Consider the following 57,671-nt stretch of genomic DNA (forward strand, 5'->3'; position numbering starts at 1 on the left):
CCGCACGTCAGAGGGCGCCGAGCCCTCCGCCAAGGCACGCCCGGCCGCCCCGAACCCACAGCCCCGGTCCAGCCCGCGGCCACCGAGTGCGCACCCGCACCGCAGCGCCGACGCCCGGTGCCCGCGTCCCGCACGTCAGAAGCCGTCGAGCCCTCCCCGCGAAGCACGGCCGTCCTACCCACAGCACCCGTCCAGCCCGCGGCCCCCGGGATGCACACCCAACACCCCGGTGGCCGACGTGCGCTGTTCACATCGCGTGGGTCAGGAAGCGGCGGGCCGTTTCCTGCAGGACCTCCCTGCCGTCCCGGGACCAGAGGCCGTCGTTGAACAGTTCCACCTCGATGGCGCCGGTGTAGCCGGCGGCCTCGACGTAGCCGCGCCACTCGCGCATGTCGATGGCGCCGTCGCCGATCTGGCCGCGGCCGTTGAGGACGCCCTCGGGCAGCGGGGTGGTCCAGTCGGCAAGCTGGAAGGTGTGGATGCGGCCGCCCGCGCCCGCGCGGGCGATCTGCGCGGGGGCGGTGTCGTCCCACCAGATGTGGTACGTGTCCACGGTGACGCCGACCTGCTGGGCGGGGAAGCGTTCGGCGAGGTCCAGGGCCTGGGCGAGGGTGGAGACCACGCAGCGGTCCGAGGCGAACATGGGGTGCAGCGGCTCGATGGCCAGCCGCACCCCGTGGGACTCGGCGTACGGGCCGAGTTCGCCGAGCGCGTCGGCGATCCGCTCCCGCGCGCCGTGCAGGTCCCGAGAACCGGTCGGCAGGCCGCCGCTGACCAGGACGAGGGTGTCGGTGCCGAGCACGGCCGCCTCCTCGACGGCCCGGCGGTTGTCGGCGAGGGCCGCGTCCCGCTCCTTCGGGCCGAGCGCGGTGAGGAAGCCGCCGCGGCACAGGGTGGTGACGGTCAGGCCCGCGTCCCGGACCAGCTTGGCCGTCGCCTCAAGTCCGTACGCCTGCACGGGCTCCCGCCACAGGCCGACGTTGCGGATGCCCAAGTCGCCGCAGGCCTCGACGAGTTCCGGCAGCGAGAGCTGCTTGACCGTCATCTGGTTGATGGAGAAGCGGGCGAGGTCGTCGGTCACTGGTCCACTCCGTACAGCGCGAGCAGGGTCTTCATCCGTTCCTCGGCGAGCTTGGGGTCCGGGAACAGGCCCAGGCCGTCGGCGAGTTCGTAGGCGCGGGCGAAGTGGGGCAGGGAGCGGGCCGACTGCAGGCCGCCCACCATCGTGAAGTGGGCCTGGTGGCCCGCGAGCCAGGCCAGGAACACCACTCCGGTCTTGTAGAAGCGGGTCGGGGCCTGGAAGAGGTGCCGGGACAGTTCGACCGTGGGGTCCAGCAGGGCGCGGAAGCCCTGGGTGTCTCCGGTGTCCAGGACCCGGACCGCCTCGGCGGCCAGCGGGCCGAGCGGGTCGAAGATGCCGAGCAGGGCGTGGCTGAAGCCCTGCTCGTCGCCCGCGATCAGCTCGGGGTAGTTGAAGTCGTCGCCGGTGTAGCAGCGCACCCCGTCGGGGAGCCTGCGGCGCAGGTCGATCTCGCGCTGGGCGTCCAGCAGGGAGACCTTGATGCCGTCGACCTTGTCGGGGTGGGCGGCGATGACCTCCAGGAAGGTCTCGGTGGCCGTGTCCAGGTCGGCGGAGCCCCAGTAGCCGTCGAGCGCCGGGTCGAACATGGGGCCGAGCCAGTGCAGGATCACCGGTTCGGCGGCCTGGCGCAGCAGATGGCCGTAGACCTCCAGGTAGTGCTCGGGGCCGCGGGCGGCGGCGCACAGGGCGCGGGAGGCCATGAGGATGGCCTGCGCGCCGGACTCCTCGACCACGGCCAGCTGTTCCTCGTAGGCCGCGCGGACCTCGGCGAGGGTGCCCGCGGTGAGCTGGTCGGTGCCGACGCCGCAGGCGATCCGGCCGCCCTCGGCGCGCGCCTCGGCGGCCGAGCGGCGGATGAGTTCGGCGGCGCCCGCCCAGTCCAGGCCCATGCCGCGCTGTGCGGTGTCCATCGCCTCGGCGACACCGAGCCCGTGGGACCACAGGTGGCGGCGGAAGGCGAGGGTGGCGTCCCAGTCGACGGCGGCGGGCGAGTCGGGGCTGACGTCGGCGAACGGGTCGGCGACGACGTGCGCGGCCGAGAAGACCGTACGGGAGGTGAAGGGTGCACCGGTGTGCAGGTCGAGGGGCTCGGGGCGGGGTTCGTACGTCCTGAACCCGCCCTCGGCGCCGGGGAGTCGGATCGTCACAGCGTGATCTCCGGTACGTCGATACGGCGGCCCTCGGCCGAGGACTTCAGACCCAGTTCGGCGAGCTGGACGCCGCGGGCGCCGGCCAGCAGGTCCCAGTGGTAGGGGGCGTCGGCGTAGACGTGCCTCAGGAACAGCTCCCACTGGGCCTTGAAGCCGTTGTCGAACTCGGCGTTGTCGGGGACCTCCTGCCACTGGTCGCGGAAGACCTCGGTGGCCGGGATGTCGGGGTTCCAGACCGGCTTGGGGGTGGCCGAGCGGTGCTGGACGCGGCAGTTGCGCAGCCCGGCGACGGCGGAGCCCTCGGTGCCGTCGACCTGGAACTCGACCAGCTCGTCGCGGTTGACGCGCACCGCCCAGGAGGAGTTGATCTGGGCGATGGCGCCGCCCTCCAGCTCGAAGACGCCGTAGGCGGCGTCTTCGGCGGTGGCGTCGTAGGGCTTGCCGTTCTCGTCCCAGCGCTGCGGGATGTGGGTGGCGGCGAGCGCCTGGACGGACTTCACGCGGCCGAACAGCTCGTGGAGCACGTACTCCCAGTGCGGGAACATGTCGACGACGATGCCGCCGCCGTCCTCCGCGCGGTAGTTCCAGGAGGGGCGCTGGGCGGACTGCCAGTCGCCCTCGAAGACCCAGTAGCCGAACTCGCCGCGCACCGACAGGACGCGGCCGAAGAAGCCGCCGTCGATCAGGCGCTTGAGCTTGAGCAGGCCCGGAAGGAACAGTTTGTCCTGGACGACGCCATGCTTGATGCCGCGCTCGGCGGCGAGCCGGGCCAGTTCGAGGGCGCCGTCGAGGCCGGTGGCGGTGGGCTTCTCGGTGTAGATGTGCTTGCCCGCGGCGATCGCTTTCCTGATCGCCTCCTCGCGGGCGGAGGTGACCTGGGCGTCGAAGTAGATGTCGACGGCCGGGTCGGCGAGGACCGCGTCGAGGTCGGTGGAGACGTGCTCCAGGCCGTGCTTGTCGGCGAGTGCCCTGAGCGCGTGCTCGCGGCGGCCGACCAGGACCGGTTCCGGCCACAGCACGGTGCCGTCGCCGAGGTCGAGTCCGCCCTGTTCGCGCAGGGCGAGGATGGAGCGCACCAGGTGCTGGCGGTAGCCCATGCGCCCGGTGACGCCGTTCATGGCGATACGCACCGTCTTGCGTGTCACGTCGGTCCCTTCGCAGAAGTCGTACGCGGTTGTGCGCGCCGCGTACGCCTCCATTGCAGGCGTGACAGCAAGCGCTTTCTATCCAACAAGAAGCTAGCCTCTGAGCAGGGCCTGGGACAAGACCGTGATGAGGACGAGTTGTTCGAGGGGGCGAACAACCGGGGGGCCTGGCCGTAAAGTCACGGAACCGGGCCATGGGCGCCCGCGTGTACGACGACGTACGACTGACATGCTCGACCGGAGGACGACGAGATGACGGTGACCCTGGCGGACGTGGCGGCCCGCGCGCAGGTCTCGCCCGCGACGGTGTCGCGCGTACTGAACGGGAACTACCCCGTGGCCGCGTCCACCCGTGAGCGGGTGCTGCGCGCCGTGGACGAGCTGGACTACGTACTGAACGGCCCGGCCAGCGCGCTGGCCGCGGCCACGTCCGACCTGGTCGGCATCCTCGTCAACGACATCGCCGACCCCTTCTTCGGGATCATGGCCAGCGCCATCCAGACCGAGATCGGCGGGCCCGGCGGACGGGCCGGGGGCGAGCGGCTGGCGGTCGTCTGCAACACCGGGGGCTCGCCCGAGCGGGAGCTGACCTATCTGACCCTGCTCCAGCGGCAGCGGGCGGCGGCCGTGGTGCTGACCGGCGGGGCCGTGGAGGACGAGCCGCACGCGGCGGCCGTGGCGGCGAAGCTGCGCAAGCTCAGCGAGGCGGGGACCAAGGTCGTACTGTGCGGGCGGCCCCCCGCGCCGGACACCGGGGCCATAGCGCTGACCTTCGAGAACCGCGGCGGCGGCAAGGAGCTCACCGAGCACCTGATCGGCCTCGGCCACCGCCGCCTCGGTTACATCGCCGGCCCCGAGGAGCGGACCACCACCCGGCACCGGCTCGAAGGACACCGGGCGGCACTCGCGGCGCACGGCATCGAGGAGGACCCGCGCTGGACGGTCCACGGCCGCTACGACCGGCGCTCCGGTTACGAGGCCACGCTGGAACTCCTGCGCCGTGACCCGACGTTGACCGCGGTCGTCGCCGCGAACGACTCCGTCGCGCTCGGCGCGTGCGCGGCCATGCGGGAGTCCGGTCTGCGCATCCCGGAGGACGTGTCGGTCGCCGGGTTCGACGACCTGCCGTTCAGCATCGACGCGGTGCCTGCCCTGACGACGGTACGGCTGCCGCTCGCGGAGGCGGGGGCGCGGGCCGGACGCATCGCCATGGGGCGGGAGGAGGCGCCGCCCGGTGGAATCGCCACGATCCGGGGCGAGTTGATGGTGCGGGGGTCGACGGGGGCGCCTCGGGGGTGACGGGTGCCGTCGGGAACGGCCTCCCGGCGCGCCGATGAGTTTTCGGGCCCGCCCCGGTCTTCACTACCGACACCACAACATCGGTAACCGGAGCGGGAGATCACCCCCATGCGCATTGTCGTCACCGAGTTCATCAGCCTCGACGGGGTCGTGCAGGCACCGGGCGGCCCGGAGGAGGACACCGACGGCGGCTTCGCGCACGGGGGTTGGTCGCACCCGTACTTCGACCCGGAGGTGCTGGGCGGGGCCTTCGACGCGGGGCTGCGGAACGCGGACGCGCTGCTCTACGGTCGCCGAACGTTCCTGACCATGGCGGCGGCCTGGCCGGGGCGGGCCGGGGATCCCTTCGCGGACCGGATGAACTCGCTGAAGAAGTACGTCGTTTCCGGCACGCTGTCCGAGGCCGACCTGACCTGGAACAACTCCGAGCTGATCCCGGCGGAGGGCGCCCTGGACCGGATCCGGGAGCTGCGGGACGCCGAGGGCGGCGACCTCGCCATGATGGGCAGCCCGACCCTCGTGCGCGCCCTCGTCGCGGCGGGCCTGGTCGACGAGTTGCAGCTCGTCGTGATGCCGGTGCTGCTGGGCGGGGGCAAGTCGATCTTCCCGGCCGACGGTGGCAAGCGCCCGCTGGAACTGGTCTCCACGACCACGGCCAAGACCGGGGCGCAGGTGTGCGTGTTCCGGCCGGCGGGCGGGGACGAGGGGTAGCCGGGGCCGGTTCCGGGCGCCTAGGCTCGGTGTGCGGGTATCTCTGACTGAGTCAGAGACCGGCAGCATCGGGGAGTGGGTGAGCGACATGACCGTGCAGGACGTCCGGGCCTTCAACCGGTTCTATACGAACGTCATCGGCGCCCTCGACTACAGCCGTCAGCTCTACGCCCCGTACACCCTCACCGAGGCCCGGGTGCTGTACGAGCTGGCGCACTCGGCGCGTACCGATGCCGCCGATCTGCGGGCCGGGTTGTCGTTGGACTCGGGGTATCTGAGCCGGATCCTGGCGAGGTTCGAACGGGACGGGCTGGTCGAGCGGGCGCCGTCCGTGGAGGATCCGCGGCGGCGGCGGATCACGCTCACCGCGCGGGGGCGGGAGACCGCCGCGCTGCTGGGCGAGCGGTCGGACCAGGCGGTGGCCGGCCTGCTGGCGGGCGTTCCGGCCGATCAGCGGGAACGGCTCGGCGAGGCGATGCGGACCGTTCGCGAGATCCTCTCCGGCGGGCGGACCCCTCGCCCCGAGGACGTGCTGCTGCGTGAGCCGGAGGCCGGGGACCTCGGCTGGATCGTGCGGCGCAACGCCGCGCTGTACGCCGCCGAGTTCGGCTGGAACGCCGACTACGAGGGCCTGGTCGCGCGGATCGTCGCCGACTTCGCCGAGGACCACGACCCGCATCTGGAGCGGGTGTGGATCGCCGAGCTGGAGGGGCGTCCGGTGGGGTGTGTGATGTGCGTACGGGACGAGGCCCCGGCCACCGCCCGGCTGCGGCTGCTGCTGGTGGAGCCGGACGCGCGCGGCCTCGGTATCGGCGACCGGCTGGTGAGTGCCGTGATCGGCTTCGCGCGCGGCGTCGGCTACCGCGACCTGGTGCTGTGGACCAACGACGTCCTGACCTCCGCCCGCCGCATCTACCAGCGCCACGGCTTCGTCCTGGTCGCCGAGAAGCCGCACCGCTCCTTCGGCAAGGACCTGGTGGGCCAGGACTGGCGCCTCGACCTGACCGGCGTTCCCGGGTGAACGGCCGGGGTTCCGCGTAGAGTCGCGGGCATGAAGCTGGCGTTCTCCACCCTCGGTGTCCCCGGCCTTCCCCTCGACGACGTGGTACGGCTCGCGTCCGATCACGGCTATCACGGGGTGGAGCTGCGCGCCCACCCCGAGGAGCCGGTGCATCCCGGGCTGGGCCCCGCCGAACGGGCCGAGGCCGCCGCCCGGTTCAAGGACACCGGTGTCGAGGTGCTCGCCCTCGCCGGGTACGCGAAGGTCGCCGCGCCCGGCGCCGACGCGCCCGTCGTCGAGGAGATCCGCAGGCTGATCGACCTCGCCCACGATCTGGGCGCCGGGTACGTCCGTGTCTTCCCCGGCGCCGGGGACTCCCAGAAGCCGGAGGACGCCGACGCGGTCGCCGCCCGCAGGCTCGGCACCGCCGCCGAGCACGCCGCCGACCGGGGCGTACGGATCCTGCTGGAGACGCACGACTCGCACCGCACCGGGGCCGACGCGATCCGGGTGCTGGGTCTGGTCGGGCACCGGCAGGTCGGCTCGCTGTGGGACGTGATGCACACCTGGCTGGGCGGCGAACAGCCCAACGAGTCCTACGCCGCCCTCTCCCCCTACCTCGGCTATGTCCAGGTCAAGGACATCGCCTCGGCCGCCGACACCACCCCGCTCCCGCTCGGCGCCGGGGTACTGCCGCTCGCCGAGTGCGTGGAGGTGCTCTCCCGCCACGGCTGGGACGGCTGGCTGTGCTGGGAGTACGAGAAGCGCTGGTACGAGACGGCGGCCCCGCTGCCGGAACTGCTGGACGCGGGGCACGACCATCTGGCACGGCTGCTGAACGACTCGGCGTAGGGCGGGCATTAATTCGCTGGTCCGGGGTGGTGCGCGGGGGCTAGCGTCCCCGGCATGACCCCGCTCGCGCAGCCGCGTTCCGCCATGCCCTCATGAGCCTCGCCCGTTCCTTCGTCGACGTACGGCCGCTGCGCGCCTCCCCCGTCTTCCGGCGGCTGCTGATCGGCCGTACCGCCTCCGTCCTGGGCTCCTTCATGACCGTGGTGACGGTCATGTACCAGGTCTGGGACCTGACCCACAGCGCGGTGTGGAGCGGTGCGGTGGGGCTCGCGCAGGCGGTGCCGCTGGTGGTGGTCGGGCTGTTCGCGGGGTCATGGGTGGACCGGGGCGACCGGCGGCGGATCTTCCTGGTCGCGACGGTCGGCCAGGCGGTGTGCTCGCTGCTGCTGGCGGTGCAGGGGTTCACCGGGGGCGTGCCGGTGCCGGTGATCCTCGCGCTGGTGGCCGCGGCGTCCTGCTTCGGCGCGGTGGGCGGACCGGCGGCCGGGGTGTTCGTACCGCGGCTGCTGCCGAAGGACCAGGTGGCGGCGGGGCTGGCCCTCAACCAGGTCACCGGGCAGGCGATGATGCTGCTCGGCCCGGCGCTGGGCGGGCTGTTCCTGGGCTGGTTCGGGATCGGCGTCTGCTATCTGATCGACTTCCTCAGCTTCGGCCTGTCCTTCTACGGCGCCTTCGGCCTGCCCGCGCTGCCGCCGGAGGGCGAGCCGTCACGGCCCGGACTGCACGGGGTGTGGGACGGGCTGCGGTTCCTGGGCGGGCACCGGGTGGTGCGCGGGGCGCTGGTGACCGACCTCGCGGCGACCTTGCTGGCGATGCCGATGAGTCTCTTCCCGCTGGTCAACGAGGAGCGCTTCGGCGGCAGTCCGCGCACGCTGGGCCTGTTCATGTCCGCCGTCGCGATCGGCGGGGTCACCGCCACCGCGTTCTCCGGGCGGCTGACCCGGCTGGCCCGGCCCGGCGCGGTGATGCTGTGCGGGGCCGGGGTCTGGGGCGCGGCGCTCGCCCTGTTCGGGATGACCACCAGCGCCTGGGCGGGGCTCGGGCTGCTGATGGTGGCGGGGGCGGCGGACTCGGTCTCGGTGCTGTCGCGTACGACGATCGTGCAGACCCGCACCCCGGACGCGCTGCTGGGCCGGGTGACCGCCGCCGAGCAGATCGTCGGCCAGGCCGGACCGCACCTGGGCAACCTGCGCGGCGGCCTGGTGGCGGGCTGGACGTCGGGTGCGACCGCCCTGATCACCGGTGGGCTGCTGTGCGTACTGGCGGTGGCCTGTGTCGCCGCCAGTACGCCGGAACTGCGGAACGGGGCCGCGCGGCCGGACTGATCCGGAGTCACAGACGGGCGCGCAGGGCCGCGAACTCCTCGTGGAAGCCGGGGAAGGTCTTGCGGACGCAGCCGGGGTCGTCGAAGGAGATGCCGGGAACGCGCAGGCCGGTGACGGCGAAGGACATGACGATGCGGTGGTCGCCGTAGGTCTTGATCTCCGTGCCCCTGGGGGCCGCGCCGGGGTGGATCTCGATCCAGTCCGGGCCGGTCTCCACCCGGACCCCGAGCGCGCGGAGGTTCTCCGCGCAGGCCTCCAGGCGGTCGCACTCCTTCACCCGGGTGTTGGCGACGTCCTCGATGCGCACCGGGCCGTCGGCGAAGGGGGCGATGGCGGCGAGGGTGGGCATGGTGTCGGAGATGTCCCGCATGTTGACGGTCAGGCCGCGCAGGGTGCCGGTGCCGCGGACCGTGGTGCGGTCCCCGCCGATCTCCACGTCGGCACCCATCCGGCGCAGTACGTCCACGAAGCCCAGGTCGCCCTGGAGGGCGCCCTCGCCGAGGCCCGGCACGGTGACCTCGCCGCCGGTCAGGGCCGCGGCGGCGAAGAAGTAGCTGGAGGTGGAGGCGTCGGGCTCGATGGGGTAGGTGGTGGCGCGGTAGCCGCCCGGCGGGACCACGAAGTCGTTGCCCTCCCGGGTCACCTCCACCCCGAACGCCCGCATCATCGCGGTCGTGATCTCCACGTACGGCACCGAGACCAGGTCGGTGACGTGGACGCGCAGGCCCTTCTCGGTGAGCGGGCCCAGCATGAGCAGCGCGGTCAGGTACTGCGAGGACTGACCGGCGTCCAGCGTCACCTCGCCGCCCGCGACGCCGGACGCGTGCACGGTCAGCGGGTGGTGGCCCTCGCGGTCCTCGTGCCGCAGGTCCACACCCAGGTCGCGCAGGGCGCGGGTGAGCGGCAGCAGCGGACGGCGGCGCATCTGCTCGGAGGCGTCGAACCGGTACGTGCCGTGGCCCGCGGCGGCCAGCGTCGGCAGGAAGCGGGCGGTCGTCGCACCGTCCCGGCAGTACACGTCGGCCTCGGCGACGGCGGGGCCCTGCGGCCGCCCGTCCACCTGCCAGCTGTCCGGCGTCCGCCCCACCCGGTAGCCGAGCCGGGTCAGTCCCTCCGCGAATCCCTCGGTGTCGTCCGACCGCAGCGGCCGCACCAGGGTGGTGACTCCGTCGGCCGCCGCCGCCAGGAAGAGGGCGCGCGCGGTGATGGACTTGGAACCGGGGATGTCGACGACTGGCATACCCCCCATGATCGCCCGGTCCGACCCCTCCTCGCCCGGAAGTCCACGAGATGGACGGGGAATGGTCAGCGGGGGTTCGTCTTTGACACAACCGGAGAGCGGCGGGCGGCGGATCAGTCCGTCGCCATGTCGTCCGGGGTCGAGCGGGCCAGGGCCGCCAGGGTCCGCAGGGTGGTCGACAGCGTCTCCGGTGCCGGGGTCGCCAGGCCCAGGCGGACGGCGTTGGGGGCGTGGGCGTCGCCCACGGTGAACGCCGCCGCGGGCGGCACGCCGATGCCGTAGCGGGCGGCCGCCGCCACGAAGGTGTCGGCCCGCCAGGGGCGCGGGAGCTGCCACCAGCAGTGGTAGGAGCGGGGGTCCGTGCGGACGGTGAACCCGGTGAGGCGGCGGGCCGCCACCTCCTGGCGGGCCGCCGCGTCCCGTTGCTTGGCGCGGACCAGGCGGCGTACCACGCCCTCGTCCTGCCAGCGGGTCGCCGCCTCCAGGTTGAAGTGCTGGGCCGTCCAGCCGCCCGAGCGCAGGGCGGCGGCCACGTCGCCGAGCAGGGGGGACGGAGTCACCACGTAGCCGAGCGAGAGGCCCGGCGCCAGGCGCTTGGAGAGGCTGTCCACCAGGACCGTCCGCTCGGGGGCGAGGGCCGCCACGGGGGGCAGTTCGTCCCTGAGGAACGCCCAGATCGTGTCCTCGACCAGGCGCAGGTCCAGGCGGCGGAGCTGCTCGGCCAGCTCGTGCTTGCGCGGGTCCGGCATCGTCAGCGACAGCGGGTTGTGCAGCACCGGCTGCGCGTACACCGCGTGCAGCGGCGTCGAGCGGTGGGTCTCCGCCAGGGCGCGCGGGATCAGGCCCTCCTCGTCCACGGGCAGCGGGACCGGGGTGATGCCCAGGCGGCCGACGATCGCCTTCACGACCGGGTACGTCAGCTCCTCCACGCCGATCCGGCCGCCCGGCGGGACCAGGGCCGCGAACACCGCCGACAGCGCCTGGCGGCCGTTGCCCGCGAACAGCACCCGCGCCGGGTCCGGGCGCCAGCCGCCCCGGGTGAGGAGGTCGGCCGCCGCCTCCCGCGCCGCCGTATGGCCGGCCGGGCCCACCGGACGCAGCGCCGCCCGGAAGGCATCGGCGCGCAGCAGGCCCTCCAGGCTTCCGGCGAGCAGCGCCGGCTGCTCGGGCACCGTGGGGTAGTTGAACTCCAGGTCGACCCTGGTGCCCGCCGGTTCGCCCAGTGCGGGCGGGTCGGTGGGGGCGGCGGCCCGTACGAAGGTGCCGCGGCCCACCTCGCCGACGGTCAGTCCGCGCCGGCCCAGCTCCTGGTAGACGCGGGTGGCCGTGGAGTTCGCGATGCCGTAGCGGCGGGCGAAGGCGCGCTGCGGCGGGAGCCGGTCCCCCGGCTTCAGGGCACCGGACCTGATCTCCGCCGCCACCTCGTCGGCCACGCTCCGGTAGTCCCGCACCAGCCCATCACCTCATGGTCGAAGAACGCCGATCGCTCACCCAACCACAGAATTGCACCGAGGGCAATGTTTTCATTGCCTTGAGGCAATCCCTCTTCCTAGACTCGGTGCATTCAGAAGCGCACCCGTGGACGGGGGAATTGCTCGTGGTCGATCCCAGTGGAGTCCTCGGTGTCTTCGTCATCGCCCTCGGCATGGTGCTCACACCGGGGCCGAACATGCTCTACCTCGTCTCGCGCAGCATCACCCAGGGCCGCCGTGCCGGAGTGATCTCCCTCGGCGGGGTCGCCGTCGGGTTCCTCGTCTACCTCACCTGCGCCAACCTCGGCCTCTCCGTCGTCTTCTACGCCGTCCCCGAGCTGTACGTCGCCGTCAAGCTGGCCGGTGCCGGCTACCTCGGCTGGCTCGCGTGGTGTGCCCTGCGGCCGGGCGGGGTCTCGGTGTTCGCGCCGAAGGACGTGCCGCACGACTCGCCGCGGCGGCTGTTCACGATGGGGCTGGTGACCAATCTGCTCAATCCGAAGATCGCCATCATGTACCTGTCCCTGATCCCGCAGTTCATCGATCCGCAGGCCGGTCATGTGCTGGTCCAGGGGCTGCTGCTCGGCTCGGTGCAGATCGCGGTCGCGGTGACCGTCAACCTCTCCATCGTGCTGGCCGCCGGGACCATCGCGGTCTTCCTCGCCCGCCGCCCGGGCTGGCTGCGGATCCAGCGCTATGTGATGGGCACCGTGCTCGGCGGGCTCGCCGTCTCCCTGGCCGTCGACACCTCGGGCCCGGCGAAGGCGAGCTGACACCGCCTCAACCGTCCCGTGCGGAACAGGCGTACCGACTTACGGAAATCCGGGCGCGGGCGGGAACCCTGCCCCGCGCCCGCTCGTCCAACCCGCGAGCTGTCGGAGAGTCACCACGGCGCGGTGTCGGCCTCGCTGCTGGCTGCGAACGCTGACCCACCCTCTCCGCCGCGCCGCGGCCGACAGCCTCTCCGCCATCGGCGCGCCCCCCTCCAAAGCGCCGATGGCGGACCCTCATTCCCGGGTTCACCGCCGCGCCCGCGTTACTGTGCACTCTCTTGACTGGCAGAAACTTCCCGGATATTGGTGACTCCTCGGAAGTTTCTTTCAGCGGAACCCCTCTGAAGCCACTTCAGCGGACCACCTCCGGAAGGAGTGCACGTTGCCCTCCAGACGCACCGTCCTCGCCGCCACGGCGGGAGTCGCCGCCGCCCTCGCGGTCGGCGGCACCGCCCACGCGGACGACAGGAAGCTCCGGTCCCTCATCTCCCGTATGCCGCTTCAGGAGAAGGTCGGCCAGCTCTTCGTGATGCGGGTCTACGGCCACTCCGCCACCGCCCCCGACCAGGCCGACATCGACGCCAACCTCAAGGAGATCGGCGTCCGCACGGCGGCCGAGCTGCTCGCCAAGTACCGCGTCGGCGGCATCATCTACTTCGCCTGGGCCCACAACACCCGCGACCCGCACCAGATCGCCGGCCTCTCCAACGGCATCCAGAAGGCGTCCCTGGACCTGCCGCGCGGCCTGCCCGTGCTGATCTCCACCGACCAGGAGCACGGCATAGTCGCGCGCGTGGGCGAGCCCGCCACCCTGTTCCCCGGCGCGATGGCCGTCGGCGCCGGCGGTTCGACCGCCGACGCCCGCACCCTCGGCCGGATCGCCGGCAAGGAGCTGCGCGCGCTCGGCATCCGGCAGAACTACTCCCCCGTCGCCGATGTGAACGTCAACCCGGCCAACCCGGTCATCGGCGTACGCTCCTTCGGCTCGCAGCCCGCCGCGGTGTCCCGGCTGGTCGCCGCCGAGGTCACGGGCTACGAGCACGCCTCGGTCGCGGCGACGGCCAAGCACTTTCCCGGGCACGGCGACACCGAGGTGGACAGCCACTACGGCTTCCCGGTCATCAACCACACCCGCGCCCAGTGGGAGGAGCTGGACGCACCCCCGTTCCGGGCGGCGATCGCCGCGGGCATCGACTCGATCATGACCGCGCACATCATGGTCCCGGCACTGGACGACTCCGGCGACCCGGCCACCCTCTCCCACCCGATCCTCACCGGCATCCTGCGCGAGGAACTGGGCTACGACGGGGTGGTGGTGACCGACTCGCTCGGCATGGAGGGTGTGCGCACCAAGTACGGCGACGACCGGGTGCCGGTGCTGGCCCTGAAGGCGGGGGTGGACCAGCTCCTCAACCCGCCGAACCTGGACGTCGCCTGGAACGCCGTACTGAAGGCGGTGCGCGACGGCGAGCTGACCGAGGCGCGCCTGGACCGGTCGATCCTGCGCGTCCTGCGGCTGAAGGCGCGGCTCGGGCTGTTCACCGACCCCTACGTCACCCACCGGGGCGTGGACCGCACGGTCGGCATCGGCGCCCACCTCAGGGCCGCCGACCGGATCGCCGAGCGCACCACGACGCTGCTGGTCAACGAGGGCGGTCTGCTGCCCCTCTCCCCCGCCGGGACGAAGAAGCTCCTGGTGGTCGGCGCCGATCCGGCCTCCCCGTCGGGCACCACCGGCCCGCCGACCGGGGTCCTCGCGGGCGCCCTCACCGAACTCGGCTTCACCGCCACCGCGCTGTCCACCGGCACGGCCCCCTCCGCCGCGGTGATCGCCCGCGCGGTCGCCGCCGCGCAGGAGGCGGACGCGGTCGTGGTGGGGACGTACAACGTGACGGCGGCCAGCAGCCAGAAAACCCTCGTCACCGAACTCCTCGCGACCGGGAAGCCAGTGGTGGCGGTGGCGATCCGCAACCCGTACGACGTCGCCCATCTGCCCGCGGTCAAGGGATACCTGGCCGCGTACTCCTGGACGGACGTCGAGCTGCGGGCGGCGGCCCGGGTGATCGCCGGGGCGGTCGGGCCGCGCGGGAAGCTGCCGGTGCCGGTGCAGCGGGCCGACGATCCGGGCCGGGTGCTCTATCCGGTAGGACACGGACTGTCGTATCGGGCGTAGTCCCGGTACGCCACGGCATGGGCGCACCACCCCTGTTCGTCGCATTGCGTCCCGTATGTCTGGCGTGTGCCCGCCCGCGCGGGCCACGCTGGACGCGGGGGAAGTGGGGGGAATGCGATGCGTGGGAGACATGCCGTGGGGGCGGCCCTGCTGGCGGCGGTGCTGCTGGCGGGCTGCCAGTCGGAGGAACCGGTGGCCGGGAACACCTCCTCGGCACCGGTCGAGCGCCGGCCCTCAGGGTACGGCTCGGTGTTCCTGGCCATGGACGAGTGCAGTTCCTTCGGGACCACCAGCTTCACCGAGGTGCCCTGCGACGGGGAGCGCGCGGCGGCCCGGGTGGTCGCCCGGCACGACGGCACCGTGCGGGACGGCCCGCCCTGTCCCGGCACCACCGACTTCGTCCTGCACATCTCCGAGCAGAGCCCGTCGGACGAGGACGGCGACGGCGCGGTGCCCCAGGGCTACGCCTGCATGCGCAATCTGGAGCCGCCGCATCCCGGCGACCCGGGCGCGGGCGGCGGTCCTCGCACGATCGTCGGGGACTGCGTGTACTCCACCGGCGGCGGCCGGCAGGTGAGGGAGACGTCCTGCGACGGCAAGTCGGAGAAGAAGCCGCAGTACAAGGTGGTCAAGGCGGTCGGCAAGCGCTCCCAGTGCCCGGTCTCGACGGCTCTGTACGTCCAGCTCGGCGGGGAGCGCCCGGTGGGCTGTGCCCGGCCGGTGTGACCGGCCGGGCACAGACCTACCGGGGTCGTCCTACGGACGCAGGGTCCGCTCCACGCCCCGCTTGTCGAGCTTCGCGTCGAACTTCGCCAGCGGCTTCGCCTTGGCCGGGTTCGACCGGACCGAGGAGGGTGCGACCCCGGCCCACTGGAGGATCCTCGCCGTGGCGAGGGCCTTCTCGGACTCCACCAGACCGTCCACGCGCGCCCCGTGGTTGGCGCCGGGCGCGGTGAAGACGTAGGAGTCGCGCGCGCCCTTGCCGAGGCGGAACCGCTCCGCTCCCCACGGGTCGTTCTCGCCGTACACGAAGAGCATGTGGCGGGCGTTGTGGCGGACCCAGGAGTCGACGTCACGCATGGCGTGCGGGTCGAAGCGCATCGGGATCGAGCGCGGCACGAAGTTGCGCGGCGGCAGGTAGCCGTAGCGGATGTAGCGCTTCTCGATGTGCGGGAACACGATCGTCGGCGCGCCGAGCTGGGTGCCCGCCTGGTAGTAGTACGGCGTGTACGGCTCCAGGCCCTGGTCGGTGTAGAAGCTGAAGCCCGCGATGGTGTCGATGGAGTTCCAGATCTCCTCGTCCGTCGCGGTCCTGGCGTTGGCCGGGATGGTGTCGCAGTCCGAGAGCAGGCTGTACTGCCAGAAGCCCCAGACGTAGTCGAGGACGGTCGCCTCGTACGCCTTGTCCAGGCTGCCGACGGTGTCGAAGGTGTAGCCGTTCTCGGCCGCGAAGGCGGCGTAGCGCTGCTCCAGCGGCTCGCGGCGGACCAGCGCCTCGCGCTGCACGCCGTTCAGCCGGTCGCGGCACTCCTTGGTGCCGACCTTCGCGAAGAACCTGTCGTAGGCGGAGTCCTCCTTGTTCACCACGTCGTTGGGGGCGACGTAGGCGACCACGCCGTCCATGTCGCGCGGGTAGAAGCGCTCGTAGTAGGTGGCGGTCATGCCGCCCTTGGAGCCGCCGGTGGAGATCCAGTTCTTGGCGTAGATCGGCTTCAGCGCCTTGAAGATGCGGTGCTGGTCGCTGGCCGCCTGCCAGATGTCCAGCTTCGACCAGTCGGCCGGGGCCGGGCGCGACGGGGTGAAGAAGCGGTACTCCATGGAGACCTGGTTGCCGTCCACGATCTGCGTCGGCTCGCGCCGGCTGGGGTTCGTGGAGACGTTGTAGCCGCCGGTGTAGAACACCGTCGGACGGCTGACGTCCTTGTGCAGCACGGTGATCCGCTGCTGGAACGTGCCCTTCGACGGATGGCGGTGGTCGACCGGCTGGGTGTAGTTCAGGACGAAGAAGCGGTAGCCGGGGTACGGCTTCTCCTCGACCAGGCTCATACCGCGAATCGCGAGCAGCCGGTCCTTGATGTCGGCGGTGGCCTCCGGCTGGGCGGCGGTGGCCGTCCCCGCCGTGCTCAATGTGCCTATGAGCACCGTGAGCGCCAGCAGCCATCTGAGCGCCTTGCGCATGCACCCTCCCCTGTGAGTCAGATGTGCGCCCGGAAGCTATCGGAGCAACTGACGACCACACCAGAGGAGTTACCGACAAAACCTTGTGTGACAGGGGCTCAGAAGTGTGGTCGGCGGCGGGTTCCGGGGGCTCAGCACAGGATCCAGCCCGACGCTCCCTTGCCACCGCCCACCCTGCCGGTCACCTTCACACAGCGCTGACCGGCGTAGACCGACACGGTGCGCGTCTTGCGCCGGTGCTTGCCCGAGTACGGCACCGGTCGGTGGCCGCGCGCCTGCACGCTGACCGCCATCGTGCGCTTGGGGCCGGGATTCTTGGCGAGGGTGAAGGCGCACACCGTGCCGCCGCTGCGGTACACCTGCACGGACCCGGTGGAGAACGGCACCGTGCGGACCTTGCGGCCCGGGCACGACGTCCCGGCGGCGTGCGCGTCGGCCGGCGCCGCGAGGGCCAGCAGTCCGGACGCGGTCAGCAGGGCGAGCCCCGTCCCCAGCCGTCGGCGTATCGCACCACTGTCCACGTGTCGTCCTCCCCGTACCCCGACGATGAGCGTACTGATGTACGGACGCACGGCGGACACCGGACGGTTGCGCGGCGGGGCTCAGACCGACTCGACTCCGACCGGTTCGCCCAGGAACGTCCGCCACAGCTCGGCGTACCGGCCGCCGCGGGCGAGCAGTTCGTCGTGCGTGCCGTCCTCGGCGACCCGGCCGTGGTCCATCACCACCACCCGGTCGGCGCGCGCCGCCGTGGTCAGCCGGTGCGCCACCACCAGCGTCGTACGGCGCCCCGCCAGCCGGTCGGTGGCCTGGTTGACCTGCGCCTCGGTGGCCAGGTCCAGGGCCGCCGTCGCCTCGTCCAGCAGCAGGATGTCGGGGTCGACCAGCTCGGCGCGGGCCAGCGCGATCAGCTGGCGCTGACCGGCCGAGAGGTTGCGTCCGCGCTCGGCGACCTCGTGCAGATAGCCGCCCTCCAGCGTGGCGATCATCTCGTGGGCGCCCACCGCGCGGGCCGCCGCCTCCACCTCGGCGTCCGTCGCCTCGGGCCGCCCGTAGGCGATGGCGTCGCGGACGGTGCCCTGGAAGAGGTACGCCTCCTGCGGGACGACGCCGAGCCGGTGCCGGTACGCCGTCATGTCCAGGGCGCGCACATCGGTGCCGTCGACGGTGACCCGGCCGGAGGTCGGGTCGTAGAACCGGGCGACCAGCTTGACCAGGGTGGACTTGCCCGCGCCGGTCTCGCCGACGAACGCGACGGTCTGCCCGGCCGGGATGTGCAGGTCGATGCCGGTGAGGGCCTCCTCGTCGTCGCCGTAGGCGAAGTGCACGTCCTCGAAGGCGATCTCGCCGCGCAGGGAGAGCACGTCGAGCGGTTCGACCGCGCTCTTGGTGGACGTCGGCTCCCGCAGCAGCTCCTGGATACGGCCCAGCGACACGGTGGCCTGCTGGTAGCCGTCGAAGACCTGGGAGAGCTGCTGGACCGGGGCGAAGAACAGGTCGATGTAGAGCAGGTACGCCACCAGCGCGCCGGTCGTCAGTGTCGCCGCGTCGATCCGGCCCGCGCCCACCACCAGCACCGCCGCCACGGCCGCCGACGACAGGAACTGCACGAAGGGGAAGTACACCGAGATCAGCCACTGGCCGCGGATACGGGCCTGCCGGTAGCTGTCGCTGCGCTCGGCGAACCGGGCGCCGCCGTCGCGCTCGCGCCGGAAGGCCTGCACGATCCGCAGCCCCGCGACCGACTCCTGGAGGTCGGCGTTGACCACCGACACGCGTTCGCGGGCCAGTTCGTACGCCTTCACGCTCGCGCGGCGGAAGAAGAAGGTGGCGAGGATCAGCGGCGGCAGGGTGGCGAAGACGACCAGGGCGAGCTGGAGGTCGATCACCAGCAGGGCGACCATGATGCCGAAGAAGGTGACGACCGAGACGAACGCGGTGACCAGGCCGGTCTGCAGGAACGTCGACAGGGCGTCCACGTCCGTGGTCATCCGGGTCATGATCCGGCCGGTCAGCTCGCGCTCGTAGTAGTCCAGCCCGAGCCGCTGGAGCTGGGCGAAGATCTTCAGCCGCAGCGCGTACAGCACCCGCTCGCCGGTGCGCCCGGTCATCAGGGTCTCGCCGATCTGCGCCACCCACTGCACGGTCACCGCGAGCAGCGCCAGCAGGGAGGCCGCCCAGACGGCGCCGAGGGCGAGTTCGGAGACGCCGCTGTCGATGCCGTGCCGGATCAGCACCGGCAGCAGCAGCCCGGTGCCCGCGTCGACGGCGACCAGGGCGAGGCTGGCCAGCAGGGGCAGCCCGAAGCCGCGCAGCAGGCGGCGCAGGCCGTAGGAGTCCTCCGGGGTGACCGCGCGGGCCTCGTCGACCTCGGGCGTGTCGGTGGCCGGGGGCAGCGCCTCGACCTGGGCGAGGAGTTCGGGGGTGGCCGGGGCGCCGTCCATGGCGGTGTCGCGGGGGGTGCGCTCGCCCGCCCACAGGCGGGGCGTGATCCCGCGCTCGGCGTCGAACTCGGCGTCCAGTTCCGCCCGTACGGAGGTGTCCTCCTCCTCGGGACACGCGGCCGGGGTGTGGCCCGGGGAGACGCCGCCGAGTTCGTCGGGGTCGGTGAGCAGCCTGCGGTAGAGGGCCGAGCGCTGCTGGAGTTCCTCGTGGGTGCCGAGGTCGGCGAGCCGGCCGCCGTCGAGGACGGCGATGCGGTCGGCGAGGTTCAGGGTGGAGCGGCGGTGGGCGATGAGGAGGGTCGTGCGGCCCTCCATGACCTGGGCGAGGGCCTGGTGGATCTCGTGCTCCACGCGCGCGTCGACGGCGGAGGTGGCGTCGTCCAGGACCAGCAGGCGCGGGTCGGTGAGGATGGCGCGGGCCAGGGCGATGCGCTGGCGCTGGCCGCCGGAGAGGGTCAGGCCGTGCTCGCCGACCTTGGTGTCGTAGCCCTCCGGCAGCTCGGCGATGAAGCGGTCGGCCTGGGCGGCGCGGGCGGCCTGCTCGATCTGCTCCCGGGTGGCGTCGGGGCGGCCGTAGGCGATGTTGTTGCGGACCGTGTCGGAGAAGAGGAAGGAGTCCTCGGGGACCAGGCCGATCGCGGCGCGCAGGGAGTCCAGGGTCAGTTCGCGCACGTCGTGGCCGCCGACCAGGACGGCGCCGTGGGTGACGTCGTAGAAGCGGGGCAGCAGCAGGGACACCGTGGACTTGCCGGAGCCGGAGGAGCCGACGACGGCGAGGGTCTCGCCGGGGCGGATCTCGAAGCTGAGGCCGTCCAGGACGGGGGTGCCGTCGGAGTAGGCGAAGGAGACGTCGTCGAACTCGACGGTGGCCGGGGCGTCGGCGGGCAGCTCCTTGGTGCCGTCCTTCAGGGAGGGCTCGGTGTCGATCAGCTCCAGGACGCGCTCGGTGCCCGCGCGGGCCTGCTGGCCGACGGTGAGGACCATGGCGAGCATCCGCACCGGGCCGACGAGCTGGGCGAGGTAGGTGGAGAAGGCGACGAAGGTGCCGAGGGTGATGTGCCCGCGCACCGCCAGCCAGCCGCCGAGGGCGAGCATGGCGACCTGGCCGAGCGCGGGGACCGCCTGGAGGGCCGGGGTGTACCTGGCGTTGAACCGGATGGTGCGCAGCCGCCCGGCGAACAGCCGCCTGCTGACGTCCCTGAGCTTGCCGGTCTCCTGCTCCTCCTGCCCGAAGCCCTTGACCACGCGCACGCCGCTGACCGCGCCGTCGACGACGCCCGCGACGGCGGCGGCCTGCGCCTGCGCGTACCAGGTGGACGGGTGCAGCTTGGCGCGGCTGCGGCGGGCGATCCACCACAGGGCGGGCGCGACGGCCAGGGCGACGGCGGTCAGCGGCAGGGACAGCCAGGCCATGACGACGAGGGAGATCGCGAACAGGGCGAAGTTCCCGATGGTCATCGGGAGCATGAACAGCAGGCCCTGGATCAACTGGAGGTCGCTGGTGGCACGGCCGACGACCTGCCCGGTGGACAGCTCGTCCTGACGCCGCCCGTCGAGCCGGGTGATCGTGTCGTACATCGCGGTGCGCAGGTCGTGCTGCACGTCGAGGGCGAGCCGTCCGCCGTAGTAGCGGCGGATGTAGGTGAGCACGTACACGGCGACCGCGGAGGCGATCAGCAGACCCGCCCACAGGGCCATGCCGCGGGTCTTGTCGCCGATCACGTCGTCGATGATCACCTTGGTGATCAGCGGGACGAGTGCCATGACGGCCATGCCCGCGAGGGAGGAGCCGAGGGCGAGGACCACGTCCTTCGGGTAGCGCCAGGCGTACCCCCACAGTCTCCGCGCCCAACCCTGCCGCGCTGCCACGTCCGGCCCTCCCTTGTGATCGTCCACGAAGGGGCAACGTGCCGGGGGTCGGATTTCATCCCCGGCCCGTCGATATGAGCATCGGCACTCAGGGCGTCTGAGTAGCCGGTCGCTGCCGCGGCGGCCGGGGCCCGGCTTTGATCGTCGGCATGGAGAAGCGAACCACGGTCATCACGGTCGCCGGCTGCGTCGTCCTGGTGGCGCTGCTGGCCCTGACGGCCAAGGCGTGCGAGTCGGCCATGGGCGGGCCGGTGCGGACGACGGAGGACCTGCGCGCGTATGTGCGGGCCACCACGGACGCGGGCAACACCGTGTACCTGGCCCTCTCCCCGGCCCCGCGGGGCGAGCCCTACCCGGTGCAGGAGGGCAGCTCCTCCTGCGTGGACGACTTCGGCTTCGACGACGGCGACGTGACCCGGGACGAGCCGGCCTACTCCTGGCAGCTGGACTTCGCGAGCCCCGCGGACTACCGGGCCGCGATGAAGGCGCTGGCGGCGCGGTGGCGGAAGGACGGGCGGGAGGTGGAGAAGACCGACACCGGCATCACGACCGTGCTGGACGACGGCATCCGGGTCACCTTCCACCGCAACCTCTACACCGACGAGCCCGAGCTGCGCGCGACGGGCGAGTGCATGCGCTACCGGGACACCTACGGCGACTCCTACGACTACCGGCTCGACAAGAACGGCGACGGCACGGTCGACGAGGACGAGCGGCGGGAGTACTGACGGGACCGGAGCTTTGCCAGAGCCGCACCCGGAGGTAATCGGCCGTCGGAGAGGGACTGGAACTGGAGAGCGCAAGCCCGGGCTCGCGCAACAACCCAGCGCATCACCCCTCCCATCCGCAACGGGGGAGCGGATACGCTGGGCCGTACCTGGGCCGGTCAGACAGGCCAGCTGTTCTCCGGAGTGTCCAGCCAGGCTTGCTGAGTACCGTCTTCGGTCACCGTCAGACCGAAGCGCTCGAAGCCCGGCTGGCCGGCTGTGTGCCACCAGTCCAGGGCGGCGGCGACTTCGTCCCAGAGTCTGCGCGGCCCGGACTGCCAGACCTGCGCCACGGTCTGGCCGTCACGGAACATGGCGCACGCCCACGACCGGTCGCCCAGACCGTAGAACCAGACCGGGCGCGCACCGTCCCGCTTGTCCGCCACCGTGCGGCAGCAGTCGCGGACACGTAGTCCCACCGCGAACGACGCGACCGCGAACCGGCTGACGCCAAGCAGCTCGGACTCCGTAACCTTCGTGGTCGAGCGGTCGGCGCCGCTCACACCATCGGGTACATATGCGGCATGTCCGGCGAACGGCAGACGCTGTGCGCGCATCTTCATGAACTCCACCGGCTCCGTGAACCGGCCCACACCCCCGCCGTCGCCGACGCCCACGCAGACGACGGCGTCCTGGTTGCTGTAGTGAGTCCCCCACGGGGCCACGATGCGTCCGCCGGGCCTGCACTGGGCAAGCCAGGCGGGCGGAATACGGCGCAGTCCGGCCGTGGCAATGATCCGATCGTACGGCGCACCCGGCTCGTGGCCGTCTGTCCCGTCCTGCACCAGCACCCGAACCGGCAGCCCGGTCCGCGCGAGCCGCTCACGTGCCTGAACCGCGATCTCCGGGTCGATTTCGATGCTGACCACGTGGCCGGGGCCGAGCCGGTGGGCGAGCAGGGCCGCGTTCCAGCCAGTGCCCGTGCCTATTTCCAGCACCCGGTGGCCACGCTTTACATCGAGTTCGCGCAGCATCCGGAACACCACGGACGGCATGGACGCCGACGACGTGGGCACACGGCCGGGGCCGTCGGTCACGCCGTCGTCCCACTGCGTGACAATCGGCACGTCCGCGTCGGCGTACGAGGACCACAGCACGGGGTCGTCACGCTGATCCACCGTGACAGCGGCACCGGTCTCCATGTCGTGCGGCCATATCCGGTCCGGTAGGAATGCGGACCGGGGCACGGCCGCGAACGCCGGGGCCCAGTCCGATGTCATCGCCTTGCGCTCCAGAAGGGAGCGGCCCAACTCGGACCGCCCCTCCTCTGCCCCTGTGAACGTCATGTCAGCGTCGGCCGCCATCGGGAGACGGAGGCTCCGGCGGCACCGGCCACGGCTCGCCGGGCAGACCGTCACCGCCCTCGCCGCCGCCTCCGCCGCTCACGTGGATCGCTTCTGCCCTCATCGCTGCTTCTCCTCGTACATGCCGGACTTCATCGTGCTTTCCGCTGTTCCCGCGCCGGAAGACAACGGCTTGGGACCCGACCTTCAGGAGTCCTTCCTGAAACCCCTACGGGGCGGGTGCTTGTGAGTGCGGCCCTGTCCCGAGACGGCCGCCATGGGCCCCGTTCACGCCGGGGAGGCGTTGGTGCAGCGGTCATGGATCCGGCCGACGGGCGTCCAGCCTCCGGCCGGGCTGCCCTGGTCGTCGTACGGCCGAGTCGCGTCTCCCGGCCTGACGGGCTGGTCGCAGACCAGGCACATACGGACTCCGGTGAGTGTCTCGTAGTGGTCGCACAGCGCCAGCAGTGACCGTCCGAGCCTGCGCGCGTGCGCTGCCGCGTCGGAGGGCAGCGGGCCGGGTACTGCCGTCAGCCTGCCGCGGGCCCAGGTGACGCAGGCGAGGGCGACGTAGCGGGGCACGTCGTCGGCGGGAAGCCTCCGGGCCGCCTCCTCGACCTCGGGGATGAGCACTGACATGTGGCTGCGCAGCAGCCCGCTCAGCGTGTCCAGCCTCGCCCCGTCGATAGGGGTCGCCTCGGGTGGCAGCACCTCGGCAACGCTCGCACGGATCGCCGCGACGTCCACTGCGGGCCCTCTGGTGCTCGTACGGCTTTCGGCAGAGGTCATGACTCTGCCTCGCTGTCCTTCGCAGTGAGGAGGCCACCGACCACGACCGTGGGGTGCGCGGAGGCGAGCCGGCCCGCGATGTTCGAAGCGGTGTCACGCAGTGGGGTTCTCATAGGCACTCGGCCGTCCACAGCAGCACCTTCCCTATACGCTCAGTTGCTGGATGACTACCTTCACGGTAGGAAGCGACCATCACGGCCTGAAGTGACCACCGGTACAGGTAAGGCAGTGGCAGGCCACGGGGATTGGGTGGATTCATGCCCTCGAACTCACGCGAAACCCTGCCCTGCAGTCGGGGTTCGGCGTCACGGCCCCGTGTCGGGGTCATCACCGGGTACGTATTCCGGATCATTCGGGAACAGCTCGGCTGCACACAGGAGTCCGCCGCCGAACGGCTCGCCGTGTCGCCGGACACGGTCGCGGGCTGGGAGTCCGGCAGGCGGCCCCTCACGGCAATCCCCGTCGGACAGATGCTCGCGCTGCGGCACCGGCTGATGCAGATGGGGACCGCTCCGAAGCTGCTTCAGGCGCTGGAGCGCGCCATGGAGGCAGACGTGCTCCTGGCCAGTGCCCTGGACGACGAAACGCCCGTGGACCAGAGCCCTCTGGGCGCCTGGGTCATGCAGCGGGACCTGATCGAGGTGCTGGCCTGGCCGCTCAACGGCGTGCCCCCGCAGCCCGTACGTGCGTTGCCCGCACCGCCCCTGCCCCGCCGCGGCCCAGTTCCGTCGGCCCCCACGCTCACCGCGTCCGACCTGCGCCGATTCTTCGAGCGGATGCGGGACGCGGCAGAACAAGCCCCCCACGAAGACCAGTTCCTGTTACGCCGTCAAGCCCTGTATCTGTCCGGCTACGACGACCAGTCAGACACTGCGGACTGGCTGGCCCACCAGCAGGCCACAGAACGACCGAGAAACCGGCTGATGGACTGGCTCAATTCGCGATCCGTGGCGGCCGTGGCTGCCCGGCAGGGCGACCGGGACCGGATGAACCACTTCATCGACACCGCGCTCGTCGACGACGAGGCCGGTGAGGCAGCGAACTTGAACTACTGGGCGTACTGGGTCGGCGAGAACGCTCACCTCGAACTGTCCGACGGCTTCCTCGCTTCCCGTAGGCCTGGGCCTTGGCCCGGGGACAGGCTGCTCCTGCACCTGGCCCACGGTCTCGCGCCCGAGCACGGGTACGTGGACCTGAACATCCACTCCCTGTGGTCTTTGCTCGCCGTCCGCCCCACCTTCTCAAGTCCCGTGCTGTCGGCCGGGCCCTACGCGATCGGCTTCCCGTGATGTTGGATAGCCCGGGGCTGTTACTCGTGCTCGCCGTGAGTTGGGCAGCATCACCTACGCGATCCGCCTTGCCGAGGCGTGAGAGGAGACCGGCGTGACCGAGGGCCTGGACCAGGTGGCGCGATTCCTGTTCGAAGCGGGGACGCTGAAGCAGTCGAAGCGGACCGGGTGGTGGATGGCCGGTGTGCGCGACCCGGAGAGCGTCGCCGAGCACTCCTGGCGGACCTCGCTGATCGCGTCCGTGATCGCCAAGCTGGAGGGCGCCGATCCAGCACGCGCGGCGTTCCTGGCGGTGTGGCACGACTCGCAGGAGACGCGCACCGGCGACATCAACCACCTCGCGAAGAAGTACGCCGACGAGCCTGATCCACAGGCCGTCACTACGGACCAGGTCTCGGGCATGCCGGAGGTACTCGCCTCGACGGTGCGGGACCTGGTCGCGGAGTACGAGGCAAGGGAATCGGCCGAGGCGATCTGCGCGCGGGACGCCGACAAGCTGGAGTGCATGCTCCAGGGCATCGAGTACAAGGCGCAGGGCTACGAGCTCGCACAGCGGTGGATCGACAACAGCCGCGGCCGTCTGGTGACGAAGACGGCGAACGCGCTCGCCGACCAGTTGCTGGCCACGCACCCGCTGGACTGGCTGCGCAGCACGCTCGGCGAACAGCGCTGAACCTGCCCCCCGGTCTGGGGAGCGGGCGTTCGGCGAACGGGCATGGTGCAGTCGGGTGTTGGCCGCCAGCAAGGTTGTTGCCGCCGGTGCGGTGGCGAAGGCGGTTCGTCCTCGCCATCGCCGCATGCCCGTCACCGTAGGGCGGGCGGGTGACGGGCGGGAGACCGCAGGGCGTCAACTCGCGTCGAGATCGCGGTGGATGACCTTGGCGACGCCCTGGATGGTGGTGATGCCGTAGTTCATCGTGCTGTTGCCGTGGGTCAGCACGGTCATCACGTAGTCGTGCCCGCCGCCCTTGAAGGTGCCGACGCTGTGCACCCGCCAGCCGTTGGTGGCCCGCTGCAGCCAGCCGTTCTTGACGTGCACGAGGACGTCGGAGGGCGCGCCGTAGGGGGTTCCCCAGCGCTGGGAGGAGACCACCTTGCCCATCAGCTGGCGCACGTACTTGCGGGAGGCGTCGGTGAGCACCGTGTTCTTCTCGATGAGCAGCTTCATCAGCTTCTGCTCGTCGGTGACGGTGATCTGGGTCAGGCCCCAGTAGCCGTTGGCACCCGGCTTGGTCTGGGTCATACCGGCCGCGGTGAGGAACTTCTTCACCTTGGTGACGCCGAGCTGGTTCCACAGGGTGGTGGTCGAGGCGTTGTCCGACTTGGTGATCATGGCCGTGGCGAGGGACTTCTCCCGGCTGGTGAGGGAGCGTCCGGTCTTCTGCGCGTCCCACAGCAGGGTGGCGAGGACGGTGACCTTGACCACGCTGGCCGAGTCGTAGGCGGTCGAGGCGCGCAGGGTGCACGTGGTCCTGGTGGACCGGTCGTAGAGACCGACCGCGATGGTGCCCTTGCGGTTGGCGAGCGCGGCGGTGATGTCCTTCTTCAGCTTCGTGGCGAGTCCGGCGTTGGCGGACGTGCAGCTGACGGTGGGTGTCGCGGCGCTCGCGGGGGTGACCGCGGCCACGGAGGCGAGCAGCACGCCGCCCGCGACCCATCGGGCCCGTCTGGATATGCGGTGAGTCATGCCCGGTTGACCCGCGGACGCCGGAAGCGGTTGTAGGCGTTGGGGAAGGGTTGTACAAGCCGTTATCGCGGCGTGCCGTTTCACGTGTCAACTCGCGGGGACAACACCCGATTTGCCGTTTCCGGTCACTCAATCGACACGCGATGTCCATTTACAGCCCCTCATGTGCATGTCACGCTCACTGGTGCCGCCTTCAATCAACCCGCGTAGATGGGACTCCCCACATGCTGGCGACACGCATACCCCGCTTCCGGCCGGTGGCCCTCACCACCGCCGCCGTCCTGGTCGCACTGAGCGCCCCCGCCCTCACCGCGACCCCCGCCGCGGCGACCACGACCGCCTACGACAGCACGTACTACAAGAACGCGATCGGCAAGTCCGGTACGAGCCTGAAGAGCGCCCTGCACACCATCATCAAGTCCCAGACCAAGCTGTCCTACTCGGCCGTCTGGGAGGCGCTGAAGGTCACCGACCAGGACCCGAACAACAGCAGCAACGTCAAGCTGCTCTACTCGGGCATCTCCCGCAGCAAGTCGCTCAACGGCGGTGACGTGGGCGACTGGAACCGGGAGCACGTCTGGGCGCAGTCCCACGGCGGCTTCGGCACCTCCGCCGGTCCCGGCACCGACCTGCACCATCTGCGCCCCGAGGACGTCCAGGTCAACAGCACCCGCGGCAACAAGGACTTCGACAACGGCGGCAGCAGCTTCACCAACTCCGGCGGCAGCCTGACCGACTCCAACTCCTTCGAGCCCCGCGACGCCGTCAAGGGCGACGTGGCCCGCATGATCCTCTACATGGCCGTCCGCTACGAGGGCGAGGACGGCTGGCCCGACCTGGAGCCCAACGACTCCATCAACGGCAGCGTCCCGTACCACGGCCGCCTCTCGGTCCTGAAGCAGTGGAACGACGAGGACCCGCCGGACGCCTTCGAGGAGCGCCGCAACAACGTCATCTACACCAACTACCAAGGAAACCGGAACCCGTTCATCGACCACCCGGAGTGGGTCGAGGCGATCTGGTAACCCACCCGCCCCCCCCCACGGGCGGCCTCGTATCAGGGCTCCCCAGTGACCCTGATACGAGGCCTGCGGACCCCCTGCCGCGCGACGGCAGGACGGCTCGGTTCCGACCGGTCCGACGGAGAGTCTCACCCGCCCCTGCTGTGCTTTCCACGTGCGGTTATTGCAGATAATGCGACCCATGCGACTCACCACTGGCGACCGTGCCGCACTGAAGAAGGTGCTTCAGGAGCGGCGTGCCGCGATCGATCCCGCGAGCAAGGGGTTTCCGCGGCGGGCCGGCGGGCCCGGAAGACGGGCCGCCGGGTTGAGCCAGGAGCAGATGGACGATCTGCTGGCCCGCGCCCGGGGCACGTACAACAGGTTCGAGAACGGCCAACTGCGGCGTCCGCCCGCCGATTTCCTCACCGCCGTCGCGAAGAGCCTGGAGCTGAGCGAGCAGGAGTGGATGTTCCTGTGGCAGCTCACCCGCAGGGAGAACCCGCCCCGCGCGCTGCACGAGCCCTCCGCAACGGCGCTGTCGGGGATGTGGCAGGAGTTGCTCGACCGGGTCGACGGGGTGATCGCGTACGTGAACGACACCGAGTTCGACATCGTCGCGCACAGCGAGGACTTCCGGCTGTTCTTCCCGCCCGGACGCGCACCGTCCAACGTGATGCGCGGACTGCTGCTGGACCCCGAGATACGCACCAGGACGCTGCAGGAGTGGGAGACCGCCTGGGCCCCGGCGGTCATGCCGTTCCTCAAGCAGGCCGTGCAGTTGCGGCCGGGCAACGCCGGGCTCGCCGCACTGGAACGCGATGTCCTCGCCGATCCGGTGGCCGGTCCCCTCTACCGCGCCTCCGCCTCGGTGCCCCTCCCCCACACCGACGGCTCGGAACTGCCCGTCAACCACGCCGTGCACGGCCGCGGTTGGCTGGTCACCTGCCTCGCCGAGCCCCTGGTCGCCCCCGGGGCCAAGATCAACCTCAGCTTCTACCGGGCCGATCCCGGCGCCGGCTCCTCGTGCGCAGGTGCTTCGTGCGTCGGCGCGAACAGCCGCAGCACAGCGGGGAGTACGACGACGGAGGGCCCCGGCGCGGCCAGCGCCTTGGCCAGGTCCGCCGCCAGCGCCTCCGGGCTGGTGCGCACCCCGGGCACGCCGAAGGACTCGGCCAGCGCCACATAGTCCGGGCGGGTCAGCTCGGTGCCCGTGGTCCGGCCGAAGGCGTCCGTCATGTACTCGCGCAGGACGCCGTAGCCGCCGTCGTCGACGATCAGCCAGGTGACGTCCAGGTCGTACTGGCGGGCCGTGGCCAGCTCCGCGACCGAGTACAGCGCGCCGCCGTCCCCGGAGACCGCCAGCACCGGGCGCGTCGGGTCGGCGACCGCCGCGCCGAGCGCCGCCGGGAAGCCGTAGCCGAGGCCGCCCGCGCCCTGCGCGGAGTGCATACGGTTGGGGCCCTTGGCGTCGAAGGCGGACCAGGCCCAGTACGCGAGGATCGTCATGTCCCAGAAGGACGGCGCGTCGGCGGGCAGCGCCTTGCGGACGGCCGCCAACACCTGCTGCTCCAGCGTGAGTTCCTGCGCCGCGATCCGCGCGGCGACCTTGGCCAGCAGCTCCCGCACCCGCTCCGGCGCGGTGTCGTCGGTCCGCTCGGACACCGTCTCCAGCAGCGCCTGCAGGGCGAGCCGGGCGTCGGCGTGGATGCCGAGGGCGGGGTGGTTGGACTCCAGCTTGCCGAGGTCCGCCTCGATCTGGATCACCCGGCCGCGCGGGGTGAACGTGTGGTAGTTCGAGGAGAGTTCGCCCAGTCCCGAGCCGACCACCAGCAGCACGTCCGCGTCCTGAAGGAAGTCGGTGGTGTGCCGGTCCTCGATCCAGGACTGGAGGGAGAGGGGGTGCTTCCAGGGGAAGGCCCCCTTGCCGCCGGGGGTCGTGACGACCGGCGCCTTCAGCCGCTCGGCGAGCTGCTTCAGCTTGCCGCTCGCGTCGGCGCGTACGACACCGCCGCCCGCGATGATCGCCGGGCGCTCGGCGCGGGAGAGCAGGTCGGCGGCGACGGCGGTCAGTTCGGGCCGGGGCGGCAGTTCCTCGGGGAAGGCGTCCACGCCGGTCACCACCGGCAGGGTGGTCTCGGCGTTCAGCACGTCCTGTGGGATCTCCACCCACACCGGGCCGTGCGGGGCGGTCAGCGCCGACTTCCAGGCCGCCGCGATCGCGGACGGGATCTGCGACTGGCTGCGCACGGTGTGCACGGACTTCACCACGCCGCGGAACGAGGCCGCCTGGTCGGGCAGTTCGTGCAGATAGCCGTGGCGCCCGCCGCCCAGGCCCGCGGTCGGGACCTGGCTGCAGATGGCCAGCACCGGCGCGGAGGCGGCCGCCGCCTCCTGGAGCGCGGGCAGCGAGGTCAGCGCGCCGGGGCCGGTGGACAGCAGCAGCGGGGCGGCCTCGCCGGTGATCCTGCCGTAGGCGTCCGCCGCGAAACCGGCGTTGTTCTCCACGCGCAGGCCGACATAGCGCAGATCGCTGCGGCCCACCGCGTCGAACAGGCCGAGCGCGTGCTGGCCGGGCAGCCCGAACACGGTCGTCGCGCCGAGCCCGGCCAGCGTCTCCACGACCAGGTCCCCGCCGGTGCGCCCGGGCGGCGGATTGAGCGCCGCCTCCGTCTGGGCGGCGGTGGGGCGGAGCACCAGGTCGTGGTCGTGGGTCACTTCGCGCGTGCCTCTGCAATCTGGCGGGACATGATCGTGGTCAGCTCGTACGCCGTGTGGGAGGCGGCGACCGAGGTGATCTCCGCGTGATCGTACGCGGGCGCGACCTCGACGACGTCCGCCGAGACCAGGTTGCAGGAGGCGAGTCCGCGCAGGATCTCCAGCAGCTCGCGGGAGGTCATACCGCCCGCCTCGGGCGTGCCGGTGCCGGGGGCGTGCGCCGGGTCCAGGCAGTCGATGTCGATGGAGATGTACAGCGGGCGGTCGCCGATGCGCTGGCGCAGCTGGTCGGCGACCTCGTCGGCGCCGCGGCGGTAGATGTCCGCGGAGGTGACGATGCCGAAGCCCATCTTCTCGTCGTCGGTGAGGTCCTGCTTGCCGTAGAGGGGGCCGCGGGTGCCGACGTGGGAGAGGGCGGAGGTGTCGAGGATGCCCTCCTCCACGGCACGGCGGAACGGGGTGCCATGGGTGTACTCGGCTCCGAAGTAGGTGTCCCAGGTGTCCAGGTGGGCGTCGAAGTGGAGCAGGGCGACCGGGCCGTGCTTCTTGGCGACGCTGCGCAGCAGGGGCAGGGCGATGGTGTGGTCGCCGCCGAGGGTCATCAGGCGCGCGCCCGTACCGAGCAGCTCGTCGGCGGCGGCTTCGACGGTCTCCACGGCCTCGTTGATGTTGAACGGGTTCACCGCGATGTCGCCGCCGTCGGCGACCTGCGCGAGGGCGAAGGGGGAGGCGTCCTGCGCGGGGTTGTAGGGGCGCAGCAGACGGGAGGCCTCACGGATGGCGTTGCCGCCGAAGCGGGCGCCGGGGCGGTAGGAGACACCGGAGTCGAAGGGCACGCCCACGACGGCGACGTCGGCGCGGCCGACCTCGTCGAGGCGGGGCAGCCGGGCGAAGGTGGCCGGGCCGGCGTACCGGGGGATGCGCGAGGAGTCGACGGGGCCGCGGGGCGTCTCGTTGCTGCTCATGAGGTACTGCCTTCTTTCCTACGCTTTCGTCGCGTATATCCGTCTCAGTCTGCCGGTCCGGACCGACCCTAAGCGGGCGGAAAGCGACTGCGAAGTGTACATTTCATCCATTGCGGCGGTACGGAATGGAGGGAACGCACATATGCCCGACCCGTCCGTGCCACCCACCCCACCTGTCCCGCTCTCGGCGCTGCTGGCCCGGGACGACCTGGGCCTGCGCCCGATCGCGGCGGTGCCCGACCCGGCCGCCGTGCCGATCCACTGGGCGCACGCCTCGGAAATGACGGACCCGTACCCGTACCTGCTGGGCGGCGAGCTGCTCCTCTCGGCGGGCGTCCACATCCCCTCCTCCGGCGACCCGGCCCCCTACTTCGACGCCTACGTCTCCCGGATCGTCGCGGCGGGCGGTGCCGCCCTGGGCTTCGGCCTGGCCCCGGTCCACGACACGGTGCCGCCGGCCCTGGTGGCGGCCTGCGAGACCCACGGTCTGCCCCTCCTGGAGGTCCCGCCCAGGACCACGTTCTCGGCGGTGGCCCGAGCGGTGTGGCAACTCATGGCCCAGGCCCGCCTCTCCGAACTCCGCCGCGTTACCGAGGCCCAACAGAGCCTCGCCACAGCGGCCTCCCGCCCGGACCCGGTCCCGTCGGTCCTACGGCAACTGTCGCAGCGGGTCGGGGGGTGGGCGGCGCTGTACGGGCCGGACGGCACCGAACTGTCAGCAGCGGGCCGCGGCCCGAGGCCGGAGGTGAGGAAGGCCCTGGCGGAACTGACGGGGGTGGTACGGCCTTCTGACAGAACTGCGGGCAGTCGTGCCGCTGGGGCGGCCCCCGCAACCAAAGAGGCGGCACCCCGCAAGCGCGGGCAAGCGAACCCCACCCCGCCCCCAGCCACCGGCGCCGCCGCACCGGCACCCGCCTCAGCCACCGACACAGTCGCCGGCACCCACCTCGCCGCATACGCCCTCGGCCCGACCCCCGGCTTCGTACTCGGAGTCGCGACCACCCACACCGACCAGGCCACCCACACCATCGCCTCGGTAGCCGCCGTCCTCCTAACCCTCCTCACCGGCGAACAACAGACCGGCACAGGCGCCGCCCGCACCTCCGCCCTGGTCCGCCTCCTCCTCGGCGCCGAACCAAAACACGTCGCCCCCCTCCTCGGCACCGGCCCCCACGTGGTCGTACACGCCCACCCCGACCCCCACACCACCCCCGACCCCCTCACCGCCTCCGCCCTCGGCACCGCCCTGGGCTCCCCCCTCGTCGACCTCGCCCAGGAGACGGACGTCGTCCGCGTCCTCGTCCCCGCCGACCGCGAGATCACCCCCCAGCCCGGCTGGACGCTGGGCGTCAGTGACCCGGCGCCCCCGGACCAGTGGCCCGCCGCCGACACCCGCGCCGCCCGCGCCCTCGCCCACGCGAAAGCGACCCGCGCTCCCCTGGTCCGCCACGGCGCCCGCACCGGCCTCGCCCAGCTCGTACCCGACGACGCGGCCGAGGCGTACGCCCGTACGCTCCTCCAACCGATCGCCGACACCCCCGCGCTGGTCGAGACGCTGCGCACCTGGCTGTCCCTGCACGGCAGTTGGGACCGCACCGCCGTGGCCCTCGCCGTGCACCGCAACACCGTCCGCCAGCGCATCACCCGCTGCGCCACCCTGCTCGGCACCGACCTCGACGACCCGGACGTCCGCATGGAACTCTGGTTCGCCCTACGGCAGTGAACCCCCGCGGTGACCCCGTCAGTGACCCACCAGTGGCCCCGTCAGTGACCCCCGCAATGCCCCGACAGTGACCCACGTCCCAGCACCCAGGGTCGCCCCGCACACCCGCGGGGGTCTGCCGCACAATGGGACACATGCCGATACCCGGGACACCCAGCCGCGCCGAGCTCGTCGAACACCTCGTCAGAACCCGTATCGCGGGGGATGTCGCCACTCCCCGCGAGAACAACCTCTCCCACTACCGCAAGCTCGCGAACGGCGACCGCAACTTCTGGCTCGGCCTGGAGCTGGGTGACCGCTGGACCGACGAGCAGGACGTGCTCGCGGTGATGGCGGAGCGCGTCGGGGTGAACGACGACCCCGAGTACCGCTTCGGCCAGGACACCATCGACCCCGAGCTGACCGTCGCCGGTCTGGAGCGCATGGCGAGCCGCCTGCGCAAGGCGGCGGACGCCGGCCAGCGGGTGCTGTTCGCCACCGGCCACCCCGGCGGTCTGCTGGACGTGCACCGGGCCACCGCCGCCGCCCTACGCGCGGCGGGCTGCGACATCGTGGTGATCCCGGACGGGCTGCAGACGGACGAGGGCTACGTCATGCAGTTCGCGGACGTGGCGGTGCTGGAGCACGGCGCCACGCTGTGGCACACCCATTCGGGCGAGCCGATGAAGGCGATCCTGACGGCTCTGGAGCGGATCGGCCGCCCGCTGCCGGACCTGGTGGTCGCCGACCACGGCTGGGCGGGCTACGCGGCCCAGCACGGCGTCGAGGCGGTCGGCTACGCGGACTGCAACGACCCGGCCCTCTTCCTCGCCGAGTCCGAGGGGACCCTCCAGGTGGCGGTCCCGCTCGACGACCACGTGGTCAGCCCCCGCTACTACGACCCGATGACGGCGTACCTGCTGGCCGAGGCGGGTCTGGAGGGCTGACCCCACGGGGTGGCACCGCCCCGGTCAGCGCGGGACGCGGACCACGCCCTCCTGGATGACCGACACCGCGAGCCGGCCGTCCTGGGTGTAGATCCGCGCCTGGCCCAGGCCCCGGCCGCCGGAGGCCGACGGCGACTCCTGGTCGTACAGGAGCCATTCGTCGGCGCGGAAGGGGCGGTGGAACCACATGGCGTGGTCCAGGGAGGCGCCGACCACGTCGCCGATCGCCCAGCCGCCCCGGCCGTGTGCGAGCAGCACCGAGTCCAGCAGCGTCATGTCGGAGACATAGGTGGCGAGCACGACGTGCAGCAGCGGGTCGTCCCCGAGCTTGCCGTTGGTGCGGAACCACACCTGCGAGTGCGGCTCGCGCGGCTCGCCGAACTTCCCGTACGGGGGTTCGTCGACGTAGCGCAGGTCGACGGCCTCGCGGGCGGAGAGGAAGTGCTCCACCACGCGCGGGTCGAGGTGCGCGTAGCGGCGCAGCCGGTCGTTCGAGGTCGGCAGGGTCGCCGGGTCCGGCGCGGGCGGCATGGGGGCCTGGTGGTCCAGGCCCTCCTCGTACGTCTGGAAGGACGCGGAGAGGGCGAAGATCGGCCGGCCGTGCTGGACGGCCACCACCCGCCGGGTGGTGAAGGAGCGGCCGTCGCGCATCCGCTCGACGTTGTAGACGATCGGCGCGCCCGGGTCGCCCATGCGCAGGAAGTACGCGTGCAGGGAGTGCGGGGCGCGGTCCGCGGGGACCGTGCGCCCGGCCGCGACCAGCGCCTGCGCCGCCACCTGCCCGCCGAAGACGCGCGGGACGACGGCGGGCCGGGACTGGCCGCGGAAGATGTTCTCCTCGATCGGCTCAAGGTCGAGCAGATCGAGGAGATCCTGTAGTGCCTGGCTCACCTGTGTCCTTACAGGCCCATGTCCTTGGCGATGATCGTCTTCATGATCTCGCTGGTGCCACCGTAGATCCGGTTGACCCGGTTGTCCGCGTACAGGCGGGCGATCGGGTACTCGTTCATGAAGCCGTAGCCGCCGTGCAGCTGGAGGCAGCGGTCGATGACGCGGTGGGCGACCTCGGTGCAGAACAGCTTGGCGGAGGCGGCCTCGGCCGGGGTCAGCTCACCGGCGTCCAGGGCCTCCAGGGCGCGGTCGACGACGGCCTCGGCGGCGTCCACCTCGGCCTGGCAGGCGGCCAGCTCGAACTTGGTGTTCTGGAAGGCGGCGACCGGCTTGCCGAAGACGGTGCGCTCCTGCACGTACTGCTTGGCGAACCGGACGGCGGCCTTGGCCTGGGCGTAGGCACCGAAGGCGATGCCCCAGCGCTCGGAGGCCAGGTTGTGGCCGAGGTAGTAGAAGCCCTTGTTCTCCTCGCCGAGCAGGTCCTCGACCGGGACCTTGACGTCGACGAAGGCCAGCTCGGCGGTGTCGGAGGTCTTCAGGCCGAGCTTGTCGAGCTTGCGGCCGACGGAGTAGCCCTCGGACTTGGTGTCCACCGCGAACAGGGAGATGCCGTGGCGGCGGTCCTCGGCGGTGGGCGCGGCGGTGCGGGCGCAGACGATGACGCGGTCGGCGTGGACGCCGCCGGTGATGAAGGTCTTGGCGCCGTTGAGGATGTAGTGGGTGCCGTCCTCGGAGAGCTTGGCGGTGGTCTTCATGCCCGCGAGGTCGGAGCCGGTGCCCGGCTCGGTCATCGCCAGCGCCCACATCTCCTCGCCGGAGACGAACTTCGGCAGGTAGCGCTTCTTCTGCTCGTCGGTGGCGAGCATCTTGATGTACGGCAGGCCGAGCAGCACGTGCACACCGGAGCCGCCGAACTGCACACCGGCGCGGGCGGTCTCCTCGTACATCACCGCCTCGAACTTGTACGAGTCGATGCCGGCGCCGCCGTACTCCTCGTCGACGCGGATGCCGAAGACACCCAGCTCGGCGAGCTTGTAGTAGAAGTCGCGGGGCGCCTGGCCGGCCGCGAACCACTCGTCGTACACCGGTACGACCTCGGCCTCGATGAAGGCGCGGATGGTCTCCCGGAACGCCTCGTGGTCCTCGTTGAACACAGTACGGCGCACGCCGCCACCTCCACCTGCGTATGTCTAAGCGCTTGCTCACTCAACCGTACCGGCGAGTACGAAGCACCGTCCAGGGGAACCGGCCCGTAACGCTCGTCACTCCTGCGCCGCCGCGAAGGCCCCCTTCGCCATGCGGTGCAGCAGCTGTGAGGTGGCCCCGCGGCCGGGCAGGGGAGCCGGGGCGGCCGAGGTGCGGGGTGGAGTTGAGCAGGCCGAAGACCGAGTGGACGGCGGAGCGGGCGGTGGGCTCGGTGAGCGCGGGGTAGGCCTTGCGGACCACCTCCACCCACAGCTCGACGTACTGGCGCTGGAGCTGGCGGACCAGCTTGCGGTCGCTGTCGCGCAGCCGGTCCAGCTCGCGGTCGTGCAGCGTGATCAGCGGGCGGTCGTCGAGCGCGAAGTCGATGTGCCCCTCGATCAGGGAGTCCAGCACCGCCGCGGGCCCGTCCCCGTCGGCCTCCGCGAGCCGCCGCTTGGCCCCCGTCAGCAACTGGCCGCTGATGCCCACCAGCAGCTCCGCCAGCATCGCGTCCTTGCCCGGGAAGTGCCGGTACAGACCGGGTCCCGAGATGCCGACGGCGGCACCTATCTCGTCGACCCCCACACCGTGGAAACCGCGTTCGGCGAAGAGCCGCGCGGCCTCCTTGAGGATCTGCTCTCGCCGGGTGGGTGCGTCGGTTCTGGTGGCTGCCATGCGAGCAATTCTAGACAGGGAGGTTAGCGGTCGTTAACCTGGAGGAAATGCGTTAACGCTCATTAACAAGGGTGAGGGGACCGCAGGATGCACGAGGCACCCGAGCTGACGAGCGCGGCAGATCCCGCGTCGGCGGCCTGGCAGGCCAATGAGGAGGCGCAGCTCGCGCTGGTCGAGGAGCTGCGCGGCAAGCTCGCCGCGGCGCGCCTGGGCGGCGGCGAGAAGGCACGCGCGCGGCACACCGCGCGCGGCAAGCTGCTGCCCCGGGACCGGGTGGACACCCTCCTGGACCCCGGCTCCCCCTTCCTGGAGCTGGCCCCGCTCGCGGCGGAGGGCATGTACGACGGACAGGCCCCGGCCGCCGGGGTGATCGCCGGGATCGGCCGGGTCAGCGGGCGCGAGTGCGTGATCGTCGCCAACGACGCCACCGTCAAGGGCGGCACCTACTACCCGATGACGGTGAAGAAGCACCTCCGGGCGCAGGAGGTGGCCCTGGAGAACCGGCTGCCGTGTCTGTACCTGGTCGACTCCGGCGGCGCCTTCCTGCCCATGCAGGACGAGGTCTTCCCCGACCGCGACCACTTCGGGCGGATCTTCTTCAACCAGGCCCGGATGTCCGGCGCGGGCATCCCGCAGATCGCGGCGGTCCTCGGCTCCTGCACGGCCGGCGGCGCGTACGTCCCGGCGATGAGCGACGAGGCGGTCATCGTCCGCAACCAGGGCACGATCTTCCTCGGCGGCCCGCCGCTGGTGAAGGCGGCCACCGGCGAGGTCGTCACGGCCGAGGAGCTGGGCGGCGGTGAGGTCCACTCGCGCGTGTCGGGCGTGACCGACCATCTCGCGGAGGACGACGCGCACGCCCTCAGGATCGTGCGGAACATCGTCTCCACGCTCCCCGCGCGCGGGCCGCTGCCCTGGCAGGTGCTGCCCTCCGTCGAGCCCAAGGTCGACCCCTACGGCCTGTACGGCGCGGTCCCGGCCGACCCGCGCACGCCCTACGACGTCCGCGAGATCATCGCGCGCGTGGTCGACGGCTCCCGGTTCGCGGAGTTCAAGTCCGAGTTCGGCCAGACCCTGGTCACCGGCTTCGCCCGGATCCACGGCCACCCGGTCGGCATCGTCGCCAACAACGGCATCCTGTTCTCCGAGTCCGCCCAGAAGGGCGCCCACTTCATCGAGCTGTGCGACCAGCGCGGCATCCCGCTGGTGTTCCTGCAGAACATCTCCGGGTTCATGGTGGGCCGCGACTACGAGGCGGGCGGCATCGCCAAGCACGGCGCCAAGATGGTCACCGCGGTCGCCACCACCCGCGTCCCCAAGCTGACGGTCGTGGTGGGCGGTTCGTACGGCGCCGGGAACTACTCCATGTGCGGCAGGGCCTATTCGCCGCGCTTTTTGTGGATGTGGCCGGGCGCCAAGATCTCCGTCATGGGCGGCGAGCAGGCCGCCTCAGTCCTCGCCACCGTCAAGCGCGACCAGTTGGAGGGCCGCGGCGAGCAGTGGCCCGCGGAGGAGGAAGAGGCGTTCAAGGCGCCGATCCGCGCCCAGTACGAGCGCCAGGGCAACGCCTACTACGCGACCGCCCGCCTCTGGGACGACGGGGTCATCGACCCCCTGGAGACCCGGCAGGTGCTGGGCCTGGCACTGACCGCCTGCGCGAACGCGCCGCTGGGTGACCCCCAGTTCGGCGTCTTCCGGATGTGAGGACCCATGTTTGACACAGTGCTCGTCGCCAACCGCGGTGAGATCGCGGTCCGGGTGATCCGCACCCTGCGCGCCCTCGGCGTCCGCTCGGTCGCCGTCTTCTCCGACGCGGACGCCGACGCCCGGCACGTCCGGGAGGCCGACACGGCGGTACGGATCGGACCGGCGCCCGCGGCCGAGAGCTACCTGTCGGCCGAGCGGCTGCTGGAGGCCGCCGACCGCACCGGCGCCCAGGCCGTCCACCCGGGATACGGATTCCTCGCCGAGAACGCCGACTTCGCGCGCGCCTGCGCCGAGGCCGGACCGGTCTTCATCGGGCCGCCCGCCGAGGCGATCTCCCTGATGGGCGACAAGATCCGCGCCAAGGAGACCGTGAAGGCGGCCGGAGTGCCGGTCGTCCCCGGCGGACGCGACCCCGAACTCGCCGCCGCGGCCCGCGAACTGGGCGCGCCGGTGCTGCTCAAGCCCAGCGCGGGCGGCGGCGGCAAGGGCATGCGGCTGGTGCGGGACCTCGCGGTGCTGGACGAGGAGATCGCGGCGGCCCGGCGTGAGGCGGCGTCCTCCTTCGGCGACGACACGCTGCTGGTCGAGCGGTGGATCGACCGCCCCCGGCACATCGAGATCCAGGTGCTGGCCGACGGCCACGGCCATGTCGTCCACCTCGGCGAGCGCGAGTGCTCCCTCCAGCGGCGCCACCAGAAGATCATCGAGGAGGCGCCCTCGGTCCTGCTCGACGAGGAGACGCGGGCCGCGATGGGCGAGGCGGCCGTGCAGGCGGCCCGCTCCTGCGGCTACCGGGGCGCGGGCACGGTGGAGTTCATCGTGCCGGGCGTCGACCCGTCCGCGTACTACTTCATGGAGATGAACACCCGCCTCCAGGTGGAGCACCCGGTCACCGAGCTGATCACCGGGATCGACCTGGTCGAGTGGCAGCTGCGGGTCGCGGCCGGGGAGAAGCTCGCCTTCGCGCAGGACGACATCCGCCTCGACGGCCATGCCGTGGAGGCCCGGATCTGCGCCGAGGACCCCGCGCGCGGCTTCCTCCCCTCCGGCGGCACCGTGCTGCGGCTGCGCGAGCCCTCCGGGGACGGGGTGCGCACCGACTCCGGGCTCACCGAGGGCACCGAGGTCGGCAGCCTGTACGACCCGATGCTCTCCAAGGTCATCGTGCACGCCGCGGACCGCCCGACCGCCCTGCGCAAACTCCGCGCGGCGCTCGCGGAGACGGTGACGCTGGGCGTGCAGACCAACGCCGGGTTCCTGCGCCGCCTGCTGGCCCATCCGGCCGTGGTGGCCGGGGAGCTGGACACCGGGCTCGTCGAGCGCGAGGTCGACGGGCTGGTCGCCTCAAAGGTCCCGCAGGAGGTGTACGCGGCTGCGGCGGCAGTACGGCTGAACGCGCTGAAGCCCGCAGGCGACGGCTGGACGGACCCGTTCTCGGTGCCGAGCGGCTGGCGCCTCGGCGGTACGGCCCAACCGCCCGCCTTCCCCCTGCGCGTGCCGGGGCTCGACCCCGTCACCCAGGAGGCGCCCGGCACCGGCACGGTCACCGGCGACACCGTCTCCGTCACCCTCGACGGCGTCCGGCACACCTTCCACCGCGCCGCCGACTGGCTCGGCCGGGACGGCGACGCCTGGCACGTGCGCGACCACGACCCGGTCGCCGCCTCCCTCACCCGCTCCGCCCACTCCGGCGCCGACTCCCTCACCGCGCCCATGCCCGGCACCGTGACCGTGGTCAAGGTCGCCGTCGGGGACGAGGTGAGCGCCGGTCAGAGCCTGCTGGTGGTCGAGGCGATGAAGATGGAGCACGTCATCTCCGCCCCGCACGCCGGCACCGTCGCCGAACTGGACGTCAAGCCCGGCACCACGGTCGCCATGGACCAGGTGCTCGCGGTCATCGCCCCGGCGGAGAGCGACGAGGAGGAAACGGCATGAGCGCCCTCGGCCTCGCCCTCCCCATGACCGTCCCCGCGCCCGGACTGCCCGCACGGGTACGCATCCACGAAGTCGGCGCCCGCGACGGCCTCCAGAACGAGAAGGCGACCGTGCCGACCGAGGTGAAGGCGGAGTTCATTCGCCGCCTCGCCGACGCCGGCCTGACCACGATCGAGGCCACCAGCTTCGTGCACCCCAAGTGGGTGCCCCAGCTCGCCGACGCCGAGCAGCTCTTCCCGCAGGTCTCGGACCTGTCGGTGGACCTGCCGGTGCTGGTGCCCAACGAGCGCGGCCTGGACCGCGCGCTCGCCCTCGGCGCACGCCGGGTGGCCGTCTTCGCCAGCGCCACCGAGTCCTTCGCCAAGGCCAACCTCAACCGCACGGTCGACGAGGCGCTCGCCATGTTCGAGCCGGTGGTGGCCCGCGCGAAGGCGGACGGCGTCCATGTGCGCGGCTATCTGTCGATGTGCTTCGGCGACCCCTGGGAGGGACCCGTGCCCGCGGCCCAAGTGGTCCGGGTGTGCACGGCGCTGCTGGACCTGGGCTGCGACGAGCTGAGCCTCGGCGACACCATCGGCGTGGCCACCCCGGGCCAGGTGACCGCGCTGCTCACCGCGCTGAGCGCGGAGGGCGTGCCCACCGAGGCCCTCGGCGTGCACTTCCACGACACCTACGGACAGGCGCTGGCGAACACCCTTGCCGCGCTCCAGTACGGCGTCAGCACCGTCGACGCCTCCGCGGGCGGCCTGGGCGGCTGCCCGTACGCCAAGTCCGCCACCGGGAACCTCGCCACCGAAGACCTCGTGTGGATGCTGCACGGCCTCGGCATCGACACCGGGGTCGACCTCGGCCGTCTCGTCGCCACAAGCGAGTGGATGGCCGACCGACTGGGCCGCCCCAGCCCGTCCCGCACCGTACGAGCCCTCTCCCACAAGGAGTGACCCCCATGGACCACAAGCTCTCCCCCGAGCTCGAAGAACTGCGCCACACGGTGGAGGAGTTCGCGCACGACGTCGTGGCGCCCAAGATCGGTGACCTGTACGAGCGGCACGAGTTCCCCTACGAGATCGTCCGCGAGATGGGCCGCATGGGCCTGTTCGGGCTGCCGTTCCCCGAGGAGTACGGCGGCATGGGCGGCGACTACATGGCGCTCGGCATCGCCCTGGAGGAACTGGCCCGGGTCGACTCCTCGGTGGCCATCACCCTGGAGGCGGGCGTCTCGCTGGGCGCCATGCCGATCCATCTGTTCGGCACCGAGGAGCAGAAGCGCGCGTGGCTGCCCCGGCTGTGCACCGGCGAGATCCTCGGCGCCTTCGGGCTGACCGAGCCGGACGGCGGCTCCGACGCGGGCGCGACCCGCACGACGGCCCGGCTGGACCCGGAGACCGACGAGTGGGTGATCAACGGCACCAAGTGCTTCATCACCAACTCCGGTACCGACATCACCGGTCTGGTCACGGTCACCGCCGTCACCGACCGCAAGCCCGACGGCCGGCCCGTGATCTCCTCGATCATCGTCCCGTCCGGCACCCCGGGCTTCACGGTCGCCGCCCCCTACTCGAAGGTCGGCTGGAACGCCTCCGACACCCGGGAGCTGTCCTTCGTCGACGTCCGGGTGCCGCGCGCCAACCTGCTGGGCACCGAGGGCCGTGGGTACGCCCAGTTCCTGCGCATCCTCGACGAGGGCCGGATCGCCATCGCGGCGCTGGCGACGGGGCTGGCGCAGGGCTGTGTGGACGAGTCGGTGAAGTACGCCAAGGAGCGGCACGCCTTCGGCCGCCCGATCGGCGCCAACCAGGCGATCCAGTTCAAGATCGCCGACATGGAGATGAAGGCCCACACCGCCCGGCTGGCCTGGCGGGACGCGGCCAGCCGGCTGGTGACGGGCGAGCCGTTCAAGAAGGAGGCGGCGCTGGCGAAGCTGTACTCCTCCACGATCGCGGTGGACAACGCCCGCGACGCCACCCAGATCCACGGCGGCTACGGCTTCATGAACGAGTACCCGGTGGCCCGGATGTGGCGGGACTCCAAGATCCTGGAGATCGGCGAGGGCACCAGCGAGGTCCAGCGGATGCTGATCGCGCGGGAGCTGGGGCTGGTGGGGTAGTCCGGCAGACGACTTCTTTCGAGGCCCAACCTCCGTGCGCTGCGACGGAGTTGGGCCTCGGTCCGTACAGGGTGTGACCCCCGCCCCTGGACATCATCTGAGGTTAGGCTAACCTACCTTCGAATTGTCCGGCGCAAGATCGCCCTGTTCGAAAGCAGCGTACCCATGCCCAACGCAGCCACCCACCTCACCCGCCGTGGCATCCTCGCCGCGGGCGGAGCCCTCGGCCTCGGTGCCGTGCTCGCCGCCTGCGGTGACGACGACGCGAAAAGCGGTGGCTCCGGCGAGGAGAAGGCCGCCGCGAAGTCCGGCCCCTGGACCTTCAAGGACGACCGCGGCGAGACGGTGAAGCTCGACAAGGTGCCGACGAACATCGTCGCGTTCACCGGTGTCGCCGCCGCCCTCTTCGACTACGGCATCCAGGTCAAGGGTGTCTTCGGCCCGACCACGACCAAGGAGGGCAAGCCCGACGTCCAGGCCGGCGACCTCGACGTCAGCAAGGTCACCGTGCTCGGCAACGAGTGGGGCAAGCTCAACATCGAGAAGTACGCGGCCCTGGCCCCCGAGGTGCTCATCACCACCACCTTCGACGACGCCGGGACCCTGTGGTCGGTGCCGCTGGAGTCCGCCGACAAGATCGCCAAGCTCGCCCCGGACGTCGCGATCTCCGTCTACGACCGCCAGCTGACCCAGCCGCTGGAGCGCATGTGGGAGCTGGCCGAGTCGCTGGGCGCGGACATGAAGTCCGCCAAGATCGCCGACTCGAAGAAGAAGTTCGAGGCCGCCGCCGCCCGGCTGCGCGCCGCCGCCAAGGCCAAGCCCGACATCAAGGTGCTGGCGGGTTCCGCCTCCCCGGAGATCTTCTATGTCTCCGGCACCAACTTCTCCATCGACCTGGAGTACTTCAAGGCCCTCGGCGTGAACTTCGTCGAGCCCTCCGAGAAGGCCAAGGAGCCCAACGGCGGCTGGTTCGAGTCGCTGAGCTGGGAGCAGGTCGACAAGTACGAGGCGGACATCATCATCATGGACGACCGCTCCTCGACCCTCCAGCCCGCCGACATCACCGAGGCGACCTGGAAGAAGCTCCCGGCCGTCAAGGCGGGCCAGGTCATCCCGCGTTCGCCGGAGCCGATCCTGTCCTACGACAAGTGCACCCCGCTGCTGGAGAACCTGGCCGAGGCGCTGGAGAACGCCAAGAAGGTCGCCTGACCTCCATGGCCACGACCGTAGCCGTCTCGTTCCGCTTCTTCGCCCTTCAGGTCGTACGGACGAGGCGGCTCGGTCCGTCCCTGGTCCGGGTGACCTTCGGCGGCGAGGAACTGCGCGACTTCCGCTCCGACGGGCGCGACCAGTCGCTGTCACTGTTCCTGCCGCACCCGGGGCAGGACGCCCCCGTCGTCCCCGTCGAGCTGGGTGACGGCTGGTGGCAGGGCTGGCGTGAACTGCCCGACGACGTACGGGCGGTGATGCGCTCGTACACCCTGCGCGCGCTGCGCCGGGACCCCGACGAGATCGACATCGACTTCGTCCTGCACGGCGTCGAGCCCGGCGCCCCGGTCCCGGCCGGACCCGCCTCCCGGTGGGCCGCCACCGCCCGCGCCGGGGACCGGGTGCTGCTCATCGGGCCCGCCGAGGCGGACAACCGGGCCATCCGGTTCCGCCCGCCCGCCGACACCGACCTCGTCGTGATCTGGGGCGACGAGACCGCGCTGCCGGCCGTCTCCGCCATCGTCGAGTCGCTGCCCGCCGGGACCCGGGCCCGGGTCTGGCTGGAGGTCCAGCACGCCGGGGACGTCCAGGAGCTGAGCACGCAGGCGGACGCCGAGATCCACTGGCTGGTCCGCGAGGAGCGGGGCGGCGCCGAGGGCTCCCCCATGGCCCTCGGACCCACGACCCGCGAACCCGCACCCCGCGAGCCCATGGCCCTGGACGCCCTCCGGCGGGCCCAACTCCCGCCAGCCGAGCGCCCGTACGTCTGGATCGCCGGCGAGTCGGGGTGCGTGAAGGCGCTGCGTCGGCATTTCGTGGGTGAGCGCGGGATCGACCGGCGCCGGGTCACCTTCGTCGGCTACTGGCGGCGTGGGATGAGCGAGGAACAGCTGCGCGAGAGCGGCGAGTAGAGCGCCGGACGTGACGACTGTCACGGGCGGACGCGGGTGCTCCCTGCGCAACACGTGATCGAATTAGGTTAGGCTTACCTAAGTCGACGACGTTCACTCCCGTCCCCTTTCGCTCCCTCCCCCCACTCCGCACCGGCTTCCCTTCGGAGGACCCCCCATGCGCTCGCACCTGCTCAACGACACGACCGCGGAGCAGTACCGCCGCTCCGTGACCGAAGGCATAGAGCGGGTGGCCACCAAACTCGCCACCACCAAGCGCCCGTTCACCGGCGTCACCGTCGACTCCCTCGCCCCCGTCATCGACGCGATCGACCTCGACAAGCCGCTGCACGACACCGCCGCCGTGCTGGACGAACTGGAGGACGTCTACCTCCGGGACGCGGTCTACTTCCACCACCCGCGCTACCTCGCCCACCTCAACTGCCCCGTGGTGATACCCGCGGTGCTCGGCGAGGCCGTCCTGTCCGCCGTCAACTCCTCCCTCGACACCTGGGACCAGTCGGCCGGCGGCACCCTCATCGAGCGCAAGCTCATCGACTGGACCACCGCCCGCATCGGCCTCGGCCCCGCCGCCGACGGCGTGTTCACCTCCGGCGGCTCCCAGTCCAACCTCCAGGCCCTGCTGCTGGCCCGCGAGGAGGCCAAGACCGACTCCCTGGCGAAACTGCGTATCTTCGCCTCCGAGGTCAGCCACTTCAGCGTGAAGAAGTCCGCCAAGCTGCTCGGCCTGAGCGCGGACGCGGTGGTCTCGATCCCGGTCGACCACGACAAGCGCATGCAGACCGTCGCCCTCGCCCGCGAACTGGAGCGCTGCGCCGAGGCCGGCCTCGTCCCCATGGCCGTCGTCGCCACCGCCGGCACCACCGACTTCGGCTCCATCGACCCGCTGCCGGAGATCGCGGAGCTGTGCGGGCAGTACGAGACCTGGATGCACGTGGACGCCGCCTACGGCTGCGGACTGCTCGCCTCGGTGAAGTACCGGGACCGCGTCGACGGCATCGAGCGCGCCGACTCGGTCACCGTCGACTACCACAAGTCCTTCTTCCAGCCGGTGAGTTCCTCCGCCGTGCTGGTCCGCGACGCGGCCACGCTGCGGCACGCCACCTACCACGCGGAGTACCTCAACCCGCGCCGCATGGTGACCGAGCGCATCCCCAACCAGGTCGACAAGTCCCTGCAGACCACCCGCCGCTTCGACGCGCTGAAGCTGTGGATGACCCTGCGGGTGATGGGCGCCGACGGCATCGGGCAGCTCTTCGACGAGGTCGTCGACCTCGCCGCCGAGGGCTGGAAACTGCTCGCCGCCGACCCGCGCTTCGACGTGGTGGTCCAGCCGAGCCTGTCCACCCTGGTCTTCCGCTACATCCCGGCCGCCGTCACCGACCCGGCCGAGATCGACCGCGCCAACCTCTACGCCCGCAAGGCCCTGTTCGCCTCCGGCGACGCCGTCGTCGCGGGCACCAAGGTCGCGGGCCGCCACTACCTGAAGTTCACCCTGCTCAACCCCGAGACCACGACGGCCGACATCGCCGCCGTCCTCGACCTGATCGCCGGCCACGCCGAGCAGTACCTGGGAGAGTCCCTTGACCGCGCTTGCTGAATCCCCGAACAAGATCTACGACCTCGTAGGGATCGGGCTCGGCCCCTTCAACCTCGGCCTGGCCTGCCTCACCGAGCCCATCGACCAACTGGACGCCGTCTTCCTGGAGTCCAAGCCCGACTTCGAGTGGCACGCCGGCATGTTCCTCGACGGCGCCCACCTGCAGACCCCGTTCATGTCGGACCTGGTCACCCTCGCCGACCCGACCTCGCCGTACACCTTCCTGAACTACCTGAAGGAGAAGGGACGGCTGTACTCCTTCTACATCCGCGAGAACTTCTACCCGCTGCGCGTCGAGTACGACGACTACTGCCGCTGGGCCGCGAACAAGCTGAGCAGCGTCCGCTTCAACACCACCGTCAGCGAGGTGACGTACGACGAGGCCGAGGGGCTGTACGTCGTCGGCACCACCGGCGGTGACCGCTACCGGGCCAAGCACCTGGTCCTCGGCACCGGGACCACCCCGCACTACCCGGAGGCCGTGCGAGGCCTGGGCGGCGACTTCTTCCACAACTCCCGTTACGTGCAGAACAAGGCGGAGCTCCAGAAGAAGGAGTCGATCACGATCGTCGGCTCCGGCCAGTCCGCCGCCGAGATCTACTACGACCTGCTCTCCGAGATCGACGTCCACGGCTACCGGCTGAACTGGGTGACCCGCTCCCCGCGCTTCTTCCCGCTGGAGTACACCAAGCTCACGCTGGAGATGACCTCGCCGGAGTACATCGACTACTTCCGCGCGCTGCCGGAGGCCACCCGCTACCGGCTGGCCGCGCAGCAGAAGGGCCTGTTCAAGGGCATCGACGGCGACCTCATCAACGAGATCTTCGACCTGCTGTACCAGAAGAACCTCGGCGGCCCGGTCCCCACCCGCCTGCTGACCAACTCCTCGCTGAACGCGGCCCGTTACGAGAACGGCACCTACACCCTCTCCTTCCGCCAGGAGGAGCAGGAGAAGGACTACGAGCTCCAGACCCAGGGCCTGGTCCTGGCCACCGGGTACGCCTACGCCGAGCCGGAGTTCCTCAAGCCCGTGCGGGACCGCCTGGTGCGCGACACGCACGGCAACTTCGACGTGGCCCGCAACTACGCCATCGACGTCACCGGCCGGGGCGTGTTCCTGCAGAACGCCGGAGTGCACACCCACAGCATCACCAGCCCCGACCTGGGCATGGGCCCCTACCGCAACAGCTGCATCATCCGTGAGCTGCTCGGCAGCGAGTACTACCCGGTCGAGAAGACCATCGCGTTCCAGGAGTTCGCCGTATGACCTTCACCTTCCGCCCGCTCGACCCGCTGAGGGACGCCGAGCTGCTGCACCGCTGGGTCACCCACCCCAAGGCGGCCTTCTGGATGATGCAGGACGCCCGCCTGGTGGACGTGGAGCGCGCCTACATGGAGATCGCGGCCGACGAGCACCACCACGCCCTGCTCGGCCTGGACGAGCACGGCACCCCGGCGTTCCTGATGGAGAAGTACGACCCCGCCCACCGTGAGCTGGTCGGCCTCTACGAGCCGCAGCCCGGCGACATCGGTATGCACTTCCTCACCCCGCCCACCGACACCCCGGTGCACGGCTTCACCCGCGCGGTCATCACCGCCGTCATGGCGCACCTCTTCGAGGACCCCGCGGTGCGCCGTGTGGTGGTCGAGCCGGACGTCTCCAACAAGGCCGTGCACGCCCTGAACGAGGCCGTCGGCTTCGTCCCCGAGCGGGAGATCGACAAGCCGGAGAAGCGGGCCCTGCTCAGCTTCTGCACCCGTGAGCAGTTCCTGGCCGCGACGGGGGTGGCCGCATGAGCCTCGCCGACTCCGTCGCCCACCTCTCCCCCGAGCGCTGGGCGGAGGCCAACCGCAGGCTGGTGCGCAAGGCGCTGGCCGAGTTCGCGCACGAGCGGCTGATCACGCCCGAGGCCACGGCCGACGGCGGCTTCGAGGTGCGCGCCGACGACGGACTGACCGTGTACCGGTTCACCGCCGTCCGCCGCGCCCTCGATCACTGGCAGGTCGACGCCGCCTCGATCTCCCGTCACCGGGGCGGCGCCGACCTGCCCCTGGCCGCGCTGGACTTCTTCGTCGAGTTCCAGAAGTCCCTGGGCCTGAGCGACGCGATCCTGCCGGTCTACCTGGAGGAGGTCTCCTCCACCCTCTCCGGCATCTGCTACAAGCTCACCAAGCCGCAGGTCCCGGCCGCCGAACTGGCCCGCGCGGGCTTCCAGGCGATCGAGACCGGCATGACCGAGGGCCACCCCTGCTTCGTGGCCAACAACGGCCGGCTCGGCTTCGGCATCCACGAGTACCTGGCGTACGCGCCGGAGGCCGCGAGCCCGGTCCGGCTGGTGTGGCTGGCCGCGCACCGGTCGAGGGCCGCGTTCACGGCCGGGGTGGGCATCGACTACGAGTCCTTCGTGCGCGCCGAGCTGGGCGAGCAGACCGTCGAGCGGTTCCACGGCGTGCTGCGCGAGCAGGGCCTGGACCCGGCCGACTACCTGTTCATCCCGGTCCACCCCTGGCAGTGGTGGAACAAGCTGACCGTCACCTTCGCCGCCGAGGTGGCCCGCAAGCACCTGGTGTGCCTGGGCGTGGGCGACGACGAGTACCTGGCCCAGCAGTCCATCCGGACCTTCTTCAACACCTCCGCCCCCGAGAAGCACTATGTGAAGACGGCTCTGTCCGTGCTCAACATGGGCTTCATGCGCGGTCTTTCGGCGGCGTACATGGAGGCGACCCCGGCCATCAACGACTGGCTGGCCCAGCTGATCGACAACGACCCCGTGCTCAGGGGGACGGGCCTGACGATCATCCGCGAGCGCGCGGCGGTCGGCTACCGGCACCTGGAGTACGAGGCGGCGACGGACCGCTACTCGCCGTACCGCAAGATGCTGGCCGCGCTGTGGCGGGAGAGCCCGGTGTCCTCCCTGAGGGAGGGCGAGACGCTCGCCACCATGGCCTCCCTGGTCCACCAGGACCACGAGGGCGCCTCGTTCGCGGCGGCGCTGATCGAGCGGTCGGGGCTGACGGCGACGGAGTGGCTGCGCCGCTACCTGAGGGCGTACTTCACCCCGTTGCTGCACAGCTTCTACGCCTACGACCTGGTGTTCATGCCACACGGCGAGAACGTGATCCTGGTGCTGAAGGACGGTGTCGTCCAGCGCGCGGTCTACAAGGACATCGCCGAGGAGATCGCGGTCATGGACCCGGAGGCGGTACTGCCGCCGGCGGTCGAGCGGATCCGCGTGGACGTCCCCGAGGACACGAAACTGCTGTCGATCTTCACGGACGTCTTCGACTGCTTCTTCCGCTTCCTCGCGGCGAACCTGGCCGAGGAGGGCGTGCTCACCGAGGACGAGTTCTGGGGCACGGTCGCCGAGGTCACCCGCGCGTACCAGGCGTCCGTGCCGGAGCTGGCCGAGAAGTTCCGCCAGTACGACATGTTCGCCCCGGAGTTCGCCCTGTCCTGCCTCAACCGCCTCCAGCTGCGCAACAACCAGCAGATGGTGGACCTTACGGACCCGGCGGGCGCGCTGCAGCTGATCGGCACGCTGAAGAACCCGATCGCGGGCCGGTAGCGGCCGCACGGACCGGCGGGCGCCCCAGGAGTACGGTCCTCCTGGGGCGCCCGTCAGCGTTTTTACGGCCCGTCAGTTCTCGTCGCGCAACTGGGCCGCCAGTTCCGTCAGCGGCTCGATGTCCTCGGTGAGGCCGAGGGGCGTCAGCCGGGCGATCGCCGCGTCGAGACGGGCCAGCGCGGGCGCGGGGCGCTCCAGGTAGATGCCCTCCAGCGCGGAGGCGAGACGGACGCACTCGGCCCACTCGCCGGCCTTCGCCGCGTCCTCCCCCGGCTCGCCGAGCAGGGCCATGGCCTTCTCCAGCGCCACGATCGCGTCCTCGTGGGCATGGGCGTGGGCGTGGACCCTGCCGTACTCGTAGGCCAGCGCCGTGTCCAGGGAGCGCCCGTGCGCCTCGTACCCGGCCTCGCGCGCCTCGTCGGCGACCCGTCCGGCGTCCTCCAGGAACCCGAGAGCGGAGGGCAGACCCTCCGGCCCCTGCCGCTGCGCCTGGAGCCGGGCGAGTTCGCGCAGACAGTTGCTGAGCTGCTCGAAGCGCGGTTCCCGGGCGTGCGCGGCGAGGGCCTGGTCGGCTGCCTCCCGGGCCCGTTCGAACTCCCCGGACTCGGCGAGCAGTACGGCCGTCTCCGCCGCGATCATGGCGTGGCTGCCGGGGTCGTCCTCCCAGCCCGCGGACTCGGCGGCGAGGGCGACGAACTCGGCGGTGGCGGCCTTCAGGTCCTCGCCGGCGTGCAGGGCACGGGCCCGGGTCAGCCGGAGCTGGGCGAGCAGCCGGTCGTCCAGCTCGCCCGCCGCGGCGTCCGGTTCGGCGAGCACGGAGTCGAGCAGCGCGATGCAGTCCTCGACGCGGCCCAGGTCCAGGGTGAGCCGGGCGGCGTTGCTGTACGTGCAGAACGCGTCGAAGCGGCTGCCCCCGCGCAGCTCCAACTCGGCGCAGCGGGTCAGGTGCCGCAGCGCCTCGTCGGGACGGCCCAGGTGCAGGCACGCCTCGGCCAGGTCGTTGTGCAGCCGTGCGGTGGCAAGTCCCGCGGAGGGCCACTCGGCGCTCACCCGCAGCGCCTCGGACAGATCCGCGTGGGCGGCCTCGGCGTTCCCCATCCCGAGCTGCGCCTTGCCGCGCAGCCCGAGCACGCGGGGCAGGTGCCAGGCGGGGCCCTGTTCCCTCAGCCGGCCGAGGAGAGCGTCGAGTTCGGTGACGGCGGTGGGCAGGTCGCCGGAGATGGCGTGGGTGGTCGCCCGCAGCAGCACGGCACCGGAGATCTGCCCGGGGATGTCGTGCCGGGTGGCGAACGCGTACAGCCCCTCGACCTCGGCGAGGACCTGCTCGGCGTGCTCGGGGTCGCGCGAGGACTGGAACCGCAGCGCCAGCGCGGTCGCCCTGAGCCGCAGCAGCCGGGCCTCGTGGACGGGCCGCAGCCCGGAGACCCCTTCGTGCAGCCGGACGATCGCGTCGTACGCGTCGCCCAGGGCCCCGGCCTTCACGTTGTCCTCGTGCCCGGTGGGGGCGTCCGCCGCGGACAGCTCCGCCTCGGCCAGGACGGCACCGGCGCGGGCGAGGGCCGCGAGGCCCGGTTCGCCGTCGGTCTCGTACAGCTCCGCGGCCTCCTTGAAGTGGGCCGCGGACTCGGCGTAGGCGTCGCGTTCGCCCGCGAGGTTGCCCTCGTCCTCCAGCAGGTCCGCGCGCAGCCGCGTCAGCGAGCCCAGGGCCGGGTCGTCGGGGTGGGTGTAGCCGGGCTCGGCGACCAGGGCGCGCAGCCGGGCCCAGTGATCGCGGGAGTCCGGGTGGCCCTGCTCGTCCAGTTCCCGTGCCCGTGCGATGAGTTCCGGCAGCTCATCCGGGACGGAGGGCTTCGCGGGGGCGGCGGGCGCGACGGGCGCGGCCGGGGCCACATCCTCCAGGGTGCGGGTGCGCAGGGTCAGTTCCAGCGACTCCAGCAGCGGCGCCCGCTCCAGCCTGGCCCGGCGCCGGTCGGTGTGCGTACTGGTGCCGTTGCGGGCGTCGAAGCGGGCGGCCAGGTCGTCGGCGCGGCTCTGGATCTCGGCGCGCAGGGTGCCCACGGTCCAGGTGCGCCCGGCGTACCCGGCGGCGGGCAGGTCACCGTGGCCGAGCTGTTCGACGCGCCGGAGCAGGACCTCCGCGCCGGTGAGGAAGTGGAGCTGGTCCAGCGGCGAGTCGACCTCCGCGAACAGGTTGCGGTTCTCGGCCAGCAGCTCCAGACCGCGCGCCTCGTTGCCGGTGAGCGCGCAGAACTCCAGGTGCCGCCCGACCTCCGGGGCCATGGAGGGGTTGCGGCGGCAGCCGCGGTACCCGGCGAGGTGCAGCGCCCGCGCCTGGTCGGTGCGGCCGGTGCGCAGCAGGGGCAGCAGCGCGTACGACACGGACCGGGCGGGCTCCTCCTGGCAGGACTCCTTCCCGGACAGCACGGGCTCCCAGATCCGCAGCGCCCGCTCGTCGTCGCCCGCCGCGAGGTGGTACAGCGCCCGCTCGCAGATCTCGCACGCCTCGCAGTCGCTCAGCTCTGTGCGGGTGCGGCCCGCCCACAGCTCGTAGGCGAGCGCGGTGTCCTCGCCGACGTGCGCGGCGAGCTGGTAGGCCTGCCCGTAGTACGGCTGGAGGCCGAGGCCCGCCTTCTCGTAGCGGTCACGCATCTCCGTCTGCCACTGGCGCAGGCTGGCGAGCGGTATCTCGGGCAGCTGGCGCAGGGCGTTGGCGACCCACTTGAACCGCCAGAACAGCATGTGCCGCAGGCGCCCGTCGAAGACGTCGGGCTGTTCGTCGAAGAGGTTCAGCAGCCGGGCGAAGACGACCGGCGACTTACGCGGCTCGGAGCCGTAGGTGTACGCCTCCTGAAGCTCCAGCAGGGCGTGGATGAGCGGTTCGGGCTCGCCGAACTGTTCGGCGGCGTCGACGAGTTCCTCGGCGGTGAGGGTGCGGGTGCGGCCGTAGGGGCGGCGGTCGTTCTCGCGCAGCGCCTCGTACAGCTCGTCGGTGGTCTGGGGTGCGGTCGGCATCGTCAGCTGTCCTTGCGCAGGGCGTGGGCGAGAAGGTCGAGGAAGGAGCGGTTGATCAGGCTCGACTCGGCGGGCCTGAGCGGGCGGCGGGAGAGCATCGCGGCCTGCCCGTAGAGGGCTTCGGCGCTGGTGCGGGCCAGCTCGGGTTCGTCGATGGTCAGGGCGGTGCGCACCAGCGGGTTGAGCTGGTTGAGGATGAGCTGGGCGCGCGGGGCCTCCTGGCGCAGGGCGCCGAGGATGTCGCCCCAGATGCCGCCCTCCTGTTCCCGGGCGAGCTGGGAGCGGGTGCGCTCGTGGCGGGCCTCGCGGCTGTCCATGAGCAGGGCGGGCGCGGAGGCCGGCTGGAAGGTGCGCAGCGCGACGTCGACGTCGAAGACGGCGAGGGCGTCCCGGGCCTGGGCGAGGTAGGCCGCGGCGGCCAGTTCGGTCTCCCGGTCGACCGGGTCGAGGTGGGCGGTGAGGGTGGCCGGGTCGAGGTCGGCGACGCTGATCTCGGGCCGTACCTCGGGCAGCCGGTGCACCAGGTCGCGGTCGTAGGTGTAGCCGCCGTTGACGACGCCGAGTCCGGCGGCGGAGGCGATGGCGGCGATCTGCCGGAACTCCTCCACGGTGGAGGTGACCAGCACGGTGCGGTGGGTGCGCGCGAACTCGTCGAGGGTGCAGTGCCCGTCGGTGGTCTCGAACGGCAGCCAGGGCAGCAGCATCCGCAGGATCTCGTCGTCGTGCACGGCGAGCGACTTCACCGCCAGGTGGTGGGCCTGGAGGAAGCGGCCGAGCAGGTCGGGGTCGCTGGCGGCGGCGCGGGCGATCCAGGCGCGCAGCCGCTCGGCGAGCGCGTCGCGGACGGCGGCGAGGGTGTCGTCCTCGTACAGGGACTCGCGGGAGGCGGTGGGGCGCAAGCTCTCGGCGTCGACGACGCAGCGGACGAAGAACGCCCACTCGGGCAGGATCTCCTCGGCCTGCTCGGACAGCAGCATGCCCTTGACGTGCACCCGGTGCCCGTGGCGGCGCCCGGCGGGTACGGCCTCGGGCAGCACGCAGGCGATGCCCTTCAGGCCGACGGCGGGCAGGTCCAGTTCGATGGTGTCCAGCGGCTTGAAGCCGAACACCTCCTCGCCGTACGCGGCGAGCGCACGGGCCCGGGCGCCCGGGGTGGGGTGGCTCTGCGCCCAGGGCGTGGGCTCGGGGTTGACCGCGACGCCCGCCCCGCCGGTCCCGTCGTCGAAGGTGACCGGGTGGCGCAGCAGGGACCCGAAGTGCCGGGCCAGGGAGTGCACCTGGGCGGGTCGGGTCCACTCGGCGGCGTCCGCGCGCGGGGTCAGCGTGACCGTCGTACCGGGGCGGGGCCGGCTGGAGGCGGGCAGGGTGCGCACGCTGTACGAGCCGTCCCCGCGGCCCCGCCACTCCACGGCCGGGGCGTCGGGGATGCGGGCGGAGCGGCTGACGACGTGGATCTCGTCGGCGACCAGGAAGCAGGACAGCAGGCCGATGCCGAACTGGCCGATGAAGTCGGCGCGCTGCTCGGCGATCTTCTCGGCGCGCTTGCTGCTGCGGCCGATGGTGGCGAGGAAGGTGTGCACATCGGCCTCGGTGAGACCGACGCCGTCGTCCTCCACGCGTACGACGGAGCCGTCCGCGTACAGCCGGATGCCGAAGGCGCCCGCGGGGGCGTCGGGTTCGAGGGTGTGCCGGGCGGTGAGCGCGTCCACCGCGTTCTGCATCAGTTCGCGCAGGTAGACGCGGGGGCTGGAGTAGAGGTGGTGGGAGAGGAGGTCGACGAGGCCGCGCAGGTCGACCTGGAAGGTGCGGTCGGCGGCGGCGTTCGCGGGCAGAGTCATCGGCAGTTCCGGTAATCGGGGCGCGGGCGGCGGGGTGACGGGGTGCGGCGGGCTCAGAAGGCCTTGCGGAAGCGCGCGTACACCTTCTGCGGGTCCGACATGTACGTCCAGGGCCACTCGGTGTACACGCCCTCCAGCTCGCGGAAGACGTTCGAGGCCGTGCTGCTCCCGGCCAGGGAGAGGGCCATGGCGAACATGTTGTAGTCGCCCTGCCAGCCGAGGCGCCGCTCGTAGGCGTGGTGCAGGATGCTGCGCTCGGCGGCCTGCCTCAGCTCGGTGCGGATGCGGGGCTGCTGGAGGCAGTTCTTGTCGTCGGACTCCACCCACTCCTCGATGTACGCCATGGCCAGCACGCAGCCGAGCCGGTGCCCGTCGGGTGCGGAGGCGTACGTCTCGCGGGCGTACTCCAGGGCCTGCCCCGGCTCGCCGCCCCAGCGGGGCTGGAGCTGCGAGAGCCATGCGAGGTGGGTGTCCAGGTCCAGCGGGTCACGGCGCAGCGCGGCGTCCCGCCGGGCCTCGGCGACCGAGGAGTCGAGGGACATGCCGCGCGCGGAGGTGAGCAGGTGGCGCCACGGCGTGATCCACTCCGGGCGCAGCTCGGCCGCCTCCAGCAGGTGTTCCTCGGCGATGCGGAGCCGCTCGAAGAAGGTCTGCCACTGCTCGCGCGAGACGTTCGCGGCACGGTCGGCGGTGCGCGCCTCCCAGCCCCAGTGGATGTGCCGGATGCCGGATATCAGCAGCGCGGTCGCCCGGTGCTCCTTGTCCTCCTCGACGGCCCGGACGATCCAGTCCTGCACCCCGTCCAGCTCGGCCAGTTGCCCGATGACGGCGTGGTCGCGGCCCGGGTCGAAGGGGTCGAGCGCCGCCTTGACGGCCGCCCAGTCGCCCGCCTCGGCGGCCTCGATCAGGGTGAGCACCCGGGTGTCGCCGAGCGCGACCAGCTCGTACGTGCCGTTCTTGCGCTTGCGCGGAGCGGGGAGAGCATGCGGATTGCCGTCCGTTCTCTCCCCGCCCCTGCCGAACAGACTGCCGAACATTGCGCGCCCTCCCCTGATCCACGTGATCGTCGCGGTGCAGCATAAGGGCACCCTCCGACATCGCTTCCACAGGGTTTTCGCTGGACGTACATGTTTTCGGGCAGCTCGGGGACGTCCTACTCAGCGGGCCAAGGCACCTGCGGTGACCGGTGGAAGCCGATTCCCAGGGCCTCCCAGCGCGGCGCCTGGGCGGCGAGGCGTACCCGGTAGTCCTCCCAGTCGTGCGTCGCGGCGGGCGACCAGCCGAGTTCCGCCACCCCGGCCGCGCGCGGGAACGCCATGAACTCGATGTGCGCGGAGGTCTCCAGCGTCTCGCTCCACAGCGGCGCCTCGACCCCGCGCACCGCGGACTGCGGCACCCCCGGCAGATAGGTTCCCGGGTCCCAGTCGTAGGAGCGCCGCACGTCGACATAGCCCGCCCAGGACAGGCCGAGCGGGGTGTTGGCGTCGTACTTCATGTCCAGGTAGATCCGGTCGGCGGGCGACAGGATCAGCCCGGTGCCGTTCCGTGCCGCCGCGGCCACCTGGGCCTTCTCCTCGGCGCCGGTCCCGTCGAGCCCCCAGTACTGGGCGAGCGCCCCCTGCACCGGGGAGGCGCCGGTGAGCTGGTGCCAACCGACCACCGTCTTGCCGTACTTGGTGACGGTCCGCTGGGCGCGCTCCATGAACGCCACGTAGTCCTCGTGCGGGGTGGAGTGCGCCTCGTCGCCGCCGATGTGCAGATAGCGGCCGGGTGTGAGCGCGGCCAGTTCCCGGATCACGTCGTCGACGAAGTCGTACGTGATCTCCTTGCCGACGCACAGCGAGCTGAAGCCGACCTCGGTGCCGGTGTAGAGCGGCGGCGCCACTGAGTCACAGTTCAGTTCGGCGTACGAGGCGAGGGCCGCGTTGGTGTGGCCGGGCATGTCGATCTCGGGGACGACCTCCAGGTGCCGGGAGGCGGCGTAGCGGACGATCTCCTTGTAGTCGGCCTTGGTGTAGTAGCCGCCGGGGCCGCCGCCGACCTCGGTGGAGCCGCCGTAGGTGGCAAGGCGCGGCCAGGAGTCGACGGCGATGCGCCAGCCCTGGTCGTCACTGAGGTGCAGATGCAGCCTGTTGAACTTGTACAGCGCCAACTGGTCGATGTACCGCTTGACTTCGCCGACGTCGAAGAAGTGCCGGGAGACGTCGAGCATGGCGCCGCGCCAGGCGTAGCGCGGCCGGTCCTCGATGGTGCCGCCCGCCACCGGCCAGGGGCCGGGCTGCACGGAGTCCTTCTCGACGGCCGCGGGCAGGAGCTGGCGCAGGGTCTGGACGCCGTGGAAGAGGCCGGCGGGCTCGGCGGCGGTGATGACGACGCCCTTGCGGCCGCTGTCGAGGCGGTAGCCCTCGGCGCCGAACGGGCCTTTCTTCAGGCGCAGTTGGATGCCACCCGCGCCGTGGGTGGTGACGGGGAGGCGGTAGCCGGTGGAGGGGCGAAGGATCCCGGCGAGGTACTCGCCGACGCGGCGGGTCTCGCGGGAGGCGTCCACGCGGATGTGGGTGGCGCGGGTGATGCGGTAGGGGGAGCCGCCCGGTTCGGCCGAGACGGGCGCGGGGACCACCCGGTCGAGCGGGGTGGCGGTCGCGGACGCGGCCGGTGCGGGGGCGGCGCCGGTCAGCGAGGCGCTCGCCGCGATCAGCAGCAGGGATCCGAGAAGGCGAAGCGTTCTGTGGTGCTGTCTCACAAAACCGTCCTTCCATGAGCCATGGCCTGTGGCCGGTGTCCATAAGCCATGGAACCCCCAAAGAGGTCTGGACCACTCTCTCGTGAGACAGATGAAACAATCCACCCCATGGCGGAAATCATCCAGAAGGACGGCACCTGGGCCTTCGACGGGGACGCACTGCGACTGACGCCCGGACGGGACAAGAACGTCAGCCTCCTCCGCAAGACCCTGGGGGAACTCGTCGTCCCGCTGGGCGCGTTGGCGGGGGTCTCGTTCGAGCAGGGCAGGAAGGCGGGGCGGCTGAGGCTGCGCCTGCGGGACGGCGCGGACCCGCTGCTGCACGCCACCGGCGGACGGCTCACCGAGCCGCACGACCCGTACCAGCTGATAGTCGAGCCCGGCCGCTACGGCGTCGCCGAGTACTTCACCGAGGAGGTGCGCACCGCCCT

At 71.6% G+C, this 57,671-nt stretch carries 43 protein-coding genes and 3 pseudogenes (1 of these 46 running past the window's edge); 26 read left to right on the forward strand and 20 right to left on the reverse strand.

The genetic code is table 11. The features are described 5' to 3' along the window. Positions 1 to 247 precede the first annotated feature (247 nt). From GA0115233_RS17625 to GA0115233_RS17635, 3 genes are read right to left on the reverse strand one after another with little or no spacing between them, the layout of a single operon-like run. On the reverse strand, positions 248 to 1,045 hold the full coding sequence (locus GA0115233_RS17625) for a sugar phosphate isomerase/epimerase family protein (protein WP_176711833.1): 798 nt from the start codon (positions 1,043 to 1,045) through the stop codon (positions 248 to 250). Positions 1,046 to 1,077: 32 nt separating this feature from the next. Then, complete coding sequence (locus tag GA0115233_RS17630) at positions 1,078 to 2,229, reverse strand: dihydrodipicolinate synthase family protein (protein WP_093721188.1); 1,152 nt, start codon at positions 2,227 to 2,229, stop codon at positions 1,078 to 1,080. Continuing rightward, a complete protein-coding gene (locus tag GA0115233_RS17635; RefSeq protein ID WP_093721247.1) occupies positions 2,226 to 3,377 on the reverse strand; it encodes a Gfo/Idh/MocA family protein in 1,152 nt (383 codons plus the stop codon). The genes GA0115233_RS17630 and GA0115233_RS17635 overlap by 4 nt, the downstream gene beginning before the upstream one ends. Before the next feature lie 252 nt (positions 3,378 to 3,629). Here GA0115233_RS17635 and GA0115233_RS17640 point away from each other — a divergent pair, with 252 nt between their 5' ends. From GA0115233_RS17640 to GA0115233_RS17660, 5 genes are all read left to right on the forward strand, one after another. Continuing rightward, complete coding sequence (locus GA0115233_RS17640) at positions 3,630 to 4,676, forward strand: LacI family DNA-binding transcriptional regulator (protein ID WP_093721189.1); 1,047 nt, start codon at positions 3,630 to 3,632, stop codon at positions 4,674 to 4,676. Positions 4,677 to 4,784: 108 nt separating this feature from the next. Further along, complete coding sequence (locus GA0115233_RS17645; protein ID WP_093721190.1) at positions 4,785 to 5,387, forward strand: dihydrofolate reductase family protein; 603 nt, start codon at positions 4,785 to 4,787, stop codon at positions 5,385 to 5,387. Between the two features lie 88 nt (positions 5,388 to 5,475). Continuing rightward, positions 5,476 to 6,408 carry a bifunctional helix-turn-helix transcriptional regulator/GNAT family N-acetyltransferase gene (locus GA0115233_RS17650; protein WP_093721191.1) on the forward strand — a complete coding sequence of 311 codons (933 nt, stop codon included), beginning with the start codon at positions 5,476 to 5,478 and terminating at the stop codon, positions 6,406 to 6,408. A gap of 30 nt (positions 6,409 to 6,438) precedes the next feature. Continuing rightward, complete coding sequence (locus tag GA0115233_RS17655) at positions 6,439 to 7,239, forward strand: sugar phosphate isomerase/epimerase family protein (RefSeq protein ID WP_093721192.1); 801 nt, start codon at positions 6,439 to 6,441, stop codon at positions 7,237 to 7,239. A gap of 92 nt (positions 7,240 to 7,331) precedes the next feature. Beyond that, on the forward strand, positions 7,332 to 8,564 hold the full coding sequence (locus GA0115233_RS17660; protein WP_093721193.1) for an MFS transporter: 1,233 nt from the start codon (positions 7,332 to 7,334) through the stop codon (positions 8,562 to 8,564). A gap of 7 nt (positions 8,565 to 8,571) precedes the next feature. On the opposite strand, the gene aroA is transcribed toward GA0115233_RS17660, so the two are convergent. Together aroA and GA0115233_RS17670 are read right to left on the reverse strand one after the other, a co-directional pair. After that, complete coding sequence (gene aroA, locus GA0115233_RS17665; RefSeq protein WP_093721194.1) at positions 8,572 to 9,804, reverse strand: 3-phosphoshikimate 1-carboxyvinyltransferase; 1,233 nt, start codon at positions 9,802 to 9,804, stop codon at positions 8,572 to 8,574. A 113-nt stretch (positions 9,805 to 9,917) separates the two neighbouring features. Next, complete coding sequence (locus GA0115233_RS17670; RefSeq protein WP_093721195.1) at positions 9,918 to 11,255, reverse strand: aminotransferase-like domain-containing protein; 1,338 nt, start codon at positions 11,253 to 11,255, stop codon at positions 9,918 to 9,920. Positions 11,256 to 11,401: 146 nt separating this feature from the next. Here GA0115233_RS17670 and GA0115233_RS17675 point away from each other — a divergent pair, with 146 nt between their 5' ends. The 3 genes from GA0115233_RS17675 (at position 11,402) to GA0115233_RS17685 (ending at position 14,948) form a co-directional block, all read left to right on the forward strand. Beyond that, positions 11,402 to 12,049: a LysE family translocator gene (locus tag GA0115233_RS17675; RefSeq protein ID WP_093721248.1), complete on the forward strand. Its 648-nt coding sequence runs from the start codon at positions 11,402 to 11,404 to the stop codon at positions 12,047 to 12,049. A gap of 382 nt (positions 12,050 to 12,431) precedes the next feature. Next, positions 12,432 to 14,222, forward strand: coding sequence for a glycoside hydrolase family 3 protein (locus GA0115233_RS17680; RefSeq protein WP_093721196.1), 1,791 nt, complete (start codon positions 12,432 to 12,434; stop codon positions 14,220 to 14,222). Between the two features lie 117 nt (positions 14,223 to 14,339). Further along, on the forward strand, positions 14,340 to 14,948 hold the full coding sequence (locus tag GA0115233_RS17685) for a hypothetical protein (RefSeq protein WP_093721197.1): 609 nt from the start codon (positions 14,340 to 14,342) through the stop codon (positions 14,946 to 14,948). 30 nt (positions 14,949 to 14,978) lie between these two features. On the opposite strand, the gene GA0115233_RS17690 is transcribed toward GA0115233_RS17685, so the two are convergent. The 3 genes from GA0115233_RS17690 to GA0115233_RS17700 form a co-directional block, all read right to left on the reverse strand. Next, entirely contained in the window at positions 14,979 to 16,400 is a 1,422-nt protein-coding gene (locus tag GA0115233_RS17690) for a S28 family serine protease (RefSeq protein WP_093721198.1), read from the reverse strand. Positions 16,401 to 16,531: 131 nt separating this feature from the next. After that, positions 16,532 to 16,921 carry a hypothetical protein gene (locus GA0115233_RS17695; RefSeq protein WP_093721199.1) on the reverse strand — a complete coding sequence of 130 codons (390 nt, stop codon included), beginning with the start codon at positions 16,919 to 16,921 and terminating at the stop codon, positions 16,532 to 16,534. Between the two features lie 81 nt (positions 16,922 to 17,002). After that, positions 17,003 to 20,713, reverse strand: coding sequence for an ABC transporter ATP-binding protein (locus GA0115233_RS17700; protein WP_093721249.1), 3,711 nt, complete (start codon positions 20,711 to 20,713; stop codon positions 17,003 to 17,005). Between the two features lie 149 nt (positions 20,714 to 20,862). On the opposite strand from GA0115233_RS17700, the gene GA0115233_RS17705 reads away from it, so the two are divergent. Next, positions 20,863 to 21,441: a hypothetical protein gene (locus GA0115233_RS17705; RefSeq protein WP_141689529.1), complete on the forward strand. Its 579-nt coding sequence runs from the start codon at positions 20,863 to 20,865 to the stop codon at positions 21,439 to 21,441. 158 nt (positions 21,442 to 21,599) lie between these two features. Here GA0115233_RS17705 and GA0115233_RS17710 read toward each other — a convergent pair whose 3' ends face one another. Together GA0115233_RS17710 and GA0115233_RS17715 are read right to left on the reverse strand one after the other, a co-directional pair. Beyond that, positions 21,600 to 22,766, reverse strand: coding sequence for a methyltransferase domain-containing protein (locus tag GA0115233_RS17710; RefSeq protein WP_093721250.1), 1,167 nt, complete (start codon positions 22,764 to 22,766; stop codon positions 21,600 to 21,602). A 285-nt stretch (positions 22,767 to 23,051) separates the two neighbouring features. Beyond that, positions 23,052 to 23,552 (reverse strand): DUF6415 family natural product biosynthesis protein, encoded by a 501-nt coding sequence (locus GA0115233_RS17715; protein ID WP_093721201.1) that lies wholly within the window; start codon positions 23,550 to 23,552, stop codon positions 23,052 to 23,054. Between the two features lie 245 nt (positions 23,553 to 23,797). Between GA0115233_RS17715 and GA0115233_RS17720 the strand changes: the two are divergent. Together GA0115233_RS17720 and GA0115233_RS17725 are read left to right on the forward strand one after the other, a co-directional pair. Beyond that, positions 23,798 to 24,923 (forward strand): annotated as a pseudogene (locus GA0115233_RS17720) (helix-turn-helix domain-containing protein). 12 nt (positions 24,924 to 24,935) lie between these two features. Beyond that, entirely contained in the window at positions 24,936 to 25,514 is a 579-nt protein-coding gene (locus GA0115233_RS17725) for an HD domain-containing protein (RefSeq protein ID WP_093721202.1), read from the forward strand. Positions 25,515 to 25,688: 174 nt separating this feature from the next. Here GA0115233_RS17725 and GA0115233_RS17730 read toward each other — a convergent pair whose 3' ends face one another. After that, entirely contained in the window at positions 25,689 to 26,528 is an 840-nt protein-coding gene (locus tag GA0115233_RS17730; RefSeq protein WP_093721203.1) for a serine hydrolase, read from the reverse strand. A gap of 224 nt (positions 26,529 to 26,752) precedes the next feature. Between GA0115233_RS17730 and GA0115233_RS17735 the strand changes: the two genes are divergently transcribed. After that, a complete protein-coding gene (locus tag GA0115233_RS17735; RefSeq protein WP_093721204.1) occupies positions 26,753 to 27,553 on the forward strand; it encodes an endonuclease I family protein in 801 nt (266 codons plus the stop codon). Between the two features lie 178 nt (positions 27,554 to 27,731). After that, positions 27,732 to 28,358: pseudogene (locus tag GA0115233_RS41765) on the forward strand (helix-turn-helix domain-containing protein); the annotation flags it as partial. Between the two features lie 167 nt (positions 28,359 to 28,525). Here GA0115233_RS41765 and GA0115233_RS41770 read toward each other — a convergent pair. After that, positions 28,526 to 30,247, reverse strand: a complete 1,722-nt coding sequence (locus tag GA0115233_RS41770; RefSeq protein ID WP_093721206.1) for a thiamine pyrophosphate-binding protein — start codon at positions 30,245 to 30,247, stop codon at positions 28,526 to 28,528. Further along, positions 30,244 to 31,212, reverse strand: coding sequence for an agmatinase (speB, locus tag GA0115233_RS17750; protein WP_093721207.1), 969 nt, complete (start codon positions 31,210 to 31,212; stop codon positions 30,244 to 30,246). The genes GA0115233_RS41770 and speB overlap by 4 nt, the downstream gene beginning before the upstream one ends. Before the next feature lie 142 nt (positions 31,213 to 31,354). Here speB and GA0115233_RS17755 point away from each other — a divergent pair, with 142 nt between their 5' ends. Both GA0115233_RS17755 and GA0115233_RS17760 read left to right on the forward strand, forming a co-directional pair. Further along, entirely contained in the window at positions 31,355 to 32,935 is a 1,581-nt protein-coding gene (locus GA0115233_RS17755; RefSeq protein WP_107406441.1) for a helix-turn-helix domain-containing protein, read from the forward strand. A 134-nt stretch (positions 32,936 to 33,069) separates the two neighbouring features. Then, complete coding sequence (locus GA0115233_RS17760) at positions 33,070 to 33,861, forward strand: phosphatase (RefSeq protein WP_093721208.1); 792 nt, start codon at positions 33,070 to 33,072, stop codon at positions 33,859 to 33,861. A 24-nt stretch (positions 33,862 to 33,885) separates the two neighbouring features. Here GA0115233_RS17760 and tesB read toward each other — a convergent pair whose 3' ends face one another. The 3 genes and pseudogenes from tesB to GA0115233_RS17775 form a co-directional block, all read right to left on the reverse strand. Continuing rightward, a complete protein-coding gene (tesB, locus tag GA0115233_RS17765) occupies positions 33,886 to 34,752 on the reverse strand; it encodes an acyl-CoA thioesterase II (protein ID WP_093721209.1) in 867 nt (288 codons plus the stop codon). A gap of 8 nt (positions 34,753 to 34,760) precedes the next feature. Continuing rightward, complete coding sequence (locus tag GA0115233_RS17770; protein WP_093721210.1) at positions 34,761 to 35,918, reverse strand: acyl-CoA dehydrogenase family protein; 1,158 nt, start codon at positions 35,916 to 35,918, stop codon at positions 34,761 to 34,763. Positions 35,919 to 36,014: 96 nt separating this feature from the next. Further along, positions 36,015 to 36,612, reverse strand: a pseudogene (locus GA0115233_RS17775) (TetR/AcrR family transcriptional regulator). An 87-nt stretch (positions 36,613 to 36,699) separates the two neighbouring features. Here GA0115233_RS17775 and GA0115233_RS17780 point away from each other — a divergent pair. The 10 genes from GA0115233_RS17780 (at position 36,700) to GA0115233_RS17825 (ending at position 49,647) form a co-directional block, all read left to right on the forward strand. After that, positions 36,700 to 38,316: a carboxyl transferase domain-containing protein gene (locus tag GA0115233_RS17780; protein WP_093721211.1), complete on the forward strand. Its 1,617-nt coding sequence runs from the start codon at positions 36,700 to 36,702 to the stop codon at positions 38,314 to 38,316. Between the two features lie 6 nt (positions 38,317 to 38,322). Then, a complete protein-coding gene (locus tag GA0115233_RS17785) occupies positions 38,323 to 40,254 on the forward strand; it encodes an acetyl-CoA carboxylase biotin carboxylase subunit (RefSeq protein ID WP_093721212.1) in 1,932 nt (643 codons plus the stop codon). After that, positions 40,251 to 41,195, forward strand: a complete 945-nt coding sequence (locus GA0115233_RS17790; protein WP_093721213.1) for a hydroxymethylglutaryl-CoA lyase — start codon at positions 40,251 to 40,253, stop codon at positions 41,193 to 41,195. Before GA0115233_RS17785 ends, GA0115233_RS17790 begins: the two co-directional genes overlap by 4 nt. A gap of 5 nt (positions 41,196 to 41,200) precedes the next feature. Further along, on the forward strand, positions 41,201 to 42,361 hold the full coding sequence (locus tag GA0115233_RS17795; protein ID WP_093721214.1) for an acyl-CoA dehydrogenase family protein: 1,161 nt from the start codon (positions 41,201 to 41,203) through the stop codon (positions 42,359 to 42,361). Positions 42,362 to 42,526: 165 nt separating this feature from the next. Beyond that, complete coding sequence (locus GA0115233_RS17800) at positions 42,527 to 43,570, forward strand: ABC transporter substrate-binding protein (protein ID WP_093721215.1); 1,044 nt, start codon at positions 42,527 to 42,529, stop codon at positions 43,568 to 43,570. A 5-nt stretch (positions 43,571 to 43,575) separates the two neighbouring features. Then, entirely contained in the window at positions 43,576 to 44,481 is a 906-nt protein-coding gene (locus tag GA0115233_RS17805; protein ID WP_093721216.1) for a siderophore-interacting protein, read from the forward strand. Positions 44,482 to 44,638: 157 nt separating this feature from the next. Then, positions 44,639 to 46,081 carry a lysine decarboxylase DesA gene (gene desA / locus GA0115233_RS17810; RefSeq protein ID WP_093721217.1) on the forward strand — a complete coding sequence of 481 codons (1,443 nt, stop codon included), beginning with the start codon at positions 44,639 to 44,641 and terminating at the stop codon, positions 46,079 to 46,081. After that, the gene (locus tag GA0115233_RS17815; protein WP_093721218.1) at positions 46,065 to 47,348 is read left to right on the forward strand and encodes a lysine N(6)-hydroxylase/L-ornithine N(5)-oxygenase family protein; all 1,284 of its coding nucleotides are present in this window, start codon (positions 46,065 to 46,067) and stop codon (positions 47,346 to 47,348) included. Before desA ends, GA0115233_RS17815 begins: the two co-directional genes overlap by 17 nt. After that, entirely contained in the window at positions 47,345 to 47,878 is a 534-nt protein-coding gene (locus tag GA0115233_RS17820) for a GNAT family N-acetyltransferase (protein WP_093721219.1), read from the forward strand. The genes GA0115233_RS17815 and GA0115233_RS17820 overlap by 4 nt, the downstream gene beginning before the upstream one ends. Then, complete coding sequence (locus GA0115233_RS17825) at positions 47,875 to 49,647, forward strand: IucA/IucC family protein (protein ID WP_093721220.1); 1,773 nt, start codon at positions 47,875 to 47,877, stop codon at positions 49,645 to 49,647. Before GA0115233_RS17820 ends, GA0115233_RS17825 begins: the two co-directional genes overlap by 4 nt. Before the next feature lie 72 nt (positions 49,648 to 49,719). On the opposite strand, the gene GA0115233_RS17830 is transcribed toward GA0115233_RS17825, so the two are convergent. The 4 genes from GA0115233_RS17830 to GA0115233_RS17845 all read right to left on the reverse strand — a co-directional run bounded on the left by GA0115233_RS17830 (position 49,720) and on the right by GA0115233_RS17845 (position 57,240). Then, positions 49,720 to 52,659: a hypothetical protein gene (locus GA0115233_RS17830; RefSeq protein ID WP_093721221.1), complete on the reverse strand. Its 2,940-nt coding sequence runs from the start codon at positions 52,657 to 52,659 to the stop codon at positions 49,720 to 49,722. A 2-nt stretch (positions 52,660 to 52,661) separates the two neighbouring features. Further along, entirely contained in the window at positions 52,662 to 54,497 is a 1,836-nt protein-coding gene (locus GA0115233_RS17835) for an HSP90 family protein (protein ID WP_093721222.1), read from the reverse strand. Positions 54,498 to 54,550: 53 nt separating this feature from the next. Beyond that, on the reverse strand, positions 54,551 to 55,534 hold the full coding sequence (locus tag GA0115233_RS17840) for a hypothetical protein (protein ID WP_093721223.1): 984 nt from the start codon (positions 55,532 to 55,534) through the stop codon (positions 54,551 to 54,553). A gap of 116 nt (positions 55,535 to 55,650) precedes the next feature. Continuing rightward, positions 55,651 to 57,240 (reverse strand): beta-N-acetylhexosaminidase, encoded by a 1,590-nt coding sequence (locus tag GA0115233_RS17845; protein WP_093721224.1) that lies wholly within the window; start codon positions 57,238 to 57,240, stop codon positions 55,651 to 55,653. Positions 57,241 to 57,348: 108 nt separating this feature from the next. On the opposite strand from GA0115233_RS17845, the gene GA0115233_RS17850 reads away from it, so the two are divergent. Next, positions 57,349 to 57,671: the beginning of a DUF4429 domain-containing protein gene (locus GA0115233_RS17850; RefSeq protein WP_093721225.1), read on the forward strand. Its footprint extends 565 nt past the window's final position; the window shows 323 of its 888 coding nt (coding positions 1–323); it begins with the start codon at positions 57,349 to 57,351; the stop codon falls past the right edge of the window.

Origin of the sequence: Streptomyces sp. DI166, assembly GCF_900091315.1 — a bacterium.
GTDB classification, from domain to species: domain Bacteria; phylum Actinomycetota; class Actinomycetes; order Streptomycetales; family Streptomycetaceae; genus Streptomyces; species Streptomyces fuscus.

Excerpts from the sequence above, each read along its gene's own strand:
- GA0115233_RS17625 (WP_176711833.1), bottom strand. The coding sequence starts at position 1,045 with ATGACGGTCAAGCAGCTCTCGCTGCCGGAACTCGTCGAGGCCTGCGGC.
- GA0115233_RS17640 (WP_093721189.1), top strand. The coding sequence starts at position 3,630 with ATGACGGTGACCCTGGCGGACGTGGCGGCCCGCGCGCAGGTCTCGCCC.
- GA0115233_RS17645 (WP_093721190.1), top strand. The coding sequence starts at position 4,785 with ATGCGCATTGTCGTCACCGAGTTCATCAGCCTCGACGGGGTCGTGCAG.
- GA0115233_RS17650 (WP_093721191.1), top strand. The coding sequence starts at position 5,476 with ATGACCGTGCAGGACGTCCGGGCCTTCAACCGGTTCTATACGAACGTC.
- GA0115233_RS17655 (WP_093721192.1), top strand. The coding sequence starts at position 6,439 with ATGAAGCTGGCGTTCTCCACCCTCGGTGTCCCCGGCCTTCCCCTCGAC.
- GA0115233_RS17660 (WP_093721193.1), top strand. The coding sequence starts at position 7,332 with ATGAGCCTCGCCCGTTCCTTCGTCGACGTACGGCCGCTGCGCGCCTCC.
- aroA (WP_093721194.1), bottom strand. The coding sequence starts at position 9,804 with ATGCCAGTCGTCGACATCCCCGGTTCCAAGTCCATCACCGCGCGCGCC.
- GA0115233_RS17685 (WP_093721197.1), top strand. The coding sequence starts at position 14,340 with ATGCGTGGGAGACATGCCGTGGGGGCGGCCCTGCTGGCGGCGGTGCTG.
- GA0115233_RS17690 (WP_093721198.1), bottom strand. The coding sequence starts at position 16,400 with ATGCGCAAGGCGCTCAGATGGCTGCTGGCGCTCACGGTGCTCATAGGC.
- GA0115233_RS17705 (WP_141689529.1), top strand. The coding sequence starts at position 20,863 with ATGGAGAAGCGAACCACGGTCATCACGGTCGCCGGCTGCGTCGTCCTG.
- GA0115233_RS17710 (WP_093721250.1), bottom strand. The coding sequence starts at position 22,766 with ATGACGTTCACAGGGGCAGAGGAGGGGCGGTCCGAGTTGGGCCGCTCC.
- GA0115233_RS17715 (WP_093721201.1), bottom strand. The coding sequence starts at position 23,552 with ATGACCTCTGCCGAAAGCCGTACGAGCACCAGAGGGCCCGCAGTGGAC.
- GA0115233_RS17730 (WP_093721203.1), bottom strand. The coding sequence starts at position 26,528 with ATGACTCACCGCATATCCAGACGGGCCCGATGGGTCGCGGGCGGCGTG.
- GA0115233_RS17735 (WP_093721204.1), top strand. The coding sequence starts at position 26,753 with ATGCTGGCGACACGCATACCCCGCTTCCGGCCGGTGGCCCTCACCACC.
- speB (WP_093721207.1), bottom strand. The coding sequence starts at position 31,212 with ATGAGCAGCAACGAGACGCCCCGCGGCCCCGTCGACTCCTCGCGCATC.
- GA0115233_RS17755 (WP_107406441.1), top strand. The coding sequence starts at position 31,355 with ATGCCCGACCCGTCCGTGCCACCCACCCCACCTGTCCCGCTCTCGGCG.
- GA0115233_RS17760 (WP_093721208.1), top strand. The coding sequence starts at position 33,070 with ATGCCGATACCCGGGACACCCAGCCGCGCCGAGCTCGTCGAACACCTC.
- GA0115233_RS17780 (WP_093721211.1), top strand. The coding sequence starts at position 36,700 with ATGCACGAGGCACCCGAGCTGACGAGCGCGGCAGATCCCGCGTCGGCG.
- GA0115233_RS17785 (WP_093721212.1), top strand. The coding sequence starts at position 38,323 with ATGTTTGACACAGTGCTCGTCGCCAACCGCGGTGAGATCGCGGTCCGG.
- GA0115233_RS17790 (WP_093721213.1), top strand. The coding sequence starts at position 40,251 with ATGAGCGCCCTCGGCCTCGCCCTCCCCATGACCGTCCCCGCGCCCGGA.
- GA0115233_RS17795 (WP_093721214.1), top strand. The coding sequence starts at position 41,201 with ATGGACCACAAGCTCTCCCCCGAGCTCGAAGAACTGCGCCACACGGTG.
- GA0115233_RS17800 (WP_093721215.1), top strand. The coding sequence starts at position 42,527 with ATGCCCAACGCAGCCACCCACCTCACCCGCCGTGGCATCCTCGCCGCG.
- GA0115233_RS17805 (WP_093721216.1), top strand. The coding sequence starts at position 43,576 with ATGGCCACGACCGTAGCCGTCTCGTTCCGCTTCTTCGCCCTTCAGGTC.
- desA (WP_093721217.1), top strand. The coding sequence starts at position 44,639 with ATGCGCTCGCACCTGCTCAACGACACGACCGCGGAGCAGTACCGCCGC.
- GA0115233_RS17820 (WP_093721219.1), top strand. The coding sequence starts at position 47,345 with ATGACCTTCACCTTCCGCCCGCTCGACCCGCTGAGGGACGCCGAGCTG.
- GA0115233_RS17825 (WP_093721220.1), top strand. The coding sequence starts at position 47,875 with ATGAGCCTCGCCGACTCCGTCGCCCACCTCTCCCCCGAGCGCTGGGCG.
- GA0115233_RS17830 (WP_093721221.1), bottom strand. The coding sequence starts at position 52,659 with ATGCCGACCGCACCCCAGACCACCGACGAGCTGTACGAGGCGCTGCGC.
- GA0115233_RS17835 (WP_093721222.1), bottom strand. The coding sequence starts at position 54,497 with ATGACTCTGCCCGCGAACGCCGCCGCCGACCGCACCTTCCAGGTCGAC.
- GA0115233_RS17840 (WP_093721223.1), bottom strand. The coding sequence starts at position 55,534 with ATGTTCGGCAGTCTGTTCGGCAGGGGCGGGGAGAGAACGGACGGCAAT.